58 protein-coding genes (2 of these 58 cut by a window edge) are annotated in these 55041 nt (G+C 62.8%); 20 read left to right on the top strand and 38 right to left on the bottom strand.

Features of this window, described 5'->3' with window-relative positions; translation table 11 throughout:
- Nucleotides 1-2136, bottom strand: the 5' portion of a protein-coding gene (acnB, locus tag LOY34_RS17885) for a bifunctional aconitate hydratase 2/2-methylisocitrate dehydratase (RefSeq protein WP_195886024.1). It extends 474 nt beyond the left edge of the window; the window shows 2136 of its 2610 coding nt (coding positions 1-2136); the start codon lies at nt 2134-2136; its stop codon lies beyond the left edge, outside the window.
- A 406-nt stretch (nt 2137-2542) separates the two neighbouring features.
- Between acnB and LOY34_RS17880 the strand changes: the two genes are divergently transcribed.
- Nucleotides 2543-3010: a DUF1289 domain-containing protein gene (locus LOY34_RS17880; RefSeq protein WP_045194714.1), complete on the top strand. Its 468-nt coding sequence runs from the start codon at nt 2543-2545 to the stop codon at nt 3008-3010.
- Nucleotides 3011-3059: 49 nt separating this feature from the next.
- Here the strand turns inward: LOY34_RS17880 and LOY34_RS17875 are convergent, their stop codons facing one another.
- On the bottom strand, nt 3060-3923 hold the full coding sequence (locus LOY34_RS17875) for a universal stress protein (protein ID WP_195884639.1): 864 nt from the start codon (nt 3921-3923) through the stop codon (nt 3060-3062).
- Nucleotides 3924-4081: 158 nt separating this feature from the next.
- Here LOY34_RS17875 and LOY34_RS17870 point away from each other — a divergent pair, with 158 nt between their 5' ends.
- The 4 genes from LOY34_RS17870 to LOY34_RS17855 all read left to right on the top strand — a co-directional run bounded on the left by LOY34_RS17870 (nt 4082) and on the right by LOY34_RS17855 (nt 8062).
- Nucleotides 4082-4687 carry a tRNA-(ms[2]io[6]A)-hydroxylase gene (locus tag LOY34_RS17870; RefSeq protein ID WP_045194710.1) on the top strand — a complete coding sequence of 202 codons (606 nt, stop codon included), beginning with the start codon at nt 4082-4084 and terminating at the stop codon, nt 4685-4687.
- A 136-nt stretch (nt 4688-4823) separates the two neighbouring features.
- Nucleotides 4824-5297, top strand: coding sequence for a MarR family winged helix-turn-helix transcriptional regulator (locus LOY34_RS17865; RefSeq protein WP_093381004.1), 474 nt, complete (start codon nt 4824-4826; stop codon nt 5295-5297).
- Between the two features lie 39 nt (nt 5298-5336).
- On the top strand, nt 5337-6533 hold the full coding sequence (locus LOY34_RS17860) for an HlyD family efflux transporter periplasmic adaptor subunit (RefSeq protein ID WP_093381006.1): 1197 nt from the start codon (nt 5337-5339) through the stop codon (nt 6531-6533).
- Nucleotides 6530-8062, top strand: coding sequence for a DHA2 family efflux MFS transporter permease subunit (locus tag LOY34_RS17855; RefSeq protein ID WP_195884638.1), 1533 nt, complete (start codon nt 6530-6532; stop codon nt 8060-8062). Before LOY34_RS17860 ends, LOY34_RS17855 begins: the two co-directional genes overlap by 4 nt.
- A 63-nt stretch (nt 8063-8125) precedes the next feature.
- Here LOY34_RS17855 and lpxH read toward each other — a convergent pair whose 3' ends face one another.
- Entirely contained in the window at nt 8126-8848 is a 723-nt protein-coding gene (lpxH, locus tag LOY34_RS17850; RefSeq protein ID WP_195884637.1) for a UDP-2,3-diacylglucosamine diphosphatase, read from the bottom strand.
- The gene (locus LOY34_RS17845) at nt 8845-9348 is read right to left on the bottom strand and encodes a peptidylprolyl isomerase (RefSeq protein ID WP_195884636.1); all 504 of its coding nucleotides are present in this window, start codon (nt 9346-9348) and stop codon (nt 8845-8847) included. The genes lpxH and LOY34_RS17845 overlap by 4 nt, the downstream gene beginning before the upstream one ends.
- Before the next feature lie 216 nt (nt 9349-9564).
- Between LOY34_RS17845 and LOY34_RS17840 the strand changes: the two genes are divergently transcribed.
- Nucleotides 9565-11268 (top strand): glutamine--tRNA ligase/YqeY domain fusion protein, encoded by a 1704-nt coding sequence (locus LOY34_RS17840; protein WP_045194697.1) that lies wholly within the window; start codon nt 9565-9567, stop codon nt 11266-11268.
- Between the two features lie 9 nt (nt 11269-11277).
- Nucleotides 11278-12660, top strand: coding sequence for a cysteine--tRNA ligase (gene cysS / locus LOY34_RS17835; RefSeq protein WP_045194695.1), 1383 nt, complete (start codon nt 11278-11280; stop codon nt 12658-12660).
- A gap of 55 nt (nt 12661-12715) precedes the next feature.
- Here cysS and LOY34_RS17830 read toward each other — a convergent pair whose 3' ends face one another.
- The 4 genes from LOY34_RS17830 to LOY34_RS17815 all read right to left on the bottom strand — a co-directional run bounded on the left by LOY34_RS17830 (nt 12716) and on the right by LOY34_RS17815 (nt 16717).
- Nucleotides 12716-14104 (bottom strand): HAMP domain-containing sensor histidine kinase, encoded by a 1389-nt coding sequence (locus LOY34_RS17830; protein WP_045194693.1) that lies wholly within the window; start codon nt 14102-14104, stop codon nt 12716-12718.
- On the bottom strand, nt 14082-14762 hold the full coding sequence (locus tag LOY34_RS17825) for a response regulator transcription factor (protein WP_115086207.1): 681 nt from the start codon (nt 14760-14762) through the stop codon (nt 14082-14084). Before LOY34_RS17825 ends, LOY34_RS17830 begins: the two co-directional genes overlap by 23 nt.
- Nucleotides 14763-14930: 168 nt before the next feature.
- On the bottom strand, nt 14931-15950 hold the full coding sequence (locus LOY34_RS17820) for a branched-chain amino acid aminotransferase (RefSeq protein WP_093381010.1): 1020 nt from the start codon (nt 15948-15950) through the stop codon (nt 14931-14933).
- Nucleotides 15951-16081: 131 nt separating this feature from the next.
- On the bottom strand, nt 16082-16717 hold the full coding sequence (locus LOY34_RS17815) for a LysE family translocator (RefSeq protein ID WP_258663782.1): 636 nt from the start codon (nt 16715-16717) through the stop codon (nt 16082-16084).
- 133 nt (nt 16718-16850) lie between these two features.
- On the opposite strand from LOY34_RS17815, the gene LOY34_RS17810 reads away from it, so the two are divergent.
- Nucleotides 16851-17351: an Lrp/AsnC family transcriptional regulator gene (locus tag LOY34_RS17810; protein ID WP_045194685.1), complete on the top strand. Its 501-nt coding sequence runs from the start codon at nt 16851-16853 to the stop codon at nt 17349-17351.
- A 194-nt stretch (nt 17352-17545) separates the two neighbouring features.
- Entirely contained in the window at nt 17546-18076 is a 531-nt protein-coding gene (locus tag LOY34_RS17805) for a cysteine hydrolase family protein (protein ID WP_408980888.1), read from the top strand.
- Here the strand turns inward: LOY34_RS17805 and LOY34_RS17800 are convergent.
- From LOY34_RS17800 to LOY34_RS17735, 14 genes are all read right to left on the bottom strand, one after another.
- Nucleotides 18053-19660, bottom strand: a complete 1608-nt coding sequence (locus LOY34_RS17800; RefSeq protein ID WP_195884634.1) for an ABC-F family ATP-binding cassette domain-containing protein — start codon at nt 19658-19660, stop codon at nt 18053-18055. The genes LOY34_RS17805 and LOY34_RS17800 overlap by 24 nt on opposite strands.
- A gap of 156 nt (nt 19661-19816) precedes the next feature.
- Nucleotides 19817-20059 (bottom strand): hypothetical protein, encoded by a 243-nt coding sequence (locus tag LOY34_RS17795; protein WP_258663779.1) that lies wholly within the window; start codon nt 20057-20059, stop codon nt 19817-19819.
- 14 nt (nt 20060-20073) lie between these two features.
- Nucleotides 20074-20322 (bottom strand): hypothetical protein, encoded by a 249-nt coding sequence (locus tag LOY34_RS17790; RefSeq protein ID WP_093381016.1) that lies wholly within the window; start codon nt 20320-20322, stop codon nt 20074-20076.
- A 67-nt stretch (nt 20323-20389) separates the two neighbouring features.
- Nucleotides 20390-20632 (bottom strand): hypothetical protein, encoded by a 243-nt coding sequence (locus LOY34_RS17785; protein WP_195884633.1) that lies wholly within the window; start codon nt 20630-20632, stop codon nt 20390-20392.
- Between the two features lie 176 nt (nt 20633-20808).
- Entirely contained in the window at nt 20809-21051 is a 243-nt protein-coding gene (locus LOY34_RS17780) for a hypothetical protein (protein ID WP_045194678.1), read from the bottom strand.
- A gap of 14 nt (nt 21052-21065) precedes the next feature.
- Nucleotides 21066-21311: a hypothetical protein gene (locus LOY34_RS17775; RefSeq protein ID WP_195884632.1), complete on the bottom strand. Its 246-nt coding sequence runs from the start codon at nt 21309-21311 to the stop codon at nt 21066-21068.
- 69 nt (nt 21312-21380) lie between these two features.
- On the bottom strand, nt 21381-21620 hold the full coding sequence (locus LOY34_RS17770) for a hypothetical protein (protein WP_195884631.1): 240 nt from the start codon (nt 21618-21620) through the stop codon (nt 21381-21383).
- Nucleotides 21617-22108: a hypothetical protein gene (locus LOY34_RS17765; RefSeq protein WP_195884630.1), complete on the bottom strand. Its 492-nt coding sequence runs from the start codon at nt 22106-22108 to the stop codon at nt 21617-21619. The genes LOY34_RS17770 and LOY34_RS17765 overlap by 4 nt, the downstream gene beginning before the upstream one ends.
- Nucleotides 22109-22256: 148 nt before the next feature.
- Nucleotides 22257-22499: a hypothetical protein gene (locus tag LOY34_RS17760; protein ID WP_093381029.1), complete on the bottom strand. Its 243-nt coding sequence runs from the start codon at nt 22497-22499 to the stop codon at nt 22257-22259.
- Between the two features lie 12 nt (nt 22500-22511).
- A complete protein-coding gene (locus tag LOY34_RS17755; RefSeq protein WP_045194668.1) occupies nt 22512-22991 on the bottom strand; it encodes a hypothetical protein in 480 nt (159 codons plus the stop codon).
- A 118-nt stretch (nt 22992-23109) separates the two neighbouring features.
- Nucleotides 23110-24498 (bottom strand): hypothetical protein, encoded by a 1389-nt coding sequence (locus LOY34_RS17750; protein ID WP_195884629.1) that lies wholly within the window; start codon nt 24496-24498, stop codon nt 23110-23112.
- 21 nt (nt 24499-24519) lie between these two features.
- Nucleotides 24520-25377, bottom strand: coding sequence for an ammonia-dependent NAD(+) synthetase (nadE, locus tag LOY34_RS17745; protein ID WP_195884628.1), 858 nt, complete (start codon nt 25375-25377; stop codon nt 24520-24522).
- An 11-nt stretch (nt 25378-25388) separates the two neighbouring features.
- Complete coding sequence (pncB, locus tag LOY34_RS17740; RefSeq protein ID WP_045194661.1) at nt 25389-26594, bottom strand: nicotinate phosphoribosyltransferase; 1206 nt, start codon at nt 26592-26594, stop codon at nt 25389-25391.
- 2 nt (nt 26595-26596) lie between these two features.
- Entirely contained in the window at nt 26597-27241 is a 645-nt protein-coding gene (locus LOY34_RS17735; protein WP_093381037.1) for a nicotinamidase, read from the bottom strand.
- 99 nt (nt 27242-27340) lie between these two features.
- Between LOY34_RS17735 and LOY34_RS17730 the strand changes: the two genes are divergently transcribed.
- From LOY34_RS17730 to LOY34_RS17720, 3 genes are read left to right on the top strand one after another with little or no spacing between them, the layout of a single operon-like run.
- Nucleotides 27341-27901 (top strand): adenylyltransferase/cytidyltransferase family protein, encoded by a 561-nt coding sequence (locus LOY34_RS17730; RefSeq protein ID WP_195884627.1) that lies wholly within the window; start codon nt 27341-27343, stop codon nt 27899-27901.
- Nucleotides 27898-28608 (top strand): NrtR DNA-binding winged helix domain-containing protein, encoded by a 711-nt coding sequence (locus tag LOY34_RS17725; RefSeq protein ID WP_093381042.1) that lies wholly within the window; start codon nt 27898-27900, stop codon nt 28606-28608. The genes LOY34_RS17730 and LOY34_RS17725 overlap by 4 nt, the downstream gene beginning before the upstream one ends.
- 25 nt (nt 28609-28633) lie before the next feature.
- Entirely contained in the window at nt 28634-29101 is a 468-nt protein-coding gene (locus LOY34_RS17720; protein ID WP_045194653.1) for a GNAT family N-acetyltransferase, read from the top strand.
- 4 nt (nt 29102-29105) lie between these two features.
- Here LOY34_RS17720 and LOY34_RS17715 read toward each other — a convergent pair whose 3' ends face one another.
- The 8 genes from LOY34_RS17715 to LOY34_RS17680 all read right to left on the bottom strand — a co-directional run bounded on the left by LOY34_RS17715 (nt 29106) and on the right by LOY34_RS17680 (nt 34849).
- Nucleotides 29106-29771, bottom strand: a complete 666-nt coding sequence (locus tag LOY34_RS17715) for a hypothetical protein (RefSeq protein WP_230090882.1) — start codon at nt 29769-29771, stop codon at nt 29106-29108.
- A 17-nt stretch (nt 29772-29788) separates the two neighbouring features.
- Nucleotides 29789-30433, bottom strand: a complete 645-nt coding sequence (locus tag LOY34_RS17710) for a hypothetical protein (RefSeq protein WP_195884625.1) — start codon at nt 30431-30433, stop codon at nt 29789-29791.
- A 38-nt stretch (nt 30434-30471) separates the two neighbouring features.
- A complete protein-coding gene (locus LOY34_RS17705; protein ID WP_195884624.1) occupies nt 30472-30915 on the bottom strand; it encodes a hypothetical protein in 444 nt (147 codons plus the stop codon).
- A gap of 79 nt (nt 30916-30994) precedes the next feature.
- Nucleotides 30995-31633, bottom strand: a complete 639-nt coding sequence (locus LOY34_RS17700) for a BRCT domain-containing protein (RefSeq protein WP_195884623.1) — start codon at nt 31631-31633, stop codon at nt 30995-30997.
- A gap of 13 nt (nt 31634-31646) precedes the next feature.
- Nucleotides 31647-32036 (bottom strand): hypothetical protein, encoded by a 390-nt coding sequence (locus LOY34_RS17695; protein ID WP_195884622.1) that lies wholly within the window; start codon nt 32034-32036, stop codon nt 31647-31649.
- 207 nt (nt 32037-32243) lie between these two features.
- Nucleotides 32244-32564, bottom strand: coding sequence for a DUF6124 family protein (locus LOY34_RS17690; protein ID WP_195884621.1), 321 nt, complete (start codon nt 32562-32564; stop codon nt 32244-32246).
- A gap of 439 nt (nt 32565-33003) precedes the next feature.
- Nucleotides 33004-33645, bottom strand: coding sequence for a LysE family translocator (locus tag LOY34_RS17685; RefSeq protein ID WP_195884620.1), 642 nt, complete (start codon nt 33643-33645; stop codon nt 33004-33006).
- Nucleotides 33646-33790: 145 nt separating this feature from the next.
- Nucleotides 33791-34849 (bottom strand): NAD(P)-dependent alcohol dehydrogenase, encoded by a 1059-nt coding sequence (locus LOY34_RS17680; RefSeq protein WP_195884619.1) that lies wholly within the window; start codon nt 34847-34849, stop codon nt 33791-33793.
- 180 nt (nt 34850-35029) lie between these two features.
- Between LOY34_RS17680 and LOY34_RS17675 the strand changes: the two genes are divergently transcribed.
- The 7 genes from LOY34_RS17675 to LOY34_RS17645 all read left to right on the top strand — a co-directional run bounded on the left by LOY34_RS17675 (nt 35030) and on the right by LOY34_RS17645 (nt 40416).
- Entirely contained in the window at nt 35030-36382 is a 1353-nt protein-coding gene (locus LOY34_RS17675) for a VWA domain-containing protein (protein WP_195884618.1), read from the top strand.
- Between the two features lie 82 nt (nt 36383-36464).
- Nucleotides 36465-36689 carry an MbtH family protein gene (locus tag LOY34_RS17670; RefSeq protein ID WP_038994517.1) on the top strand — a complete coding sequence of 75 codons (225 nt, stop codon included), beginning with the start codon at nt 36465-36467 and terminating at the stop codon, nt 36687-36689.
- 9 nt (nt 36690-36698) lie between these two features.
- A complete protein-coding gene (locus LOY34_RS17665) occupies nt 36699-37418 on the top strand; it encodes a thioesterase II family protein (RefSeq protein ID WP_258663772.1) in 720 nt (239 codons plus the stop codon).
- 56 nt (nt 37419-37474) lie between these two features.
- Complete coding sequence (locus tag LOY34_RS17660; RefSeq protein ID WP_045194633.1) at nt 37475-38026, top strand: hydrolase; 552 nt, start codon at nt 37475-37477, stop codon at nt 38024-38026.
- A 14-nt stretch (nt 38027-38040) separates the two neighbouring features.
- Nucleotides 38041-38535, top strand: coding sequence for a DUF1543 domain-containing protein (locus tag LOY34_RS17655; protein ID WP_195886022.1), 495 nt, complete (start codon nt 38041-38043; stop codon nt 38533-38535).
- Between the two features lie 72 nt (nt 38536-38607).
- A complete protein-coding gene (locus LOY34_RS17650; protein WP_195884616.1) occupies nt 38608-39276 on the top strand; it encodes a hypothetical protein in 669 nt (222 codons plus the stop codon).
- Nucleotides 39277-39336: 60 nt separating this feature from the next.
- Nucleotides 39337-40416, top strand: a complete 1080-nt coding sequence (locus tag LOY34_RS17645; protein ID WP_258663769.1) for a DUF1615 domain-containing protein — start codon at nt 39337-39339, stop codon at nt 40414-40416.
- An 81-nt stretch (nt 40417-40497) separates the two neighbouring features.
- On the opposite strand, the gene LOY34_RS17640 is transcribed toward LOY34_RS17645, so the two are convergent.
- The 8 genes from LOY34_RS17640 to LOY34_RS17605 are packed head-to-tail and all read right to left on the bottom strand — an operon-like array spanning nt 40498 to nt 46607.
- A complete protein-coding gene (locus LOY34_RS17640; RefSeq protein ID WP_045194625.1) occupies nt 40498-41418 on the bottom strand; it encodes a metal ABC transporter solute-binding protein, Zn/Mn family in 921 nt (306 codons plus the stop codon).
- Nucleotides 41415-42314 carry a metal ABC transporter permease gene (locus LOY34_RS17635; RefSeq protein ID WP_045194622.1) on the bottom strand — a complete coding sequence of 300 codons (900 nt, stop codon included), beginning with the start codon at nt 42312-42314 and terminating at the stop codon, nt 41415-41417. Before LOY34_RS17635 ends, LOY34_RS17640 begins: the two co-directional genes overlap by 4 nt.
- Entirely contained in the window at nt 42314-43063 is a 750-nt protein-coding gene (locus LOY34_RS17630) for a metal ABC transporter ATP-binding protein (RefSeq protein ID WP_045194621.1), read from the bottom strand. The genes LOY34_RS17635 and LOY34_RS17630 overlap by 1 nt, the downstream gene beginning before the upstream one ends.
- Nucleotides 43060-43977, bottom strand: a complete 918-nt coding sequence (locus LOY34_RS17625) for a metal ABC transporter substrate-binding protein (protein ID WP_045194619.1) — start codon at nt 43975-43977, stop codon at nt 43060-43062. The genes LOY34_RS17630 and LOY34_RS17625 overlap by 4 nt, the downstream gene beginning before the upstream one ends.
- Nucleotides 43978-43991: 14 nt before the next feature.
- The gene (locus tag LOY34_RS17620) at nt 43992-44561 is read right to left on the bottom strand and encodes a DUF6162 family protein (protein WP_195884615.1); all 570 of its coding nucleotides are present in this window, start codon (nt 44559-44561) and stop codon (nt 43992-43994) included.
- Complete coding sequence (locus LOY34_RS17615; protein ID WP_408980525.1) at nt 44558-44875, bottom strand: hypothetical protein; 318 nt, start codon at nt 44873-44875, stop codon at nt 44558-44560. Before LOY34_RS17615 ends, LOY34_RS17620 begins: the two co-directional genes overlap by 4 nt.
- The gene (locus tag LOY34_RS17610) at nt 44872-45408 is read right to left on the bottom strand and encodes a thiamine pyrophosphate-binding protein (RefSeq protein ID WP_195884614.1); all 537 of its coding nucleotides are present in this window, start codon (nt 45406-45408) and stop codon (nt 44872-44874) included. Before LOY34_RS17610 ends, LOY34_RS17615 begins: the two co-directional genes overlap by 4 nt.
- Entirely contained in the window at nt 45405-46607 is a 1203-nt protein-coding gene (locus tag LOY34_RS17605) for a PepSY domain-containing protein (RefSeq protein WP_195884613.1), read from the bottom strand. The genes LOY34_RS17610 and LOY34_RS17605 overlap by 4 nt, the downstream gene beginning before the upstream one ends.
- 225 nt (nt 46608-46832) lie before the next feature.
- Between LOY34_RS17605 and LOY34_RS17600 the strand changes: the two genes are divergently transcribed.
- Nucleotides 46833-55041, top strand: the 5' portion of a protein-coding gene (locus tag LOY34_RS17600) for a non-ribosomal peptide synthetase (protein ID WP_195884612.1). Its footprint extends 1058 nt past the window's final position; only the first 8209 of its 9267 coding nucleotides appear in the window; it begins with the start codon at nt 46833-46835; the stop codon falls past the right edge of the window.

Here is a 55041-nt window from a genome sequence, read left to right as displayed (position 1 = left end):
CGAACCGATGAACACTTCGTCGATCTTCTCGCCCTGTACCGAGGACAGCAGACGGGCGTCGTCCGGGTCGTTCGGGGCGCAGAGCACAGGCTCTTTGACGTCGGCCAGGTCGATCTCGATGATCTCTGCGTATTCGGCGTCCTTGTCGGCAGCCAGCAGTTGCGGGTTGGCCAGCCAGGCTTCCATCGCTTGCGCGCGGCGTTCCATGGTGCGGGCATCGCCGTAGCCTTCGCTGATCATCCAGCGCAGCAGGGTGATGTTCGACTTCAGGTACTCGGCAACGGCTTTTTCTGGCAGCTTGATGGTGCAACCGGCAGCCGAACGTTCGGCCGAGGCGTCGGACAGTTCGAACGCTTGCTCGACGGTCAGCTCGTCCAGGCCTTCGATTTCCAGGATGCGGCCGGAGAAGGCGTTGATCTTGCCTTTCTTCTCGACGGTCAGCAGGCCTTTCTGGATGCCGTAGTAAGGGATGGCATGGACCAGGTCACGCAGGGTGATGCCTGGCTGCAGCTTGCCCTTGAAGCGCACCAGTACCGACTCCGGCATGTCCAGCGGCATGACGCCGGTGGCCGCGGCGAAGGCGACCAGGCCGGAACCGGCCGGGAACGAGATGCCGATCGGGAAGCGGGTGTGCGAGTCACCACCGGTACCGACGGTGTCCGGCAGCAGCATGCGGTTCAGCCAGCTGTGGATGATGCCGTCGCCTGGACGCAGGGACACGCCGCCACGGGTGCGGATGAAATCCGGCAGGGTGTGGTGGGTGGTGACGTCGATCGGCTTTGGATAGGCCGCGGTGTGGCAGAACGACTGCATGACCAGGTCGGCGGAGAAGCCCAGGCACGCCAGGTCTTTCAGTTCGTCACGGGTCATCGGGCCAGTGGTGTCCTGGGAGCCGACGGTGGTCATCTTCGGTTCGCAGTAGGTGCCTGGACGCACGCCTTTGCCTTCCGGCAGGCCGCAGGCTTTACCGACCATCTTCTGTGCCAGGGTGTAGCCCTTGCCGGTGTCGACAGGTGCTTCAGGCAGCTTGAACAGGTCGGTTGGGCCCAGGCCCAGCTCGGCGCGGGCTTTCTCGGTCAGGCCACGGCCGACGATCAGCGGGATACGGCCGCCAGCGCGGACTTCGTCGAGCAGCACCGGGGTCTTCAGTTCGAAGGTGGTGATGACGTCTTCGCTGCCGTGCTTGCAGACTTTGCCAGCGTGCGGGTAAACGTCGATGACGTCGCCCATGTTCAGGTTCGACACGTCGAACTCGATCGGCAGGGCGCCAGCGTCTTCCATGGTGTTGTAGAAGATCGGGGCGATTTTCGAGCCGAAGCAGAAGCCGCCAGCGCGCTTGTTCGGTACGTACGGGATGTCGTCGCCGAAGAACCACAGCACCGAGTTGGTGGCGGATTTACGCGAGGAACCGGTACCGACCACGTCACCGACGTAGGCAACCGGGAAGCCTTTGGCTTTGACTTCTTCGATCTGCTTGAGCGGGCCGATGGCGCCTTGTTGCTCAGGCACGATGCCGTCACGGGCCATTTTCAGCATGGCCAGGGCGTGCAGCGGGATGTCAGGGCGCGACCAGGCATCCGGGGCAGGGGACAGGTCGTCGGTGTTGGTTTCGCCAGGGACCTTGAACACGGTCAGGCTGTACTTGTCAGCGATGGCTGGCTTGCTGGTGAACCACTCACCGGCGGCCCAGGATTCCAGCACGGCCTTGGCGTGGGCATTGCCCGCCTTGGCTTTTTCGGCGACGTCGTGGAAGGCATCGAACATCAGCAGGGTGTGCTTGAGCTGTTCGGCGGCCACAGGGGCCAGTTCGGCGTTGTCCAGCAGCTCGACCATGGTGGCGATGTTGTAGCCGCCCTGCATGGTGCCCAGCAGCTCAACGGCGCGCTTCTTGTCGATCAGCGGCGAGGTGGCTTCGCCTTTGGCGATGGCGGAAAGGAAACCGGCCTTGACGTAGGCGGCTTCGTCCACTCCTGGTGGAACGCGATTGGTGATCAGGTCGACGAGGACTGCTTCTTCGCCAGCAGGGGGATTCTTCAGCAGCTCGACCAGGCCTGCGGTTTGTTCGGCGTTAAGCGGCTGGGGCACGATACCCTGGGCGGCACGCTCTTCGATGTGTTTGCGGTAGGCTTCAAGCACAGTTATTACCCTCATCAGTGGTCCCAAATGGGTGTCCGGGACGCTCATCCAGAAATTCCGGCAGCCATGCGCAATACGGCTTCTTGGGCCGCGTAGCCAGGGTTGCAGGAAATCCTTACAGAAGCTGCTTTCAAAGTTTTACGCCTGTAGAACGGAGGCTGATGAGGGCTGGCGCGGGACATGCGCGAAGCGAATATCCCGGGCCAACGCCGTTCTACCGGATGAACTGTGCTCGTGACGCTTTGAAAACAGCTTCTAACGGACATTGCTGCCTTAAAAAGGCCGGATGATTCTACGGTAAAAAGTCGATAAAGGTAAGGCGCGCTGGATGACTTTAGCGGGTGACCCTCGTTAGACAAAGGGCTAACATGGCAGCCTGTTCCACCGCCAAGCTGTCGGTTTTTTCATGTCCAATCAGTCAATTAAAACGCCTTGCGTCGGCCTCTGTTCCACGGTTTACGGGGACTTGGTGTGCCGTGGCTGCAAGCGTTTTCACCATGAAGTGATCAACTGGAACGGCTACAACGAAGATGAGAAGCGTGCGGTGTGGCTGCGCCTGGAGCAATTGCTGGTGCAGGTCATGGTGGCCAAACTTGAAGTCTTTGATGCCACGCGCCTGCGCCAGCAACTGGAGCTGCGCAAGGTCCGCTTCGTACCGCATCAGTCCGAATATTGCTGGGCTTATCAACTGATTGCCCGCGGCGCACGGGTGATCCGTGAGCTGGAGGCTTACGGCATGGTGCTGCTGCCGGAGTTTCGCGACTGGGAATTGCCCGAGCTGCGCGATGCCATTGATCGGGAATTCTTCCTGCTGTCTGAAGCGCATTACCAGCGCTATATCGCGCCAGGCTTTCTCAAGGATGCCTTGGGGTAGGTGGTCAAGCCTGCTCCTGTAGGAGCGGGCTTGACCCGCGATGAGGCCCTCAGCCCCTGGCCAGTTCCGTCAGTTGCACCTTCACCTCCTCGGTCTTGAGCACCAGCACATCGCACTCCAGCGCATCGAGCACCACTTCCGCGGTGTTGCCGATCAGCGCCCCGGAAATCCCGGTACGGGCGACGGTGCCAATCACCGTCACCGCCGCTTCGTACTTTTTCGCCGTATAGGGAATCAGCACATCGGCTGGCCCTTCGGCAACATGCAGGCGCTCATTGCTGATATCGAACTCGGCCTGGAACGCCGCGCACTCCTCGCGGTAACGCTGTTCGATGGTTTCCTTCAATTGATAGACCGGGTCGGCCGCCGACAGCATCGGCGACGGATGGGCGCTGATTACATGCAGGTTGCCCTTGGCCAGATTGGCGATCTCGTAACCGTGATCGACGATACTTTTGTGCAGCAGGCGATGGGCCTCGTCGTGGTTGCCGACATCCACCGCGGCGAGGATCACCCCGCCGGTCCAGGGCCGCTCGCTCTTGACCATCAATACCGCGCACGGGCACTGGCGCAGCAGCTTCCAGTCGCTGGGGGTGAGCAGGGCGCGCTTGAGCGGGTTGTCCGGGCGATGCTCCTTGATCACCAGCTCGCAGCCTTCGGCCTGCTGCACACTGACGATCGACTCGTGCAAGGTGTCGTGCCAGGCCTGCTCATGGGTCACGTTGTTGTAGCCGTCATCATGCAACTGGCTGGCCAGCAGGCTGAGCAGGGCGCTGTGGTCGTGTTTCTTGTCGCACATCAGCAAGTGCAGGCGCGCGCCGGTGACCCCGGCGATCAGTTTGGCCCGGGTCAGCGCCCGGCTGTGAGCGTGATCGGGATCCAGTACCACCAGGATGCTGCGTACTTCTTGCATGAGCGTGAACTCCCTTCATAAATGGCGGCCAATGCCTGACTATAGTCGGCGCCAACTGCACCGGGCGTTGATATGTATCAAGCATAGTTCACTGGTGATCGGCGCTGCTGCCGGTATAATCGCCGGTCTTGCCGTTTGCCCTGCCTGTTTGTGAGCCTATGTCCCTTATCCCTGAAATCGAAGCCTTCCTTGGTTGCCGTACCCCTGATGCCTGGGTCCAGGCGGCGCTCGCCGACCAGGAAACCCTGCTGATCGATCACAAGAACTGCGAGTTCAAGGCCGCCAGCACCGCCCTGAGCCTGATGGCCAAGTACAACACGCACCTGGACCTGATCAACATGATGTCGCGCCTGGCCCGCGAAGAGCTGGTGCACCATGAGCAGGTACTGCGCCTGATGAAGCGGCGCAAGATCGCCCTGCGGCCGTTGTCGGCCGGGCGCTATGCCTCGGGCCTGCGCCGGGTGGTGCGCACCCACGAGCCGGTGAAGCTGGTCGACACCCTGGTGGTCGGCGCCTTTATCGAGGCGCGCAGTTGCGAGCGCTTTGCCGCCCTGGTGCCGCACCTGGATGAAGAGCTGGGCAAGTTCTATCACGGCCTGCTCAACAGCGAAGCGCGGCATTATCAGGGTTACCTCAAGCTTGCCCATCAATACGGCGATGGCGCAGATATCGAGCGGGTGGTGGAGAAGGTCAGGGCGGTCGAGGCCGACCTGATCAGCAGCCCGGATGAAGAGTTCCGTTTTCATAGCGGCGTGCCGGCCTGACTGACCTGTTTTGATCGGGGGCTGCCTTGCAGCCCCTTTTATCAGCCAAATACTAAGCTAGCTAATTAATGCCTTGACGTTAGCTGCCTAAGCAGTAACATTGTGTAACTTACTGCCTAAGCAGGTATCTGTGTCCATGCAGCATTACACCCCGGAAAACTTCCAGAACTGCACCCTCGGCATGCTTCTGGGCCGCACCGCGCTGGTCAAGGACCGCATCATCGACAGCCACATGCAGCCTTACGGCGTGACTGCCGCGCAGTTCAAGGTGCTGATCATCGTCGCCCAATACGGCGTCGACACCCCGGCCGAGCTGTGCCGCTACCTGTCGGTTGACAGCGGCTCGATGACGCGCATGCTCGACCGCCTCGAACAGAAAGACCTGATCATCCGCCGCCGTTGCCCGGACGACCGTCGGCAGATTCGCCTGGGTCTGAGCGAAGAAGGCCAGAAGCTCGCCGACCTGCTGCCACAGATCGGCGCTGCGGCGATGAACGAGCTGGTCGGTGTGCTCGAGCCCAGCGAGCTGGCCACCCTCGAAGCGATCCTGAGCAAGGTGCTGCTGGCCGCCGGCGACACCCTGACGGCCATGCGCCTGGGCGCCAAGTAAGCGCCCATTTCACCCATTCACTCAGCCAAGGTATTAGCAATGGCCACTACTTCTTCTGCGCACGACACCACGCAGGACCTCAACAACCAGCGCAAGCGCAAGACCTGGCTGTTGGCCCTGGCGTTGCTGATCGTCGTCGCCGGCGCTGGCGTCTGGGCCTGGCACGAGCTTTACGGGCGCTGGAGCGAAGAGACCGACGATGCCTATGTCAACGGCAACGTAGTGGAGATCACCCCGCTGGTCACCGGCACTGTGGTCAGCATCGGCGCGGACGATGGCGACCTGGTCCACGAAGGCCAGATGCTGCTCGAATTCGACCCCAGCGACGCCGAGGTCGGCCTGCAGGCTGCCGAGGCCAAGCTGGCGCGTGCGGTGCGCCAGGTGCGTGGCCTGTACAGCAACGTCGATGGCAAGAAGGCCCAGGTGGCTTCGCGCCAGGCCGAGCTGAAAAAAGCGCAGGAGAACTTCAACCGGCGACAAACCCTGGCCGCCGGTGGGGCGATCTCCAAAGAAGAGCTGTCCCATGCCCGCGACGACCTGTCTTCGGCGCAAAGCGCCTTGAATGATGCAAAACAGCAGCTCAACACCACAGCGGCGCTGGTCGATGACACCGTAGTGTCGTCGCACCCCGAGGTCATGGCCGCGGCCGCCGAGCTGCGCCAGGCCTACCTCAACAACGCCCGCACCACCCTGGTGGCGCCGGTCACCGGCTACGTTGCCAAGCGCACCGTGCAATTGGGCCAGCGCCTGCAACCGGGCACTGCGACCATGGCAGTGATCCCCCTCGACCAGCTGTGGATCGACGCCAATTTCAAGGAAACCCAACTGCGCAACATGCGCATCGGCCAGCCGGTCGACATCGTTGCCGACCTGTACGGCAGCGACGTCAAGTACAGCGGCACCATCGACAGCCTCGGCGCCGGCACTGGCAGCGCCTTTGCCCTGTTGCCGGCGCAGAACGCCACCGGTAACTGGATCAAGATCGTCCAGCGGGTGCCGGTGCGTATTCATATCAATGCCGAGCAACTGGCCAAACATCCGCTGCGCATCGGCCTGTCGACCCAGGTCGAGGTCGATCTGCATGACCAGAGCGGCCCGGTGCTGGCCCAGCAGCCGCCGCAGAAGGCCTCGTTCGCCACCCAGGTGTACGACCGTCAACTGGTCGAGGCTGATCGCCTGATCACCAGGCTGATCCATGACAACAGTGCCGGTTCCAGCAAGACGGCGCAGCGATGAGCGCCAATCAGGCTTCCTTTACCCCGCCAAGCCTGTTGCTGACCACCATCGGCCTGTCACTGGCGACCTTCATGCAGGTGCTCGACACCACCATCGCCAACGTGGCATTGCCGACTATTTCCGGCAACCTCGGCGTCAGTTCGGAGCAGGGCACCTGGGTCATTACCTCGTTTGCGGTGAGCAACGCCATTGCCTTGCCGCTGACCGGCTGGCTGAGCCGGCGCTTCGGTGAGGTCAAGCTGTTCATCTGGGCCACGCTGCTGTTCGTGCTGGCTTCGTTCCTCTGCGGCATTGCCCAGTCGATGCCCGAGCTGGTCGGCTTTCGCGTGCTCCAGGGCATCGTTGCCGGGCCGCTGTATCCGATGACCCAGACCCTGCTGATCGCAGTCTATCCGCCGGCCAAGCGCGGCATGGCCCTGGCGTTATTGGCCATGGTTACGGTGGTGGCGCCGATTGCCGGGCCGATTCTCGGCGGCTGGATCACCGACAGCTACAGCTGGCCGTGGATCTTCTTCATCAATGTGCCGATCGGCCTGTTCGCCGCCGCCGTGGTGCGCCAGCAGATGCGCACGCGCCCGGTCAGCACCAGCCGCCAGCCGATGGACTACATTGGCCTGCTGAGCCTGATCATCGGCGTCGGCGCCTTGCAGATCGTGCTCGACAAGGGCAATGACCTGGATTGGTTCGAGTCGAATTTCATCGTCATCGGCAGCCTGATCTCGGTGGTGTTCCTGGCGGTGTTCATCATCTGGGAACTGACCGACAAGCACCCGGTGGTCAACTTGCGCCTGTTTGTGCACCGCAACTTTCGCATCGGCACCATCGTGCTGGTTGGCGGCTATGCCGGCTTCTTCGGCATCAACCTGATCCTGCCGCAGTGGCTGCAGACGCAGATGGGCTACACCGCCACCTGGGCGGGCCTGGCGGTGGCGCCGATCGGCCTGTTGCCGGTGCTGATGTCGCCGTTTGTCGGCAAGTACGCGCACAAGTTTGACCTGCGGGTGCTGGCGGGGCTGGCGTTCCTGGCGATTGGCGCCAGTTGCTTCATGCGTGCCGGTTTCACCAACGAGGTGGATTTCCAGCACATCGCCCTGGTGCAGCTGTTCATGGGGATCGGCGTGGCGCTGTTCTTCATGCCGACCTTGAGCATCCTGCTCTCCGACCTGCCGCCGCACCAGATCGCCGACGGCTCGGGGCTGGCGACCTTCCTGCGGACCCTGGGCGGCAGTTTTGCCGCGTCGCTGACCACCTGGATCTGGATTCGCCGGGCAGACCAGCACCATGCCTACCTGAGCGAGAGCATCAGCACCTACGAGCCTGCGACCCGCGAGGCGTTGAACCAGCTGGGCGGGGCGAGCGGGCAGTCGTATGCGCAGCTGGAGCGGATGCTCAGCAGTCAGGCGTACATGATGTCGACGGTGGATTACTTCACCCTGATGGGCTGGATTTTCGCAGGCTTGATATTGCTGGTGTGGCTGGCCAAACCGCCGTTTGCGGCCAAGGCCGGGCCGGCGTCGGCGGGGCACTGATAATCGCGGGGCAAGCCCGCTCCTACCAGGAATGTAGGAGCGGGCTTGCCCCGCGATCAGTCTTCAGGGAAAAGCAAAAGGCTGCAGTTGAAACCCTTGCTCATCCACCTCCAGCGCCCAGCCTTGGCGGTCCCAATCGCCCAGCACGATACGCCGCGCCGGTTGATCGCCGACCACCAGCTTGTGAATCGCCGGCCGATGGGTGTGGCCATGCACCAGGGTGCGCACACCGTATTGCTGCATGATCCGCGGCACTTCCTCGGCGGTCACGTCGACAATGTCGTTGGCCTTCATCCGCGTCTGTGCCCGGCTTTCGCTACGCAGCTTGCGTGCAAGCTTCTGCCGGGTGCTCAGCGGCAGATGCCGAAGAATCCATAGGCTCAACGGGTTGCGCAGGTAACGGCGCATCTTCATGTAGGCCAGGTCGCGGGTGCACAGGCTGTCGCCGTGCATCAGCAACACCGGCTCGCCGCCCATCTCGACCACGCTCGGGTCGGCCAGCAGGGTGCAGCCAGCGGCCTTGCAAAAGGCCTGGCCGAGCAGGAAGTCGCGGTTGCCATGCATCACAAAGACCTGCGTGCCGCTGTCGCTCAAGGCGCGCAGGGCCTGGCAGATCGAGGCCTGGAAGGGCGTCATGGCGTCGTCGCCGATCCATGCCTCGAAAAAATCGCCAAGGATGTACAGCGCCTCGGCGTGCCGCGCACGACCGTCGAGCAGATCAACAAACGCCCGGGTAATGTCCGGGCGTTCTTCTTGCAGGTGCAGATCAGAGATCAGCAGTATCACTCAATGAACTCGGCTTTCTCGATGATCACGTCGTCCTTCGGCACGTCCTGGTGACCGGACTTGGAACCGGTGGCGACTTTCTCGATGGCGTCGACAACCTCGGTACCTTCGGTCACTTTGCCGAATACCGCGTAACCCCAGCCCTGCACGTTCTTGCCGCTGTGGTTGAGGAAGTCGTTGTTCGAGGCGTTGATGAAGAACTGCGCCGAGGCCGAATGCGGCTCCATGGTGCGAGCCATGGCGATGGTGTACTTGTCGTTCTTCAGGCCGTTGTCAGCTTCGTTCTGGATGCTGGCACGCTTGTCACGCTTCTCGTTCATGCCTGGCTCAAAACCGCCGCCCTGGATCATGAAACCCTTGATCACACGGTGGAATACGGTGTTGCTGTAGTGGCCAGCGTTAACGTATTCGATGAAGTTGGCCACGGTGATCGGGGCTTTCTCGGCGTTCAGCTCGATGACGATGTCACCGTGGTTGGTAGTCAGTTTGACTTTGGACATGCTTGAAACTCGCTCTGTTCGGGGGTTTTGCGGTGGTGTAGCTTCAAGCTTCAAGTGGCAAGCTGCAAGAAAAAGCGCACGGCGTTCGTCTTGGAGCGTGTTGCTTGTAGCTTGAAGCTGCTATTTGACCTGTCGGCAGCTCGACCGCTTCGGCTATGATAAGCGCTTTGATTCAGTCGGCCTACCCAGGCCGTGCACCCCGTATTCAAGGATCCTATGAGCAAGCCCACTGCCGACACCGCTCCCAACGCCGCTGCCAAAGGCGCTCCCGCCATCCCTGCGAACTTCCTGCGTCCGATCGTGCAGGCAGACCTGGACTCGGGCAAGCACAGCAGCATCGTCACCCGTTTCCCGCCAGAGCCCAACGGTTACCTGCACATCGGCCATGCCAAGTCGATCTGCGTGAACTTCGGCCTGGCCCAGGAATTCGGTGGGGCCTGTCACCTGCGTTTCGATGACACCAACCCGGCCAAAGAGGACCAGGAGTACATCGACGCGATCCAGAGCGACATCAAGTGGCTGGGCTTCGAGTGGACCGGCCCGGTGCGCTACGCTTCGCAGTATTTCGACCAGTTGCACGACTGGGCGGTCGAGCTGATCAAGGCCGGCAAGGCCTACGTCTGCGACCTGACCCCGGAGCAGGCCAAGGAATACCGTGGCAACCTGACCACCCCTGGCCAGAACAGCCCGTTCCGCGAGCGCTCGGTTGCAGACAACCTCGACCTGTTCGCGCGCATGAAAGCCGGTGAGTTCAAGGATGGCGAGCGCGTGCTGCGGGCCAAGATCGACATGGCCTCGCCGAACATGAACCTGCGCGACCCGATCCTCTACCGCATTCGTCATGCCCATCACCACCAGACCGGTGATGCCTGGTGCATCTACCCCAACTACGATTTCACCCACGGTCAGTCGGATGCCATCGAAGGCATCACCCACTCGATCTGCACCCTCGAGTTCGAAGGCCATCGCCCGCTCTACGAGTGGTTCCTCGACAACCTGCCGGTGCCGGCCAAGCCGCGCCAGTACGAGTTCAGCCGCCTGAACCTGAACTACACCATCACCAGCAAGCGCAAGCTCAAGCAACTGGTCGATGAGCAGCACGTCAACGGCTGGGACGACCCGCGCATGTCGACCCTGTCGGGTTTCCGCCGTCGCGGCTACACCCCGGCGTCGATCCGCAACTTCTGCGAAATGGTCGGTACCAACCGCTCCGACGGCGTGGTCGACATGTCGATGCTCGAATTCAGCATCCGTGACGACCTTGACCGCACCGCGCCACGCGCCATGTGCGTGCTGCGCCCGCTGAAAGTGGTCATTACCAATTACCCGGAAGGCCAGGTCGAGAACCTCGAACTGCCGCGCCACCCCAAAGAAGACATGGGCGTGCGCGCACTGCCATTCGCCCGCGAAATCTACATCGACCGCGACGACTTCATGGAAGAGCCGCCCAAGGGCTACAAGCGCCTGGAGCCGGCCGGTGAAGTGCGCCTGCGCGGCAGCTACGTGATCCGCGCCGACGAGGCGATCAAGGACGCCGACGGCAACATCGTCGAGCTGCGCTGCTCGTACGACCCCGACACCCTGGGCAAAAACCCTGAAGGCCGCAAGGTCAAGGGCGTGATCCACTGGGTGCCGGCCGCGGCCAGCGTCGAATGCGAAGTACGCCTGTACGACCGCCTGTTCCGCTCGGCCAACCCCGAAAAGACTGAAGATGGCGGCAACTTCCTTGACAACATCAATCCTGATTCGCTGCAGGTGCTGACGGGTTGTCGTGCGGAACCTTCCCTGGGCCAGGCCCAGCCAGAAGACCGCTTCCAGTTCGAGCGCGAAGGCTACTTCTGCGCCGACCTGAAAGACTCCCAGCCGGGTCGCCCGGTGTTCAACCGCACCGTGACCCTGCGCGATTCGTGGGGCAGCTAAGGAACTCTCGTGCTTACCATCTACAACACGCTCAGCAAGACCAAGGAAGTCTTCAAACCGCTTGAAGGCAACAAGGTGCGGATGTACGTCTGCGGCATGACCGTCTACGACTTCTGCCACCTGGGCCACGGGCGCAGCATGGTCGCCTTCGACCTGGTGACCCGCTGGCTGCGTTACAGCGGCTACGACCTGACCTATGTGCGCAACATTACCGACATCGATGACAAGATCATCAACCGGGCCAACGAAAACGGCGAAAGCTTCGACGCCCTGACCGCCCGCATGATCGACGCGATGCACGAAGACGAGCGCCGCCTGAACATCCTGCCGCCGGACCAGGAGCCGCGTGCCACCGACCATATCGCCGGCATGCACGCGATGATCCAGACCCTGATCGACAAGGGCTATGCCTACGCGCCGGGCAACGGCGACGTGTACTACCGGGTCGGCAAGTTCGTCGGCTACGGCAAGCTGTCGCGCAAGAAGATCGAAGACCTGCGCATCGGCGCCCGCATCGAGGTCGACGAAGCCAAGCAGGACCCGCTCGACTTCGTCCTCTGGAAGGGCGTCAAGCCCGGCGAGCCGAGCTGGGAATCGCCCTGGGGCGCGGGTCGTCCGGGCTGGCACATCGAGTGCTCGGTGATGTCCACCTGCTGCCTGGGCGAGAGCTTCGACATTCACGGTGGTGGCAACGACCTGGAGTTCCCGCACCACGAGAACGAAATCGCCCAGAGCGAGGCCGCCACCGGCAAGCAGTACGCCAATTCGTGGATGCACTGCGGCATGATTCGCATCAATGGCGAGAAGATGTCCAAGTCCTTGAACAACTTCTTCACCATTCGCGACGTGCTCGACAAGTATCACCCGGAGGTGGTGCGCTACCTGCTGGTGTCGAGCCACTACCGCAGCTCGATCAACTACTCCGAAGACAGCCTGCGCGAGTCCAAGGGTGCCCTCGAGCGCTTCTACCACGCCCTGCGCGGCTTGCCACGGGTGGCGGCTGCAGGTGGCGAGGAGTACGTTGAACGCTTCACCGCGGCGATGAACGACGACTTCGGCACCCCTGAAGCCTGCGCCGTGCTGTTCGACCTGGTGCGCGAGATCAACCGCCTGCGCGAGAACGATCCACAGGCCGCTGCCGGCCTGGCCGGTCGCCTGCGCGAACTGGGGGATCTGCTCGGTGTGCTGCAACTGGACGCCGATGACTTCCTGCGTGCCGGTGCCGAAGGCAAGGTCGATGCTGCCGAGGTTGAAGCCTTGATCCAGGCGCGCCTGCAAGCGCGTGCCGACAAGAACTGGGCCGAATCCGACCGCATCCGCGACCAGCTGACCGCCATGGGCGTGGTGCTGGAAGACGGCAAGGGCGGCACGACCTGGCGCCTGGCTGACTAAGCAATCGCGGGTCAAGCCGCTCCTTGTAGGAGCGGGCTTGCCCCGCGATGAGGCCCTAACTGACGACACCCGTCCTGCAGTGCAACACCAGTTTCGCCCCACCCAGCTCACTCTCGCCGACCTCCAGCTCAAAGCCATGCAGGTCAACGATCGCCGCAACGATTGACAGGCCCAGCCCGAACCCCGGGTGACGCTGGCCTTCCTCACTGCGATAAAAGCGCTTCAACACCGCCCCACGCTCGTCCACGGGAATCCCCGGGCCGCTGTCGTGCACCTCGATATGCAAGCCCTTGGCATCGCTCAACGCGCGCATCAGCACCTGGCCCTGGGCCGGGGTGAACTTGATCGCGTTGCCCACCAGGTTGGCCAGCGCCTCGAACAGCAACTCGCGATCACCGTGCAGCGCCGGCAATTGCTCGGGCATTTCCAGCGTTAGTCCAATCTCGCCGTCTTCGGCCAGCGGCAGGTAGAAGTCGTGCAGCTCCTGCAGCAGCCCGTGCGGGTCAAGCTCGACAAACCCGGCGCGGCGCTGGCGGTCTTCCAGCTCGCTGATGCGCAGCAACCCGCGAAAGCGCGCCATCAGCGTGTCGGTTTCGCCAATCGCCTGTTCCAGTGCTTCGGCCTGCGGCGAATCATCGCCGGCCTGCTGGCGGATGCGGTAGAGCTGGGCGCGCAGGCGGGTCAGCGGGGTGCGCAGGTCGTGGGCGATGTTGTCACAGACGCCTTTGACTTCATGCATCAGGCGCTCGATGCGGTCGAGCATGGCGTTGACGATGGCCGCCAGCATGTCCAGCTCGTCGCGCCGCGCCGACAACGGCAGGCGGCGGGTCAGGTCGCCGGAAACAATCTGCTCGGCGCTGGCCTGGATCGCGCGGATACGCTTGAGCGGCCTGCGCCGCAGCAGGTACCAGCCGGCGATGCCGGGAATGATGGTCAGCGACAGGCCCCAGAGCAGGGCGTGGAGGATGATCCGGGTGACCACGAACAGCGAGCCGTTGTCGCGCACCAGCACCAGCCAGCGGCCATCGCGGACCTTGATCGCCACTGCATCGCAGCTGTCACGGGGCAGGTGCGGGTCGTCGGCGTCCAGGCAGCGGCTCAGTTCGTGGATCTTGCCGTCCAGGCCGAGCTCGGGCGGGATCTGGCGAACCTGCCCGCCGAGCGCATTGAACTGCGCGTCGAACAGCCCATAGGCATCAAAACTGCGCTCTTCGAAGGCCTGGCTGGCAATCAGCGCATCATCGAGCTGCTTGCCGCTCATGTGCGCGAACAGGTGCTGGCGCTGCAGCAGGGAGTGGCGGGTGAGCTTGTTCAGGTAGCCTGATACCTCGAAGTACAGCACCCCCATGAGGATGCTGCTCCAGGCCACGAACAGAAAGCTGTACAGCGCCAGCAGGCGGCTGGTGGACGAGCTCCAGCCCTTAGACGGGTTCGGCAATGGCATAGCCCGAGCCCCGCACGGTGCGAATCAGCGGTGTCTGGCCGGCGGCGTCGATCTTCTTGCGCAAGCGTCCGATGTGCACGTCGATCAGGTTGGTGCCCGGGTCGAAGTGATAGCCCCAGACTTCCTCGAAAATCATCATCCGGGTAATCACCTGGCCAGCGTGACGCATGAGAAATTCCAGCAGCTTGTACTCGGTGGGCAGCAGGTTGAGGGTCTGCTCGCCGCGCTTGGCCTCGTGGCTGATCAAATCCAGCTCAAGGTCGGCAACCTGCAGGCGGGTCTGCGCCAGCGGCACGCTGTTGCGGCGCAACAGCACCTCGACGCGGGCGGCCATTTCATCGGAGGCGAATGGCTTGGTCAGGTAGTCATCACCGCCGGCGCGCAGGCCACGGACCCGTTCGTCGACATCCGAAAGGGCGCTGATCATCAGGATCGGCGTGGCGATCTTCAGGGTGCGCAGGGTGGTGACGATGGTCAGGCCGTCGACTTCCGGCAGCATCCGGTCCAGGGTGATCAGGTCGTAGCCACCGGCAATCGCCTTGGCCAGGCCTTCACGGCCGTTGTCGGCCCATTCCACTTCCAGGCCATGGCTGGAAAGCTCGGCGACGATCTCCTGGGCGGTGACAGCGTCGTCTTCGATAGTCAGTACGCGGGGCATGCTTTTACCTGGGCGGCGGGTAGAGACTTGATTGTGCCAAAGAATAGGCGGTGCCCGGGTTAAAGAAAAATTCATCTAGGAGAGGGACCACAATGGGCCGGCCGTAACCGACCCCTGTGGGAGCCGGCGTTGCCGGCGATGGGCCGCAGCGCGGCCCCCTGTTGCAGGTCAGGCGACCTTGACGATCCAGCCCGCCGGGCCTTCGATGTCGCCGCTCTGGATACCGGTCAGCTCGTTGTAGAGCTTCTGGGTAACCGGGCCAACCTCGGTTTCGCTGTAGAACACGTGCAGCTTGTCGCCATACTGGATGCCGCCGATCGGGGTGATCACCGCAGCGGTGCCGCAAGCGCCGGCTTCGACGAAGCGGTCCAGGTTGTTGATCAGCACGTCGCCTTCGATGACCTTCAGGCCCAGGCGCGATTGCGCCAGTTCCATCAGCGACAGGCGGGTAATGCCCGGCAGCACGGAGGCTGACTTCGGCGTGATGAACTCGTTGTTGGCGGTGATGCCGAAGAAGTTGGCCGAGCCGACTTCCTCGATCTTGGTGTGGGTCAGCGGGTCAAGGTAGATGCAGTCGGCAAAGCCGGCTTGCTTGGCCTTGTAGCCCGGTTGCAGGCTGGCCGCGTAGTTGCCGCCGACCTTGGCAGCGCCGGTGCCTTGTGGCGCGGCGCGGTCGTAGTCGGAAATCAGGAACTTGTGCGGGGTCATGCCGCCCTTGAAGTACGAGCCGACCGGGATGGCGAAGATCGAGAAGATGAACTCCGGCGCGGTCCGCACGCCGATGTTGTCGCCCACGCCGATGACGAACGGACGCAGGTACAGCGCACCTTTGCCATACGGCGGAATGAAACGCTCGTTGGCCTTGACCACTTGCTTGCAGGCGTCGATGAACTGTTCGGTCGGCACCTGCGGCATCAGCAGGCGGTCGCAGCTGCGCTGCATGCGCAGGGCGTTCTGGTCCGGGCGGAACAGGTTGATCGAGCCGTCCTTGCAGCGGTAGGCCTTCATCCCCTCGAAGCATTGCTGGCCATAATGCAGCGCGGTCGAGCCTTCGCTGATGTGCAGCTGGTTGTCTTCGGTCAGGGTGCCCTTGTCCCACTCGCCGTTACGGAAATAGGACAGGTAGCGCTTGTCGGTCTTGATGTAGTCGAAGCCCAGCTTGTCCCAGTTAATGCTTTCGTTACTCATGGCACCCTCGATTCGGTTGCAGATGCCTGCTCAGGCAGGCGGTTCTTATTGCGCACTCGGCCACGATAATACATCCCGTGCAGATCGGGAACGCCCAGTCATAGATTGGACCTTGGTCGCAGTGAAAATCTTCAGCCACCGAGCTGGCGCAGCAGTGCCAGACGCATGCCGAAGCCGATCAGCAGGGTGCCGAACACGCGGTTCTGCAGTTTCTGCTTCCAGGGGCTGGCGGCCAGCCAGCGCCCCAGGCGATCGCCACTCAGGGCATAGAGCCCGTCAAAACCCAGGCCGACTACCACCAGCACCGTGCCGAGCACGGCAAACTGCTGGCCGACCGCAGCGCCGTGCGGGTCGATGAACTGCGGCAACAGTACCGAGCAGAACAGCAGCGCCTTGGGGTTGAGCAGGTTGGTCAACAGGCCCTGGCGCAATGCCGCCTGCCAGTGCCCGCGCTGCTGCACCCCGCTGTGACGTGGCGGCAGCGGCGCAACCGGGGCGCAGAGCAATTGCCAGCCGAGCCAGGCCAGGTAAATACCGCCGGCAATGCTCAGCAGGTCAAACGCCCAGGGGTGGCTGCCTAGCAGGGCGGCCAGGCCCAGTGCCGCCAGGCTTACGTGCGCCGCGCGGGCAAGCGCCAGGCCCAGGGCGGTCACCAGGGCCTGGCGCTTGCCCTGGCTGGCGCCGGTATTAAGCAGCAGGAACATGTCCGGGCCGGGCACCAGGTAGACCACCAGCAAGGCGGCGCAAAACAGGCTGTATTGAGACATGACGGGCTCCTGCGCAAATAACGGGACGAGAAAATTCTAAGCGCGAAAGGCCTGGCAGGTGCTTGCGATTGTTGCGTGTTTGCCCGGGTGTATTGCTATAAACTGCCACGATCTACCGTTCAGAATTAAGATCATGCCAAAACTCACCCTCGACGCTTTTGATCGCAAGATTCTCGAAGCTTTGCAGCGCAATGCCCGCCTGAGCAATGTCGAGCTGGCTGAAGCCATTGGCCTGTCGCCGTCGCCGTGCCTGCGCCGGGTGCGTCTGCTGGAAGAGGCGGGGCTGATCAAGGGCTACGCCGCGCAACTGGACCGCGATGAAGTCGGCCTGGGCCTGACCGTGTTCGTCGGGGTCAAGGTCGAGCGCCACCACGAGCCAGCCGCCCAGGCCTTTCAGCAGGCGGTGCTGGCGCTGCCCCAGGTAATTGCCGCGCACTTGGTGTCCGGCGAGTCGGACTTCCTTTTGCAAGTGGTGGTGCCGGACCTGCGCAGCTACGAGCGCTTTCTCATCGACACCTTGCTCAAATTGCCCGGCGTCAGCGATATCCGCAGCAACTTCGCCATCCAGACCGTCAAGGCGCACGGCCCGTTGCCGCTGGATCACCTGGGCCTGGCCGAGGAAAACAAGCGTTGACCGCTGCCTGGCCCGGGCGCATTATCGAGCTATGAAGATTTGCCTGCTGACCTCGTCGCGTACCACTACCACCGCTATACGCGGGGCGGGTACGGCTGCTTAACCTTAGGCAGCAGGTAATCCAAGGCCCCGCCAGCAATGGACGGGGCCTTGTCTTTTCTCCGTCCGGGCTGGCCAATCACACGGAGATGAAGATGCAAGCAAAACGCGCACTGCTGGTCCTGGATATGCAAGTGGGTTTGTTCCACGGCCCCGAACAACCCTGGCAGGGTGAGCAGGTGCTCAACCGGATCAACAGCCTGATCGGCGCTGCGCATAACACCCAGGCAGCGGTTTTTGCGGTTCGCCACACCGGGCCCGAAGGTTCGCCGATTGCCGCCGGCAGCCCCGCGTGGCAGTTGTTGCCGGCGCTGGCGATTGATCCCGCACGCGACAAGGTCTTCGATAAAACCCGGCCCAGTGCCTTCTTTGCTACCTCGCTGGCCGATCAACTGCGTGAAGCCGCTATCGATGAACTGGTCATCGTCGGCCTCAAGACCCAGTACTGCGTCGACACCAACTGCCGGGTTGCCCGCGAGCTTGGCTTCAACGTCGTACTGGTCAGTGATGCCCACACCTGCATGGACACCCCAGGCTTGCCCGCCGAGGCGATCATCGCCCACCACAACCTGACCCTGGGCGGCGCCTTTGCCCACCTGCAATCAAGCGCGGATGTGCAGTTCTGAGCCATCGCCCAGTTGCAGGTAGCCGTCCAGCTCTAGTTGCTGCATGAACACCCGGTCGTGGGACGCAACCAGCAAGGTCCCGCGATACTGGCGCAGCATGGCTTCAAGGGCAGCGAGGGAGGGCAGGTCGAGGTGGTTGCTCGGCTCGTCGAGCAACAGCAGGCCCACCGGGGTGTCGCGGTACAGCACCCCGGCCAGGGTTGCCTTGAGCCGTTCGCCGCCGCTGAGCACGCCGCTGGGCAAACTGATGCGCTCGGCGCCCAGGCCCAGTTGCGCCAGGCGCGTACGCAGCAGGCTCTCGTCCGGGTTGGCGCTGGCGCTGCGCAGGTAGTCGAGCACCGATTGCCCGGCGGGCAGCAGGCTGCAGTGCTGGTCGAGCAAGGCGACTTCGCTGCGTACTTCACACGTCCCCGCGGCCGGCGCCAATTGCCCGGCCAGTACCTTGAGCAAGGTGGATTTACCGCTGCCATTGGCGCCGACCAGGCCCAGGCGTTCGCCGCTATACAGGCTGAGATCGACCAGGCCTTGGTGGGCGAAGGGCAATTGCAGGTCTTGAAGTACGACTACCTGACTGCCGCTCGGTTGTAGCGGCGTGGGCGCATGGATCACGATCGGGTTGGCAGATTCAACCTGCTGCGCCGCATCGCGCACCTGTGCGTTAAGCGCCTGGCGCGCCGCCTGATGATCACGCTGCTGTTTGCCGGCAGTGGTTTCGCTGCGTTGCTGCTGGCGGTCGAGAAGGATCTTCGCCTGGTTGGCCGAACGCGCAGCCTTGCTGGCGCGCGACTGCTGGCGCTGCAGGCGCTCGCGCTGTTGCTGCAGCTCGCGGGCCTGGCGCTGGCGTTCGAGCTTGAGGCGTTCCAGGGTGCGTTCGGCCTGCTCGGTCTGCGCGCTTTTGCACTGGGCGTAGACGCTGTAATTACCGCCGTAGCTGCTCAGGCCCAGGGGCGAGAGTTCGACGATGCGCTCCATGCGCTCAAGCAGCGCGCGGTCATGACTGATCACCAGCAGGCCCTTGTTCCAGCCCTCGAGCAGGGTCATCAGCGCCTCCCGGCTGGTGGCGTCCAGATGGTTGCTGGGTTCGTCGAGAATCAGGTAATCGGCATCACTGACAAAGGCCCCGAGCAGCGCCACGCGCATCGCCTGGCCGCCGCTCAGCGCCGCTGCACAGTGCGCCCAGTTCAGTTGCCCCAGGCCATGCAGATCAAGCTGCGCCTGCAGGCGTTCGCGAATGTCCCAGCGCTCGCCGACGCAATCGAAGTCTGCGTCTTGGGTGCTGCCGGCCTCGATGCGCAGCAAGGCATCGATCACCTCGCGCAGCTGGGCCAGGTCCGCCACCGTGGCATCGGCATCGGCCAGATGCTGACCCACATAGTGCACCCGGCCACGACGCAAACAGCGGCCTTCGCTGGGCGGCAAGCGCCCGGCCAAAACCTGTGCCAGCAACGACTTGCCCACGCCATTGCGACCGACCAGGCCGGTGCGGCGCTGGTCGAAGGTCTCGACAAGATCGGAAAACAAAAGCCGGCCATCCGGCAAGGCCAGGGTGACGCTGTCCAGCGTCAGGATCGACGTATTCGTCATGCAAAACTCCAAGAAATGCCCGCGACGTCCCCCGCAAAGGGGCTGAAGACTGGCCGTCGCAAAGACGGCGGCATTAATGGCGCATTGGACGAATACCTCGGGGAGGATGGGTGAGGGGACAGCTTAGGGCGCAGAGCGGTGCGGGTAAAGAGCCATTTAGTCCAGGTGGTCAAACCTGCGACGCCTGAAGAATAAACTGGAGCCGGAACCTGAGATGAGCAATGACACCAGCCAGATGTCCAGTCCGTACCAGTACGTGTCAGGGAATGCGAACATGCCATAGATACCGGCTCCCCAAAGCGAAATCCCCAGCCACTTTCTGATCGGGTAGGGTTTCAGGCAGTGGTCCACCACGGACATCAGGATCATTGCGAAGCACATTTGTGTAATTGCAGACATGGCTTACACCCTGCTCAGGCCCAGCGTTCGGGATTGAATCGGTGGCGCCTGAAGAACAACTCCAGCCCACCGACAACGGCAAAGAGTGAAACGAGGTGCAAGTCAAAGCCAAGCCAATGGCTTTCGGTCAGCGTTAACCTGCCAAGCAAGCCGCCACCCAGGAAGGTAAGACCGAGCCATTTTCGTGGCCTGTAGGGCTTGATCAGACGGTCTATGAGGATGAAAAACGCCAGGACGAGGAAGAATTGATTGGACTCTGACATGGTATTTTTTAACCTTGACTCTCACAGATGGCGACGTCGGCAAAAGACCCGCCTAGAAGATATTCATTCATTCGTCGGGTTGAAACTTGCGGCGTCCCTTAACCAGAGTCATGCCCGCGAACAATACGAACAAAGGGAACAGTTTCAGATTCAACTCATGCCAATAGAGGCCGCCGGGCACAAATTGCAACGTAACGGCGGCTGTCATCAGCGCCAGGCCCAGCCATTTGCGGAGTAAATAGGGTTTCAGGCAATGATCCATAAATGCAATCAGGATCAGTGCGTAGCACAGCTGGGTAACGTCAGACATGGGCAGCACTCAAGCGTCCTCATCGAATCGGTTGCGCCTGAAGAGCAACTCCAAGCTAGCAATCATACCGACGCCAAACAATACGACGCCACAACGTTTTCTTAGCCGATAAGGCCTGGCGAGGAAATACAGGGGGTAAAACACAACCGGAAGGATGGTGTATTGAAGGTTCTCACTCATTCGTCAGGTTGAAACTTGCGGCGTCCGATGATCAGCGTCGTACCTGCGCAGAATACGAGCACAGGCACTAGGAACAGATCCATTGCCTCCCAATAGCTGCCACCCGGTTTGAACAGTAAAGTAATACCGGCGGCCCATAGGAACAACCCTAGCCATTTACGAATCAGGTAGGGCTTCAGGCAGTGATCCAGAAAGGCGATGAGGATCAATGCGTAACATAGCTGGGTAACTTCAGACATGATGTGTGCTCTGCTCAGTCATCGTCTTCGTGGCGGTTGCGTCTGAAGAACAACTCAAGTCCTCCGACAATTGCAAAAAGCGAAACCAGATACAGATCAAAGCCGCCCCAGTAACTTTTTTCGCTCAGCGTGACTCTACCCAGCAGGCCGCTCAGCAAGAATGTCAAACTTAGCCATTTTCGTAGCTTGGAGGGTTTGAGCAGGCGCTCAATCAGTGCGAAGAATACGAAGGCGATAAAAAATTGACCGAATTCCATCATGTGTTTTTAGCCTTGATTCTTGATGGTCACTGAGGAAGTTGTTCGTTGGGTCCGATGAGGTCAATTAAGTCAGCCCTGTTCGAGATACTTGCGTCGCGTCATGAAGAGCGCGCCGCCGGCTCCTGATATGCAGATGGCGATGAATTCGATATCCAATGAACCTGCCCGGGTAGGGAGCAGGTAGCTGGCAATCGTGCCGCCGAAAAACAGTACGATGCCACAGCGCTTTCGTAGACGATAAGGTTTGACTAAGAAGTACAGCAGGTAAAATAGAGTCAAGAGGATTGTGTACTGAAGATACTCATTCATGGGGCCAGACCTGCGGTCGGTATGATTATCGAGTCAGTTGAAAATTGTGGACCGATGCCCCCGTCGACACGAGCCTCAATGCTTATGATCAGGTCCCCTGTGTGATAGGTACGTAATGAGCCGCTTACAAAAAAACGGGTCAAGATTGCCACCGGAATGGTGAAAGCGGGTCCGGCAAGCATTGCAATCCTGCTGGCGCTGGAGCTAGAAGCGTTGGAAATTTTGTGACGTTGTTCGTTAAGGATATCGCCCTGCACGCGAGTCAGTGGTCTTGAAATTCTAATGGTCATGGTGCAGGCGCGACTACGTGCTTGCATCCTGTCATAAATCGCGACTGTTCTTTGAACAACTTCATAGTTCCCGTTTTTCGCTTCGGGAAAGTGAAGTTCTCGCAGCTGTCCGCGATCACCCTCCGTAACAACGAACTTGGAAACATGGAAAACTATTCCGTGAGGACCGGCGTACTCATAGGTTTTTTCGATCTGCACAACAACCTTCCCTGTGTAATACAGACGCGCCAGGCGCACCTCATCGACGTGCAGGGAAAGATGCCCAAATCAATTTCGGGCGTATGTCGTACTACTCCGGTATCAAGGTAGGACCGATCCCAAATTAGCGATCAGCCCCAGGAAACGCTCAGCCAACCGGCGCAAACCGACGACGTTTGAGGAACAGCCCTACACCCAAGGCGACGGCGAAGATCGACAGCAGCCCCAGGTCGGCCCCCAGCAGGCGGGCCTGGCTTGCCGCTACGCAGCCGACCGCGCCAGCGGCCACCAGCGCCAGGCCCAGCCACTTGCGCAGCGGGTAGGGCTTGAGAAAGCGATCGAGCAAAAAGAACAGCACCAGGGCCAGAACCAGCTGGGTAATCTCGGACATGTGCGGCTCCACTCAGGTCTTGATGATCAGGGTCGAAATGGTGCTCTGCGGGCCGATGCCGCCGTTGACCCGCGCTTCAATGCTGACCAGCACGTCGCCTGCATGGTAGGTGGGCAGGATTTCGTTGGCGTACATGCGCACACCGGCACCCACCGGGACGCCGACATAGGGCGAGGCGACGGAACTGGCGGCGCCGGCGAAGGCCGAGGCGGCGAGGTTGGCGACCTTGGTGCGCTGGGCATTGAGCACGTCGCCCTGCTGGCGGGTCAACGGCTTGGAGATGCCGATCATCATGGTGCACGGCAGGTTCTTGGCGAGCATCTTGTCGTAGACCTCGACCACCTTGCTGTTCACTTCATAGTGAGCGCTTTTCGCTTCGCCAAAATGCAGCTCACGCAGGCGCCCGCGTTCGCTGTCGGTGAGGGTGATCTGCGAGACGTTGAAGACGATCCCGTGTTGGCCCATGTATTGGAAAGTCCCTTCGAACTTCATTGCACGCATCCTTTCGAGGCAAAGGCGGCGATTCTGTACAAGGATCGCCGTCGGTGCAAATCATTGTGCCAGGGTTGTGATCAACTCGTGGCTTGGAGTTGAGAGGGCCCCAACGGGTTCACTTCACCGTTTGCAGACGCAGGTCGCTGTAGTAAAAGGCGTTCTTGTCGGTGCTGGCATTGAAGAAGTAGCCGTAGTCTTCCAGGTAGAACAGGTGATTCACGCGTTTGTACTCGTCACCCTTTACGCTGCAGTCGAGTGCCTTGGCATTGCCACTCAAGCTGGCGTTGAGGGTGTTGGCCGGCAGTTGCTGTTGCACGGTGCACTCGGTGATCTTCAGATCCTTGTCGTACTGGCCAATCACGCTGTTGTTGGTCACACCTTGCTGTGAATAGCTGAGTTTGCTGCCCACCGCCATGGTCTTCCAGTCACCCTTGAAGCTCAGGCTGGTCAGCGCGCTGCTTTCACTCATGCCGGTAAAGTCGCTTTTGCTTACCAGCGGGATCAATCCGCGCCAGGTGACATTTTGCGCCTCATAGCCTTTGCCACGCAGGATCAGCACTTGCTGGCGGCTGTTGGCATCGACGGAGAGAAAGTGCTCTTCGCGCATGGGCGACGTCTTGCCTTTCATGGTCGAGGTGCCGACGGTTTCCAGGTAGGTTAGCGGCTGCACCGGCGTGGGCAGTTGCAGGCGCTCGAGGGCGACCATCACCGACGGGCTGACCGGCGGCATCACCCCGGTGACGATCGGTGCCTTGAAGCGCGGGCTGAACGGCGCCAGTTGCGCGAGTTTGTCCGGCGTTGCGCAGGCCAGATCGTACAGCGCCTGGTAATCGGCGTTGCTGCCAGCCACAGGCGCGGGCTTGGGCAGTGAGGGGACCATGCCGTCGGTGACCCGGTTGTCGGCATCGACATCGTAGCCGGCCAGCAGGGTGTAGGTGCCGGTGCTGCAGTTGAAGCGGTGATGCTCACGCTTTTGCGCGTAGGGGGCGTTGTACGGCAGGTCGAGGAGGATGCTCGGCTGGTCGAAGGCGGCCCACAGGCTGACCTCGTCGCCGATTTTGGCGATGCTGTTGCGCTCGACCAGCACCCATGGCTCGCCCTCTTCACCTTTAAGCTTGCGCCAGTCGGGCTTTGCTTGAGCCTTGCAGGCCTGGGCGAAGCTGGGGTTATTCAGCAGGGTGGCATGGTAGCGAGCCGGCATCGGCTGCGGTGGGGCATAGCCGCTGGTGCTTTTGAAGTAGGCACGCTGGTCGGCGTCCAGGTACATGATCGCCACGTTCGGCTCGATGCACGAGGCTTCGAGCTGGAAACTGCGATCACTCAAGCCGTTGTTGGCCGGTACCTTGATCTGGAAACTCAGCACATCGCCTTCGCGATACAAACTGTTGGCCGACAGCGGCTGGGCGAGCATGTTGCCGATGTACTGGTCGAGGCTGTCCTTGGAAGGCGTCGCGCAGCCAGTGAGGGTCGCGGCTGCCAGCGTGGTGATGATCAGACGTTGCACAACAATCTCCGGTGAGTCCATTCAAGGTGGCGGCATTGTAGCGAAACTTGTCTTGGGTGCCTTGGGCAATTCGCGCTTGTGCCGGGTCTTGTCGTAGGCACTGATGATGGTTGTGGCCACGGCGTCATCGACCTCTTCGCCGTGCAAAAAGGCATCGATCTGCGCGTAGCTGACGCCGTAGACCTGCTCGTCGGCCAGGCCCGGGCGTAACTCTTCAAGGTCGGCGGTCGGCACCTTGTGTACCAGGTGTTCAGGCGCACCGAGGGCGGCGGCGATGGCCCGCACCTGGCCTTTGCCCAGCCCGCTCAGCGGCGCCAGGTCGCAGGCGCCGTCACCGAACTTGGTGAAAAACCCCATCACCGCTTCGGCGCCATGGTCGGTGCCGATCACCAGGCCATTGCGGGCATTGGCCAGGGTGTACTGAGCGAGCATGCGCAGGCGTGCCTTGACGTTGCCGAGGACAAAATCCCGCTGGCCGTCGGCAAGCGTGGCCAGTTGCGGCAACTGCCCGGCCAGGCCCTGAACGCCGTCGGCAATGTTCACCGTCACGCACTCATCGGCGCCGACAAAGGCCAGTGCCGCCTGGGCATCGGGCTCGTCGTGCTGGGTGTTGTACGGCAGGCGCATGGCGATGAAGCGGTAGCCGTTATCGGCCTGCTCGCTGCGCAATTGCTCGACCGCCAGCTGCGCCAGGCGCCCGGCGGTTGACGAGTCGACGCCGCCACTGATGCCCAGCACCAACACCTTCAAGCGCGCATCGAGCAGGGTCTGCTTGATGAAGTCGATGCGCTGGCGGATCTCACTCGCCACTGCAGCACCGTCTGCGAAGGGCGCCACCACGCCCAGGGCCTGGGCAATCTCGATCTGACGACTGTTCATGTGCTGCTCCTTCACTGGCCTTCGACCTTGAACACGTGCTTGAGGTAGCTGACGAAGTTCTCGTCGCGGCATTGGGTCTTGCCCGGGCTGTCGGAGATCTTCGCCACCGGCGCGCCGTTGCAGGCGGTCATCTTGATCACGATGTTCATCGGCTCAACACCTGGAATGTCGCAGGTCAGGTTGGTGCCGATGCCGAAGCTGACGTTGATCCGCGGGCTGAGCTCGCGGTACAGGTGCAGGGTCTTGGCGAAGTTCAGGCCATCGGAAAACACCAGGGTCTTGCTCTTGGGGTCGATACCGAGTTTTTCGTAGTGGGCGATGGCCTTGTTGGCCCAGAGCAACGGGTCGCCGGAGTCGTGGCGCAGGCCGTCGAACAGCTTGGCAAAGTACAGGTCGCAGTCCTTGAGGAAGGCGTCCATGCCGATGCAATCGGTCAGGGCGATGCCCAGCAACCCGCGGTATTCCTTGACCCAGCATTCCAGCGCGGCGACCTGGCTGTCGATCAGCCGCGGGCCCAGTTGCTGGTGGGCCATGAACCATTCGTGGGCCATGGTGCCGATCGGCTTGATGTCCAGCTCGCGGGCCAGGTGCACGTTGCTGGTGCCGACAAAACGCCCCGGGAAATCCTGCTTGAGGGTGTGTACCACGTGCTCCTGGACCCGGTAGGAAAAGCGCCGGCGGGTGCCGAAATCAGCCAGTTGCAGGCCGGCCAGTTCCGCAGGCGACGCTTCGGCCTTGAGCCAGTCGAGTTTCTGGTACAGGCGCTCGCCGACCTGCTCCATCACCACTTCGCGGTAGCGGTAGCGGTTGCGCACCTCCGAGACGATTGCCAGCAACGGGATCTCGTAGAGGATCACGTGCAGCCAGGGTCCGCGCAGGCGGATTGCCAGTTGTCCGGCGTCATCGATGCCAACGTGCACGTAGCGCAGGTTGAAGCGGAACAGGCTGAGAAAGCGGATGAAGTCCGGCTTGATGAAGGGGATGCGCCCCAGGTACGCCAGTTGATCCTGAGTGATCGAGACCTCGGCCAGTTGCTCGATCTGGTAGCGGATCTCGGCCAGGTACGGGGTCAGGTCTTCGCTGTTGCGGCAGCGGAACTCCCATTCCACCTCGGCGTTGGGGTAGTTGTGCAGTACCGCCTGCATCATGGTGATTTTGTAGAAGTCGGTGTCCAGCAGGTTCTGGATGATGCTTGGGCCGAAGACGCTCTCGCTCATGTTCATGCTCCCTTGAATGCGTTCAGTTGCTGGTCGAGGCTGGCGAGGTCGGCGCAGGCGATCACGCCGTGCCCGGTCATCTCGGCCAGAGCCTCGGCGCCGCCCTGGGCGCAAATCGCCCGGCACGCCGGTTGATAGAGGAACACCTGCAAGCCTGCAGCCTGCAATTGCAGGGCGGTGTTCTTGACGCAGAAATCCAGGGCCAGGCCGCCGACGATCACCGCCTGCACACCGTGCACCTTGAGGTATTCGATGACTCCGGTGGAGCGGCGGTTGGCCAGGTCGTGGTAGCAGGCGCCGTAAGGGTGCAGGTCGGGCTCGATGCCTTTCCACACGAAAAAGTCGTAGTCGATCGGCGCGGGCAGACCGGCCAGCAGCTCGAAGCCCGGCGTGCCCGGTACGCAGTGGCTGACCCAGGTCAGGTCGGCGTTGGCCATGCCCAGCGGCTGCAGCATCTCGGCGTGGCTGCCGACCACCCAGGCGGCTTTTGGCGTGTGCGCATCCTTGCTGCCGATGCGCAGGCTGGCGCGTTCGGCCATGGCGTTGAGGGCCGGGGCGATCTCGGCGCCGCCGGGTACCGGTAACTCATTGGGGGCGTTGTCGGTGAAGCCGTTCTGGGCGTCGACATCGAAGCTGGCGATTTTCATGCGGTGCCTCCTGCGCTGGGTGTGGACACATAATTCACTAGGTGTAATATATATGTCAACCGCTTTTTCTTTTTCACAAGCAATCATGGTGGATATAGTATGCATAGTGAAATATATGAGTCGGGCCCGGCAAGGTTTCGCCTGGCGGTCTACGGTGGGGCCTTTGACCCGCCGCACCCCGGGCATTTGAGCGTGATCACCCGGGCGCTGCAGTGGGCCGAGCAGGTGCTCGTGGTGCCCAGTTACCGGCATGCCCATGGCAAGCGCATGGTCGACTTCGACCTGCGCTGGCGCTGGTTGCAACGGCTGATCGCGCGCCTGGATAACCCGCGGGTCAGTTGCTCGGCGGTGGAGCGCGAGCTGGGCGGCGAGGGCGGGGCGGTGTACAGCTATGATTTGCTCTGTGCCTTGAGCGAGCGCAGCGGTATTGCCCGCGCTGATATCGCCCTGGTCATCGGCGAGGATAACCAGGCCAATGTCGCGGGCTTTTACCGAGGCCAGGAACTGCTGGCGGACTTCGGCCTGCTGGTGGCCGAGGAGCAACTGGGCGTGCACAGCTCGGCGATCCGCGCCGGCCTGCGCAGTGGCCAGGCGCTGCCGGCGGCCTGGTGCCTGGCCGACATCGTTGACGAGTTTGAGGTGTATAGGAGTCCACAGTGAGTGCTGCAGAAGTACTGGCCAGCGTCGACATCGTCGCGTTGCGCCTGCATCCCGAAAGCAAACAGCTGCAAGTGTTGCTGTACCGGCGCGAGCGCGCGCCCCACGAAGGTGAATGGGCGCTGCCGGGGGTGATCGTCAACGGCCGCACCCCGGACAACACCCTGGCGGCCGCGGCGGACCGGGCGATGAGCGAAAAAGCGCGGATTTTGCCGCGTCACCTGGAACAGGTGGGCACCGAAGGCAATGCCTTTCGCGACCCGCGCGGCTGGTCGATGAGCACCTACTACCTGGCCTTGCTCGGCCCGCAGGTCGAGGCCGGCAGCGAGCAGCTGTGCTTTGTCGACGTCGCCAGCGTCATCGGCCGCAAGCGGGTACTGCCGTTCGACCACAACCTGCTGGTGCAACTGGCCTGCGAGCGCCTGGCCTCCAAGGCGGTGTACACCAACCTGCCGCTGTACCTGGCGCCGGAGCGATTCACCGTGCTCGACGCCCTGAACGCGGTGCAGGCCTGCCTGGGTCACCCGGTCAACAACACCTCCCTGCGCAAGCGCCTGGAGCGCATGAAGGACGAAGGCTGGATTCGCGACACCGGCGAAAAGAACTTCCCGAAAATGGGCCGGCCGCAGCAACTGTTCGAACACACGCCAAAAGCCGAGACGCCGTTCGTGTTTGACCGTAGCCTGTTGCCCGAGCGCTCTGGCGCCTGAGCCAAAACACAAAAAAGGACATCACATGCCGAACCTGGAATGGCTTGAACAGCACATGCAGCACTGCGACACCTTCGCTGAGCGGCTGTACCGGCAATTCAGCTACGAATACGCCGGTATCCCGCTCAAGCAATGGCAGCGCGAGTTTGCCGAGGGCCAGCGCAATGGCGACTGGCAATGCCTGGTGGCGCTGCACGATGGGCGCTTGCTTGGCGGTGCGGCGCTGGCTCGCGACGACTTGCCCGGGCGCCCGGAGCTTGGGCCCTGGCTTGCGTGTGTGCTGGTTGAACCGCAAGCGCGCGGGCAAGGCCTGGCGGAAAAACTGATTGAAGGAATCTGCCAGCAGGCCCGGGAGCGCGGCGTGGCCACCCTGTACCTGCACACCCATGACCAGAGCGCGTACTACGCCAAACGCGGCTGGAGCGTGCGCGAGCAGTTCGAGGCCTGGGGCAAGGCGCAGTGGTTGATGTCGCGGGAGTTGCTTGGCCAGTAGGCCCTTAGCTTCGCAGGTAGCTGTCGTGTAGGTCTTTGAGTGGCCGAGCAACCTTCAGCGCCTGCTCAACCGCCATGAGCTCCCGACCTTCCAGTGTGCGCCGGCCAAACGAATAGAAAGCGCCGCCCGGGTCGACATGCGCCGAGAACAGCCCGAAAACCTCATCGCCTGTCACCTCGAGCAGCAGTTCCATATGCGCTTCAAACGGCGTGCAGGCACTCAGGTAGGTCAGCCCCCCGACCACCGCGCGGGCACTCCAGCAGGCTTCCTCCAGGGCAATGATCGGCCCTTGTTCAGTAGCGATTTGCCCCAGCGACCAGGCGCTCTGCTCGCGTGGCAGCGACCTGAGCATGGGCAGTAGTTGCTCGCTACCAAGGATGTCGAGTTCATGGCTGTCGCCCCTGCTGCAGAGCACCTTTGCCTTGAGCAAATAGCTCTGGGCAATTTCCGAAGGCTGTTCGCTCCAGCCATTGACGGCGGACAGCGGCGGGCACCATAGCAGTTGCACGGTCTCGCCAGCCTGCACAGCATCGTGCCGGTCGAACTGCGCCCAGGTCTTGTCGCCGGCTTTCGGCACAAGGGCCTGCAGGTCAAGGGTCGGCGCGCTGTAGTCGATGCCGGGCACGTTGCGCCAGCTTGAGGGCCAGCAGGTTTTCAGCGCAGGAGGCATTGAGTGGGTTGCCAAGGCTAGCGAATCGCTAGCGTTGGCTGATTTTTACTCGGGCTCTCTACTTGGAGGGTTGAGGTAATGATGAGATCACTCGCGTTTAGCTCGGTCTTTAACTCGCTCAAGACTGCATTGATTATTGCGTTGTCGTCGCCGCTTAAATTGGCTTGAGGGTTGCCTGAAATTATGCGCATGGTGTTAAGCATGCAACTGCCGGTGTACAAGTAACGCTTGTAGGTTTTGATAACTTCGTCGAATGTTTCGTGTGTGGCTTGGGTGTTTTTTATTTGAGTTCTGTAGCCATTAATCGCTTCTATCTGGACGCTGAGTGACTTGATTGCAAAGCGCTGGCTTTTGTTGAAGCGCCTAAAAGATGTCTCGGTTGCGGGCTTCAGGAACTGACAGATTGTATCTCTAGGGACATAGTAGAATGGTTGGCCTATCTCGGGTTCTCCATTTTTTAGTTTCTTTAGTGATATCAGCGCGGTGGCCATTTTCTTTAGCCTTGCTTCAAGCTCGATTAGCTCGTCGTCGAGCTCCAAGCTGAGGTTGTTGAAGATGGTCTTGGCCTTTGCCTTCTCTTTTCTGTTTTCTATTAGCGGTGTTGCCCATATACCTAATGCAAAGGTTGCAAGTGGGGCTATGTATTTAAAGTATTCAAGCATTGTTGGGGCTCCGAAAAGTTTTATGATTTTCTGGGAGGTTAAATTTTGGATATTAAGGCTGCGGTGATCGCGGCGCTAGCGCTGATGGCTGCGACTAGCATAGGAATAAAAATCTTCCAGCGTTCGGCATGCTTTCTTTCTCGATCATGGAGCTCGATCGCTACTTCGATTAATTTGTTAACTACAGAGGTGTCCAGCGGAGGTCTCACTTTTTTTCCGTTTTCTGTCGTGTGGGGGAGAACGTAGCGTGAAACTAGGGATACTCTATCAATAGCCCCCTGTTCTTCGCGAACACGGAAGAGTTCTGGGTGGTTTTTAGCAAGGTTTATCCACGAGTTTTCTGACTCCGGTTTTTCTTTTAACTCATCCTTCAAACCCGCTTCGCTACGACTAGTATTACGGTCGTAAGCCAAAACCTGTATCAGGGCTAGCACCTCACCTAAGCGTCCATTTTTTACATAGGAGGATTTTTTCTCAGGCATCGTTTTCTCTTTTTTAGTGTGCGGGCTAATCGCTCTGGCAGGCGGTGAGTGGAGTGTTAGCGAAGTTTTCTTGTTAGGGTCAATTTTGCCCAAATACCGCCTTCTGCCAATGCTCCTCGCTAACAATCGCGATCCCGCCCCCAGCCTCTCTTATCTCCACAGCCTTCTTGATCTTCGTACCGTAACTACTGTGCAGCCATTGCTCGTTCCCGACACTCCCCACCACCAGGAAGTGCACCTTTTTGCTCACCGATCCGCCGATCAAGGCTCCGCGTTCTAGCATGAGGGCCTCACACTCTTTACGTGGCCCATAGGCCATGGCGCCAGTAAAAAGGTAGACCCTATCTGACCAGTCGAGGGCCGGTGCAGGATCATTGAGGGGGAGTGTGGTGGGCGCAGTAAAAGGGCGAGGACTATTACTGGGGGCGCCAGTAAATTGCTGGAGTATCTCCAACAACTCCACCGACTCGTCGGCATCCAGAATTCCATCGCTGAGCATATTGGCCAGGCGCCGGTAGAGCAGGTTGATCACTGGATCATCCAGATGGGCCAGATGATGCTCGATCCAGTTTTTTAGGAACTCAGCCTCTCGCTGGTTGATGGTGTTATCTGCCGTGAGCCCAGCGGCAATTCCGAGCAAGGCGTCCGCCGAGCGTCGGTCGATACGGGCCTGGTGGTAGAAACGACTGTGTTCGAATTCCTGATGCAAGTCGACCATGATGCAAGCTTCCTTACTCTTCGCTTTCAACCTGTGAATTGAAGTATTTGCTTTGCTCGGACGTGAACGTCACGACCATCTCTGTGCGGCTGCAAATAATCGTCAGTTCTGTTGTGGTATCGATATGCAGGTCGTCACCACGTAAACCTTGCCATTGAGCCAGATACTTGAGCGAGCCGAACTTTTCGAGCTTCTTCAAGGCGCGTTCGACACCACCTTTCCAGCCCAGCACGGGGAGCTCACCGGCGATGCAGCGCTGGGCAATGTCAGGATGTTTGAAGGCTCGTTCACGACCAGCCTCCCAGCAGCGGATCAGACCTTGATCAGGGCCCTGCCAGGTATCGGACCAGCTGAGGTTGGAGCGTAGAGCTGCGAGGATGGGTCGATGGACAATCGTGTTCATTCAGCCTCCCTGGCTGGTGATAGTCGTATTGAGTTACGCGGACCTGTTCATTGGATGCTACTAAGTGGCCAGTATTGATGTCCAGCCCGGAGAGTCGGGGCTTGATGGTCTTTGGAGGCTGGACGCAAAACTTGTGTGGGGCTGGCCTTGCCAGCGATGGGCCGCACCTGCGGCCCCAAAACCAGGCGCTTGCATCGCCCTTTATTATTACCTGGCTGCCTTGCGCTCCAAGGCTTGTGCCTCGATCCCATCAAGCAAGGCATCCACCAGTCCCTTGGCCATTTCGACCGAGTGCAGTGTCGCCCAAATCATTCCACGGGCGTCGGCATCAACCTTGTCGCATGTCTGCATGCCCGTGTCATGGGCGCAACGCAAATACATCGACGCGTGCACCAGCGCGTCATGTGCCTCAATTCCGGGGCGTACAGAAAACAACGGAGGATGACCTGCAGCACAGGCGCCGAAAGGCGTGGCGGCAGTGTGGGGAAGGGCGCCGGCTGGCGGTGGATCAGGAACGATCTTGATCATGCTGCATCTCCTATATCAGCCAGGAAACTGCCAGCATCCGCTTGCACACGAATGGGTGGCAGCTGTGCGCAGGTGTGCAAGACCGAGGATATAGAACCCGGCAGACCCGAAGGTCTCCCACGCACAGCCACCATAAAACAATTCCACGGCCAAAAAGGCACGCCGGGAAGGTCTCAAGGTACTGATTGCTCCACATCGTTCGGGCTTGCACACCCGGTCGCTGAATTGGCAGCGACTGCGTTAGGGTAGCGGGGTTGAGTTGGGTATTCAAGCGCAGGCATGTATCAAGAAGCGGCGCGGCGATGTAGAACCAGTGGGAGCTGGCTTGCCAGCGATGCGGCCGTTTCAGTCAACACATCAATTATTGCCCGACTTGCGACCGCTACGCGTTCGATCGCTGGCAAGGCCAGCGCCCACAAGGTTTACGCTGCTCTGCGGATCAAGCGCCCTGACGGCGCATGGTCAGGATCGCCGCGCCAAAGCAGATAAACGTCGAACCCACCACCCGGTTCACCCAGCGCGAGAACGCCGGCCGGGTCAGGACGCCCTTGGCCCGCGAGGCGAGGGCGGCGTACAGGCTTAGCGAGGTCAGCGACAAGGCCATGAAGATCGCCGTGAGAATCAGGAACTGCGGCAGCAGTGCGGCGCTCTGGTCGATGAACTGCGGGAACAGCGCGGTGAAGAACATCGTTGCCTTGGGGTTGGTGGCAGCGGTGAGGAACGCCGATTTGTACAGCTTCAAGCGCGATGGCTTTACCTGTTCCTGGCCTGCGGCAACGTCGCTCGCCAGCATCGGGCTCTTTTTCATCAGCTGTTTGGCACCGAGGTAGAACAGGTAGCCGGCGCCGAGGATCTTCACCGCGTTGAACAGCCATTCGGAGCTGGCCAGCAGGGCACCGAGGCCGAGCATGGCCGCCGCTGACAGGCAGAACAGCCCGCTGGCATTGCCCAGTGAAGACCACACCGCGAAACGCGGCCCGTAGGCCAGGCTGTTGTTGATCGCCATCAGCGTGGCGGGGCCAGGGCTGGCGATGGCAATCGCGGCAACCAGGGTGAAGGCAAGCAGTGCGTGAAGATCCATTTTCAGGCTCTAGAAGGTGGAGTAGGCACAGAATGTAACAGGATCAGCCACCGCTCTGCTCGGCAAACCACTGCATCACCAGCGCACATGCCGGATGCCCGGCCCCTGCCGCCAGCCATCGCCCGCCTGGGCCCTGGCGGCGCCATCAAACCTTGGCAGGCGCCTGCAACGAGGCCATGTCGATGACGAAGCGGTAGCGCACATCGGAGCGCTCCATGCGCTCGAAGGCCTCGTTGATCTGCTCCATGCGGATCATTTCGCAGTCGGGCAGGATGTTCTTCTTGGCGCAGAAGTCGAGCATCTCCTGGGTCTGGGCAATCCCGCCAATCGGCGAGCCGGCCAGGCGCCGGCGGCCGAGGATCAAGGGTACGGTCTGTTGCTCATCGATCGGCCCGACCTGGCCGACGATCACCAGGGTGGCGTCGATGTCGAGCAAGGCCATGTAGGGCGACACATCGTGACGCACCGGGATGGTGTCGATGATCAGGTCGAAGCTTGAACGGGCGCTGGCCATGGCCTTGGCGTCGGCAGACACCAGCAGCTGGTCGGCACCCAGGGCCAGGGCGTCGGCGAGTTTGTCGGCGCTGCGGCTGACCACGGTGACATCGGCGCCCATGCCGGCGGCCAGTTTCACCGCCATATGGCCCAGGCCGCCCAGGCCCAGCACCGCCACCCGGCTGCCGGGGCCGACATTCCAGGTGCGCAGCGGCGAGTAGGTGGTGATCCCGGCGCACAGCAGCGGCGCCGCCTTGGCCAGGTCCAGGCCATCGGGCACGCGCAGAACGAATTCCTCGCGCACCACAAGGTGCTTGGAGTAACCGCCGTAGGTCGGCGCCTTGGTTATGCGGTCCAGGCCGTTGTAGGTCTGGGTGTTGGTCTCGCGGCACAGTTGCTCTTCGCCCTTGCGGCATTGGTCGCACTGCTGGCAGGAATCGACCATGCACCCCACCGCCACGGCGTCGCCGACCTTGTAGCGTTTTACTGCGCTGCCGATTGCCGTGACCCGGCCGACGATCTCGTGCCCGGGCACGATCGGGTAGCGGCTGATGCCCCAGTCGTCGCGGGCCTGGTGCAGGTCGGAGTGGCACACCCCGCAGTAGAGGATCTCCATGGCTACGTCGTTGCTGCGCAGCTCGCGGCGTTCGAACGGGAAGGGGGCGAGCGGCGCGTCGGGCCGTTGCGCTGCATAACCGATGGTGTACATAGGCACCTCTGAAGGTTGCGGACGGAGGGCAAGCTCAGCGCTTCAATATAGCTACCCGGGCGACTTTTGCCGGCCGTAGCCTCAGGCGACCAATGGTGGCGTTATGTCAGTTAAGCGGTTTGACAGGGTATTCACCGTGGCTATGATCCAGAAACAGCCCATGAGCAGGGAGCACAGGGCATGAGCACCGTTTCAGTTGTGCCGATCATCGATATATCGGAAAGCATGAGCCAATATGGGCACGTCGAGCAGGCGCTGATCGACACCCAGGCGTTCCTGCGCCTGCATAAGGCCGGCGACAAGCTCGCGGTGGTCGCCTGTGACCACAAGGCGCGCACGGTATTCACCGGCAACGGCGGCCTGGCCACGGTCGACCCGCTGCTCAACATCACCGCCAGCGCCGCCACCGCGGTCGCCGGGCTGGCCTTTGACGGGCTGTCCAGCGCCATCGGCCTGGGCTTGCAGCACAGTCGCAGTTTTCTCGACGCCTCGCGGCTGTCCCGCGCCTGCGTGCTGCTCAGCGACGGCCAGCACAACGACGGGCCGTCACCGCTGGAGGTGCTGCCGATCTACCCGGTGATGGCCTGCGCCCTCGGCCCGCAGGCAGACCAGCACCTGTTGCAGCAGATTGCCCAGCGCACCGGTGGTCGCTACTTCTATGCGCCGCGGGCGGTGGACTTGATGAAGGTCTACAACCAGATCCGCGCCTCCAGTGCCAGGGCGGCGTTGCTGAGCAACCAGTTGTGCGATATCGCCCAGCATGGCTACCAGTTGATTCCGGTGGTGATCGGCCAGCGCCCGGGGGCTGCGCAATTGTCGCTGGTGTGGTCGCGCCGCGAAGTCAGCTACACCAGCGCCAGCCCGCGCGGCAATCAGCTGTCGGTAAGCCTGGTCGACCCCAGCGGCGCCGTCAGCCTGCGGGCACCGAGCATCATCGGCGCCGGTTTTGTCATCTTCAATATTCCCCAGCCGGCACCGGGGCAATGGTACCTGCAGGTCGAGTTCGCCGGCAGCGGGCAATCGATCAGTTGCACCGCCGGGGCGTTGCAGCACGGGGCAACGGTGCGCAGCGGCCTGGCCGACATTCGTCTGAGCGTGGAGATGGCCGCGCGGCACACGGCCGGCCAGCCGCTGACGCTGACGGCGCACCTGGAGGCCGGTGGCGAAGTGCTCAGCAATGTCCGCGCCCATGCCATCGTGCAGGGGCCGACCATCAGCCTGGCCGACGCCCTGATCAAATACGATGACCAGCTCTACACCGTGCAGGCGCTGCCGTTCGACCGCGCCCAGGGCATCGCCGAACCCCTGGCGCGCCTGGCTGCGCTGCGTCATACCTTGCTGCCGGAACTGGACATCCTCGCCCATCAGGAACGGGTGGTGCACCTGGGCAGCGGCGCCGGTCAACTCGGTACCTGGCTCGACACCCCGGTGCCGGGCTCCTACAGCGTGCAGGTAGTGGTCAGCGGCGAAAGCCAGGCTTCGGGACCGTTCCAGCGTTGTGAGCTGGTCAGTGTGCTGGTGACCGCGGATTAATTTATTGCACCTGTCGTTCGTTCTCTTGAAAGCCACCGTACGCCATTGGCGTGACGGGCCCAATCAATCGAGGAGACAGGCAATGACATCGGTATTCGACCGCGAAGACATCGTGTTCCAGGTGGTGGTCAACCACGAAGAGCAGTATTCGATCTGGCCCGACTACAAGGCGATCCCGGCGGGCTGGCGGACCGTGGGCAAAAGCGGCCTGAAAAAAGAATGCCTGGCCTACATCGACGAAGTCTGGACCGATATGCGTCCTTTGAGCCTGCGCCAGAAGATGGCCGAAACCGCTGCGGCGCAGTAAGGGGCGGCCGTGTCTGCATTGACCCTGCTGTGCCTGCCGTATTCCGGCGCCAGTGCCATGGTCTACAGCCGCTGGCGGCGCAAGCTGCCGGCCTGGTTGCAGGTGCGCCCGGTGGAACTGCCCGGGCGCGGCGCGCGCCTGGGCGAGCCGCTGTTGACCGACATGCAGGTGCTGGCCTGCCAGCTGGCCAGCGAGCAACGGCTGGCGGCCAGTCAGCCGTATGCCTTGCTCGGCCACAGCCTGGGCGCCTTGCTTGCCTTCGAGCTGGCCCACGAGCTGCAGGCGCTGGGCTGTCCGCCGCCGGTGGCGCTGTTCGCCTGCGGCACGGCCGCGCCCACCCGGCGTGAAGACTACGACGGCGGCAAGTGGCGCGAGCCCAAGAGCGATGAAGTATTGATCGACGAGTTGCGCACCTTGCAAGGCACGCCGGAAGAGGTGCTGGCCAATCAGGAGCTGATGAGCCTGACCCTGCCGGTGCTGCGCGCCGATTTCCTCTTGTGCGGACGCTACGTATATCGCCAGCGCCCGCCGCTGCGTTGCCCCGTGCATGTGCTCGGCGGGGAAGACGACAAGGCCAGCGAAGAGCAACTGCTGGCCTGGCGCCAGGAGAGTGTCGGCGACTTCTCGCTGGAGATTTTCCCCGGTGGCCACTTCTTCATTCACGAGCATGAAGCGCGCGTGCTCGGCGTGCTCAGTGCTGCCCTGGAGCCCCATCGGCTTGAGCATTGACGCAGCGCGGTCTGATGGGCGAGCCTTGGGCTTTACCCGCAACCCAGGGGCAGAGGATGTTGATCAAGCCGAACCAGGCCAGCTTGCTGGTCATCGATGTTCAGGAAAAACTCATTGGCGCGGTCAGCGACCCGGCCGGCACCCTCGCGCGCACCCGCTGGCTGTTGGCGGCGACCGCTACCCTGGGGCTGCCGACGGTGTTTTCCGAACAGTATCCCAAGGGCCTGGGGCCGACCGTGGCGCAGCTCAAGGAGGCTTCGCCCGGCGCTGCGGTGGTCGAGAAGCTGCACTTTTCCTGCGTGGCTGCCGAGTGCCTGCCGGCAGCGCTGCTGGCCCGCGAACAGGTGATCGTCTGCGGCATGGAAACCCATATCTGCGTCTTGCAAAGCGTGCTCGGCCTGCTTGAGCTGGGTAAGCAGGTGTTCGTGGTCGAGGATGCCTGCGACTGTCGCGGTGCCCACAACCGTGACGCCGGCATTGCCCGCATGCGCGCCGCCGGGGCGCAGATCGTCACCCGCGAGATGGTGGTGTTCGAATTGATGGGCAGTTCGGCCCATGAGCAGTTTCGCCACATCAGCAAGACCTACATGGTGGGCGAACAGCCGTGAGCGCTACACCTTCGATGCTGTATGTGGTGATGCTCGGCGGCAAGCACCCGCGCGCCAGGATCGAGGTGCACGATGTGGCCTTTGTCGTCGGGCCGTCGCTGGCGGCCTGTTACCCGCAGTTGCGCGAGCAGTGGTTCGGCAGCGCCAAGGGCCTGCATATCGACTCCTGGCTTGAGGTCGACGGGGTAGAGGGCTTCAAGCTGGGCTGGTCGGACCTGCAACCGGCGCCGGGCGAGCCGCGCCTGTACTTCATCAACCTTGGCGGTTACGAGCCGGGCTGCTTTGGCGAGGCGCATCACTACCTGCTGGTGGTCGCCAGCAACAAAGAGCAAGCCAAGGCCAAGGGCAAGCAGCAGATGGCCCGGCACTGGAGCAAACCGCACACCGACGCGCTGCTGGATGTCGACGACTGCGTGGCGGTCGACCAGGTCGGCGGGCGCTATGTGACGCTGCAGCCGGGGCCGCACGCAGCCTTGGCCCAGTACAGCGACTACCTCATCCTGTCCTGAGCCGCAGGTGGTGGTGTTGCGCGCTGCTGTGCATTACAGTGCGCGCCACTTCATTACTTACAGGATGTTCAGATGAAACCGCGTGCATTGCTGACTATCGGCTCGACCCTGGCCCTGGCCTGCCTGCCCTTGTTTGCCCAGGCCCAGGCCACCGTTGCCCAGGTCTTCAATGGTGAAATGCTCGGCACCAACCTCAAGTACTTCGAGTCGGTCGCAGGCATTGCCCGCACCAGCTTCGGTGACAAGCACACCTATAAGGTACAGGGCTGCGAAATTACTGCCGACGCCGCCGGCGGCAGCATCAACGACCTGCGCCTGGAGCTGTCGCCGACCTGCAAGGCCGACCTCAGCTCGTTCATCGGCACCTTCGCGCCAGCGGCCAACAAACCGCTGACCATCGCCGCCCTGCATGAATCCACCGGTGGCCCGCTGGAGTTCTACGCCGACTGCCTGGAGATGTGTGGCAACGCCGCCGACCCGTCGGTGTATGCCTTGTGGGAAGGGCCGCATGCGGTGGGCTTCACCCAGGTCCTGGCCGAGGTCATGCTCACCGACGACGCCGCCATCGCCGCCTCGAGCAAATGGGCAGACGAGATGAAGAAGCACAAGGGCGAAGACTTCGTCATGGAAAACCAATACAACTGCGAGCGCAGCTTCGATCCGGCTGCCCTGCAGAGCTTCAAGCCGGTGGCGATCACGGCGGTGACCATCGGCACGCAACTGAGCAAACCAGGCTGCTGATTGCAGTCGTGCCCGCGCGCCGCTACTGTGCAGCTATTGCCCGATGCGGCGGGAGGGCTTATGCAGGTAACCGGTTGGCTGGTTGTGATCAGCGCGCTGCTGGCGCTTCAGGGTTGCGTCACCCAGGGTGAAGCCCCTGAGCAGGACCCGGCCAAGGTGCGCGCGCAGATCGTGCGCCTGCTGCCGGCCAGCGCCAACGACCGTGAAGGTTGGGCGCGGGATATCCAGGGCGCCTTCGCCGCGCAGCAGCTCAGCGCCAGCAAGAGCAACCTGTGCGCGGTACTGGCGGTCACCGAGCAGGAATCAACCTTCCAGGCCGACCCGAAAGTACCGGGCCTGGGTCGCATCGCCCGGCAAGAGATCGACCGCCGCGCCGCCAGCCTGCACATTCCCAAACTGCTGATCGACGCCACCCTGCAGGCCCGCTCGGCAAGTGGCAAAACCTACGGCCAGCGCCTTGATGCGGTGCGCAGCGAAAAACAGCTCAGTGACCTGTTTGACGAACTGATCGGCGCCTTGCCCATGGGCAAGACCCTGCTCGGTGGTTTGAACCCGGTGCGTACCGGCGGGCCGATGCAGGTCAGCATCGACTTTGCCGAGCAGCATGCCAAGGGTTATCCCTACACCTATGCCGGAACCATTCGCCAGGAGGTCTTCAGCCGCCGTGGCGGCATGTATTTCGGCATCGCCCACCTGCTCGGTTACCCCACCCACTATGACCGTCAGCTGTACCGCTTCGGCGACTTCAATGCCGGTTGGTACGCCAGCCGCAATGCGGCGTTCCAGAGCGCCCTGAGCCGCGCTACCGGGGTGAAGCTGGCGCTCGACGGCGACCTGATCGCGCCGGGGGCGATCATGCCCGGCAGCACCGAGCAGGCGGCCAGGCGCCTGGGGCAGAAGCTGGACTTGCGCAATGTCAGCATCCGCAACCAGCTGGAGAAGGGCGATAGCCTGGAATTCGAAGACACCCGCCTGTACAAGGGCGTGTATGCCCTGGCCGACGGTGCGGCGGGCAAGGCGGTGGCGCGGGCGCAGCTACCGGGGATCGAACTGAAAAGCCCGAAGATCACCCGCAAACTGACCACGGCCTGGTTTGCCAAGCGCGTTGATGAGCGTTATCAGCGCTGTATGAAACGTTGAGCATCGCGGGTCAAGCCCGCTCCTACAGTAGATCTGCGTACACCGGACCTGTGGGAGCGGGCTTGACCCGCGATGAGACCCTCAGCCATTGCCTGCGACCAAAGCCCCCACCACTTGCTCGACACTGGCCTTCAACCCCGCCAGTGAATCCTGGGCATCGGTCTCCACCACCAGCAGCTTGGCCCCGGAGGCAGCTATCACCTCGGCGACTTCCTTGCTCGGCTGCTTGTGATGCAGCACCAGCGCCACCTCCTGGTTCTTGAGCTCATCGCCCAGGCGCTTGAGCGCCGCCGCATCCCACTGGTCATCGGCCACCTGCGGGTGGTCGATCAGGTCCAGGTTCAATCCGCTGACCAGGTAATCCAGGCGATCCGACAGGTTCACCACGCTGAGGTTGTCCGCTTCGGCCAGGCGCGCTTCGCTGCCGGCACTGAGCTCGAGCAACTGGCGTTTGAGCGCCGCCAGGTTGCTCTGGATTTTCGGTTGGTCGGCCGGGCTCAAGCGCCCCAGGTCGTTGGCCAGCACATCGGCCATGCGCCCGAGGTTGCTCGGGTTCAGCCACGGGTAGCCGGCAAAGGCATTGTTGCCCTGCACGGCGATGCCCGGCAGGGCGCCATCGACCGGGCGCGCGGCGTCGATCTCGACGATGCGGATATTGCTGCGCCGCGCCACCGGGTACAACGGGTCGTCGCTCCAGATCGAGCGCAGGCCGATCACCGCATCGGCGCCGCCAGCAGCCTTCTGCAGGCTGGCACCACCGCGGCCGCTGAAGTACGAGGGCTGGCGCGAGGCCGGAATATTCGCCGGCGCTGCCCGTTGCAGTTTTACCGAGGTGCCGTCGAGCAGGGCGCTGGCCAGGGTGTTGGTCACCGGCAGTGAGGCCAGGACGGTCACCCCGGCCGCTTGTTGTTTGGCCGCTGCCGGGGCGCTCTGGGCCAGGCTCAGGGTCGGCAGGCCGGCCAGGGCCAGGGCCAGGCACAGGTGCTGGAGTTTGAAGGTCATGCCGGGTTTCCTTGCAGGCGTGGAACAAGGCCGCGGGCGAGGGCGGCGAGGGCGAAGCAGCAGCCGGCGACGAGGATGATCGCCGCACCCGAAGGCACCGGCAGGTCGAAGACGATCGGCAGCAGGATGCCTACCAAAGTGCTCAGGGTGGCGATCAGCACCGAAGCCCAGAAAAAGCCCTTGAGCGACTGGCTGATCAAGCGCGCCGCCGCTGCCGGAATCACCAGCAAGGCGCCGACCAGAATTGCACCGATGACTTTCACCGCCGCCACCGTGACCAGGGTCACCAGCACCACGAACAGGTAGTCCAGGCTCTTCACCGCAACGCCGCGCACCGCCGCCAGTTGCGGGTTGAAGCTGGCCAGCATGATGCGGTTGTACAGCGGCAAGGCCAGGGCCAGCACCAGGCTGCCGACGATGCCGAGCACCAGCAGGTCCTGGCCGCTGACGGTCAGCACCGAGCCGAACAGCACGTTCTCGAGGATGTGCACGTTGATCTTGCCGGCCAGCATCAGCAGCAGGCTGGCGCCCAGGGCCAAGGATACCGAGAGGAACACGCCGATCAGGGTATCGGGCGACAGCCCGGTGCGGTTGCGCAGAAAGTTCAGCAGGATGCCGAACAGCAGGCAGTAGCCGAACAGGCTGCCATAGGGACCGGTGTAGGGTTCGCCAAGCAGGATGCCAATGGCAACGCCGGTCAGCGCCGCATGGCCGACCGCTTCGGAGAAGAAGGCAAAGCGCTTGACCACCACCAGGGTGCCAAGGCCGCCGAGCACCGGGCCGATCATCAGGCCGGCGAGCAGGGCATTGACCACAAAGCCGTAGGCCAGGGCCTCGGGCAGGTAACCGGCAGTGGCCCAGCCCTGGATCAGCAGGCGAAATTCTTCGTAGTTCATCAGGCGGTGCTCTCGCTGCGCGGGTGGATGGAGAACAGGCTGAGCAGGCGGTCCGGGGTCAGTGCCTGTTTCGGCGGCGCATCGAACAGCACCCGGCGACTCAGGCCGGTAACGCGGTCGGCCAGGCGTGCCACGGCCTCCAGGTCGTGTTCGATCCACAGCACCGTGGTGCCGGCAGCGCGCCACTCGTGGAGCAGGCGCTCGAACACCTGGATACCGGCCTCGTCCAGCGCCGACATCGGCTCATCAAGCACCAGCAATTGCGGCGCCGGGATCAGCCCCTGGGCCAGCAGCACGCGCTGGCGCTCGCCCCCGGAGAGCGCGCCCATGCGCCGCTTGCGCTTGTCGAGCATGCCCACCCGCTGCAGCGCCGCGTCGATGGCCGGCGCCACCTTGGCTGACAGGCCGAGAAAGGCCGGGCGGCGCTGGCACATGGCGGCCATGAAGTCGTCCACGGTCATTGGCAGGCCACGGTCGAATTCCAGGGCCTGGGGTACGTAGCCGATGATCTGCTGGTCGCCCGGCCAGGTCAGGGTCAACTGGCCCTGGTGCGGCATCTGCCCGAGCAGGGTCTTGATCAGCGAGCTCTTGCCGCCGCCATTGGGCCCGACCAGCGCATGCACGCTGCCGGCGGCAACGTTGAAGCTGACCTTGTCGAGGATGCGCGTGCGGCCCAGGGTCAGGTCGACCTCGGCGAAGGCAATGTCCGGCCCGCAGGCGCGGTTGAGCAGCGGCTGGGCCACGGTCATGCCTGGGACTCCTTGATCGCCCGCACCACGGTGTCGAGGTTGCGCTTCATCTCGACTTCGTACTTCTCCTTGCTGTATTCGCCGTAGGAGATGTGCGTCAGCGGGTAGATCTTCACCCCTGACTCGCGCTGGATGGTTTCGACATAGGCCGAAGGGAAGTCCATCTCCGAGAAGATCACCTTCACATCCAGGGCCTTGAGTTGGTCGATGGTCTTTTTCAGCTGGCTCGGGCTGGGCTCGATGCCATGGGCCGGTTCTACCACGGCGGTGACTTCCAGGCCGAACTCGCGCACTAGGTAGTCGTAGGCGGCGTGGATGGTCGCCACGCGAAATTCGGCGCCCGGCGCTTCGGTGACCTGGGCCAGGGCTTCGGCACGCAGCTTGCGCAGGCGCTTGGCGTAGGCGCGGGCGTTCTGGCTGTAGTACTTGGCGTTGTCCGGGTCGAGCTTGCCCAGTTCGCGGGCGATGTTGTTGACCTGGGCGATGCTGGCGCTGATCGACAGGAAGGTGTGCGGGTTGACCACCTTGCCGGCGCCGCGCGCGGCCACGCCGGTGGCGGCCAGCAGCGGTACGTTGCTGTTCGATTCGATGGTGGCGATGGCGGGTTTTTCGCTGGCGGCGATCATCCGGTCGGCAAAGTCGTCATGGCCGACGCCGTTGAGCACGATCACGTCCAGGGTACCGATGCGCTTGATGTCCTCGGCCCGTGGCTCGTAGGCATGGGGGTTGAAGCCGGCCGGAATCAGCGGCACCACCTCGGCCTTGTCACCGACGATATTGCTCACGTAGCTGTAGTACGGGTGCAGGGTGATGCCGATGCGCAGCGGCTTGCCGTTATCGGCCACGGCCAGGGCGGGCAGGGCGCAGGCGAGGAACACACTTAGAAGGCGACGGGCGAGGGTGGCGCGAAACATGGGGCGTCCTTGTGTCAGTGACGATGCTGGCGGGTGACGCCGGCGTCGTAGTGGGCGGCGATCTGTTGCCAGCCGGCGGCGATCAGCGCGGCCTGGCTGAAGTCGGCAGGGGCGCTGGCGGAAGGACTGCGCTGCAGCCAGACATCAGCGACACCATCGTGGGCCTCGGGCACCAGCAAGAGGAAGCTGCCGGCCACCGTGCTGGCGTGGCTCAGGCCCAGGTAGGCGCGTTCCTGCAGCAGTTGCCAGTGGTGCTGGCCGCGGCTGGCGGCGCTGGCATCGGCGACGAAGGGCGGGAAGCCTTCTTCGGCCAGGTCTTCGACGGCCAGCAACTGTGGGGCTTCTTCGCGGCGTGCCTGGATCTCGTCGAAGGCCACCCGCAGGTCGGCATACACGCCTTGCTCGGCGGCCGTCAGGTCGCGGCGGGCATCCAGTTGGTGGGCCTCGATGCTGACCTCGTCATGCCGTTCGCCGCGCAGGGCGACGATGCCGGCGGCCACCGCCAGGATCAACAAACTGACCAGCAGCACGTACAGGGTTTCATGCCCGGCACCGGCCGGGCGCACCACCTGCACGCGGCTCATTGCTCGATATCTGCGTAGTCGATTTCCACCACGTGGCCGGGGCCTGCGTCGAACAGCACATAGAACTCGCCTTCAGGGCGCTTGAAGGTCAGCTTGGAGTTTTCCCCCAGCTTGCCCGGCACCAGGATCTCTTCGTTGTAGCCGATCACGTCGAGGGTTACCCCGGGCGCGCCGCTACCGTCGGAAAAGCCGCCGGTGCATTCGATTTGCCCGCCATCGATCGGCTTGCATTCGCACATCGGGTTGTGGGCCATGGCCTGGCCGCTTGCGCCAAGCAGCAGCAACGCCAGCAGCAGTTTGCGCAACGTCATCATTTGCCTCCTTGTTTGTTCAGCCAGGCGACGGTGGCCGGCGAGGCCTTGCTCAGCGGCACGGCGGCCTGGTGCATGCTGCCGTCCCAGCCTTCGAGGGTGATCCAGATTTCGGCATCGGCGCGGGTCTTGGCCGGCACTGGCAGGCTGGTGCTCATGCGGTACGGGGTGCCGAAGAAAATCGTCCCGGCGGCGCGCAGGCTGCGCGGCTTGCCGATGCGCAGGTAAGCGGCCTTGACCTCGGCAATGCAGGCCTGGCACAGGGCAATGTTGAAGGCCTTGAAGTGACCGGCAGGGCCATCGGCGCGTGGCGCTTCATCGCGCAGCTCGGCCAACTGCACGCTCCACGGCCCGACCTTGATCTCGCCCAGTTCGCGCTCGCCCAGGCCGCTGTCACCGCGAAACAGCGCGGCATCGGCAAAGTACTTGGGCATGAAACCGAGCGGAATCAGCAACAGCAGGATGTTCAGGTGAAAGCGCCACTTGTGCCAGAAGCGGCTCAACGGGCTTTGCGGCGCAACTGCTGCCTTGCTCATAGGCTGGCCTCCGTGGCGGTGTCGGTAGCGCTGGCGGTTTGCTTGCGCGGCCGTTGCTCGCGCTTGAGGGCGGCAGCGGTGGCCTGGGCGGTGCGCTTGGTCCAGATCAGCAGGCCGCTCAAGACCATCATCGACAGCACCAGGCCGAAGAACGCCCAGATCAGCTTGATCGCCAGGCCGCCGAAGTCACCGGTGTGCAGCGGACGCATGGATTCGGTGACGAACTCCAGGGTCGAGCGGTCGTTGATCAGGAACTGCGCCTCGATCTTGCTGTTGTACGGGTTGACGTTGACGGTCTGGAACATCAGCGGGTACCAGCCGCGCCCGCCCAAGTAGAGGTGGGCGTAGGCGTTGCCGGGCAGCGACACGAAGCTCACATCAAGGCCGGGGATCTGCTCTTTGGCGATGCGCGTGGCGTCATCCAGGCTGATGCGCGGTGCCGGTGCGCCGGATTCGGTGCGCGGCACGTCTTCGCGGGCAATCACCGGCACCACCGGTTCGGTGGAAATGGTGATGTGGTTGTCACCGAGGATCGCCTGGATCAGGAACCAGGTGCCGGTGATGGAAATCACCGCAATGAACCAGATCGACCAGATGCCGCTGAGGCGGTGGAAGTCGCCCCAGAAGATCCGCGCGCCATGGTTAAAACGCAACGTCGGCTTAAAGAATCCCTTCCAGAAGCGTTTATAGACCACCAGCCCGGTAACCAGCGAGGCCAGCATCGGCAGGCCGAGCAGCGACACCAGGTACCAGCCCCAGCTGTAGCCATTGGTGAACGGCACCAGCCACCAGCCATGCAGAGCACGGGTGAAACCCTCGAAGTTGAACGCCGGGCTCTTGCCCTGGATCGCCCCGGTATAGGGGTTGACGTACAGGGTCGGGGCGCTGCCGTCGGGGAAGGTGACCGCCGCGGTCAGGGCAAAGTGCGAACCGTCCGGCTGGCTGATAAAGCGCACGGCCATGTCCGGCTCGGCCTGGTGCAGGGCATCGAGCACCTGCTGGAAGCTCAGCCGCTCGGCGTCGCCGTCGGGCTTGCTGGCGCGCACATCGGGGTTGGCCAGCCAGACGATCTCCTGGCTGACCACCGCCAGGGTGCCGGTGACGCAGACGATCAGGACGAAAAACCAGATCGGCAGGGCGAGCCAGCTATGGACCAGGAACCACAGCCTGGATTTGGACTTTTTCGCTTTCTGGGACATTGCAGGTGTCTTTTCAGAGAAATTGAGGTCGAGCCAATGCTCAGCCTTGGGACTGCAATAGATAAGACGAACGAGAATCGTAAAACCCGCAGGGTTAGTTGAAAGCAAATGTTTCAAAGCTGCTGGGTCATCAGCCCGATGCGCTTAATTTTCATTCGCGGTCATCCGTTTTTCTTGAATTACCGGGCCTGCAGGCTCGTTGTTCCCCTGGATGGATGAAAGTCGATGAATGCCGAAGATGCCCGCAAGCTTGCCCGCCGATTCATAGAGTTGCCGTTGGAAAAGCGCCGCATCTTTCTTCAGGGGCTGGCCCGTGAAGGGGTCGACTTTGCCCAGTTCCCGATCCCGGCCCAGGTGCCGGTGGCCGGGCAGGGCGGCTTGTCCTATGCCCAGCAGCGCATGTGGCTGTTGTGGCAACTGGAGCCTGGCAGCGCGGCCTACAACCTGCCCAGCGCCGTGCGCCTGCAGGGCAACCTGGATGTCGAGGCGCTGGAACAGGCGTTTGCCAGCCTGGTACAGCGCCACGAAACCCTGCGCAGCGTGTTTGTTCAGCAAGCCGATGAACGCCTGGCGCTGATACCGGCGGCGCAATGGCCGCAGGTCGAGCACCTGGACCTCGGTGCGCTGGATGCCGCCGAACGTGAACAGCGCGTGCGGGCCCTGGCCGAGCACCAGTCGCTGCAGCCCTTCGACCTGGCCCGGGGGCCGTTGCTGCGGGTGCTGCTGCTCAAGCTTAAGGCCGATGAGCACGTGCTATTGATGACTTTGCACCATATCGTTTCCGACGGTTGGTCGATGAACGTCCTGATTGAAGAGTTCAGCCAGTTGTACGCCGCGCACCTGGGCAAGCAGGTGCCGGCCCTGGCCGCGCTACCCATCCAGTACAGCGATTACGCCCTGTGGCAGCGCTGCTGGCTGGAAGCGGGCGAGAAGCAGCGTCAGCTCGACTACTGGCGCGCGCAGTTGGGCGAGGAGCACCCGCCGCTGGAACTGGCGCTGGATCATTCGCGCCCGGCGTTGCCCAGCTATCGCGGTGCACGCCAGCGCTTGAGCCTGGACCCGCAACTGGCCGAGGCCCTGGGCGCGTTTGCCCGCAGCCAGGGCGTGACCCTGTTCATGCTGCTGCTCGGGGCGTTCAACATTCTCCTGTACCGCTACACAGGTCAGGGTGACCTGCGCGTTGGCGTGCCGATTGCCAACCGCAACCGCAGTGAGATCGAAGGCCTGATCGGCTGCTTCGTCAACACCCAGGTACTGCGTACCCGGCTCGACGGGCAGACGACCGTCAGCCAACTGCTGGCGGCGGTCAAGGACACGGTGTTGGGGGCCCAGTCGCACCAGGACCTGCCGTTCGAGCAACTGCTGGAGGCCTTTGCCCTTGAGCGTAGCCTCAGCCACACGCCGTTGTTCCAGGTGATGTACAACCATCAGCCGCAGGTCGCCGACGTCACCACGCTGCACCTGGCGGGCGGGCTGCAGATGAGCCAGGTCGACTGGCAAAGCCGCACCACCCAGTTTGACCTGAGCCTGGATACCTTTGAGCAGGGCGGGCGTCTGCAGGCGGTAATCACCTACGCCAGCGACCTGTTCGAGGCGCCAACCATCGAGCGCATGGGCCGGCATTGGCAGAACCTGCTGGGTTCGATGCTGGCCGCACCGCACGCGCCTGTCGAGCAGTTGCGCATGCTTGATGTTCAAGAGTTGCAGCGTATCGTCGTCGACTGGAACGCGACATCCGTTGATTATCCACTGCAGCAACCGCTGCACCGGCTGATCGAAGCCCAGGTCGAGCGCAGCCCCCATGCCACGGCGTTGCTGTTTGCCGATCAAACGCTCAGCTATGCCGAGCTCAACGCCCGCGCCAACCAGCTTGCCCATTGCCTGATCGAAGCCGGCATCGGTGCCGACAGCCTGGTCGGCATTGCTGTCGAGCGTTCGCTGCAGATGGTTGTCGGCCTGCTGGCGATCCTCAAGGCCGGCGCCGCTTACGTGCCGTTCGACCCCGACTACCCGGCCGAGCGGCTGGCCTACATGATCGAGGACAGCGGCGTGCGCCTGGTACTGACCCAGGCGGCGCTGACCGAGCGCTTGCCGCTGCAGGCAGTGCAGGTAATGGTGCTCGACCAGGCCGGTGCCTGGCTGGGTGGCTACGCCACGAGCAACCCGAACATCGTCGTCGACCCACTGCAGCTGGCCTATGTGATTTACACCTCGGGCTCCACCGGCCGCCCCAAAGGCGCCGGCAACAGCCACGCGGCGCTGGTCAACCGGCTGTGCTGGATGCAACAGGCTTATGGCCTGGAGGCCGGCGACACGGTACTGCAAAAAACCCCGTTCAGCTTTGACGTGTCGGTCTGGGAGTTCTTCTGGCCGCTGCTCAGCGGTGCCCGCCTGGCGGTGGCCGCGCCGGGCGAACACCGCGAGCCTGCGCGGCTGATTGCCACGATCGAGCGTTATCAGGTCACTACCCTGCATTTTGTTCCGTCGATGCTCCAGGCATTTATTCATGAGCCGGGTGTCGAGGGTTGTCGCAGCCTCAAGCGTATCGTCTGCAGTGGCGAGGCGCTGCCGGTGGATGCCCAGCAACAGGTGTTTGCCAGGTTGCCGCAGGCCGGGCTTTACAACCTCTACGGCCCGACCGAAGCGGCCATCGATGTTACCCACTGGAGCTGCGTGGACGAGGGCCGCGACAGCGTGCCGATCGGGGTGCCGATCGCCAACCTGCGTACCTTGGTGCTGGATGCTAGCCTCGCGCCCGTACCGCCCGGGGTTGCGGGTGAGCTGTACCTCGGGGGGCAAGGCCTGGCCCGCGGCTATCACCGCCGCCCGGGGTTGACCGCCGAGCGTTTTGTGGTTGACCCGTTTGGCAGTGGCGAGCGCTTGTACCGCACTGGCGACCGTGTGCGACAGCGGGTCGATGGGGTTATCGAGTACCTGGGGCGCTTTGATCATCAGGTCAAGATCCGCGGCCTGCGCATTGAACTGGGCGAAATCGAGGCGCGCCTGGTTCAGCATGCTCTGGTGCGCGAGGCCGTGGTGCTGGCCCCGGAGGGCAAGCAACTGGTGGCGTACCTGGTGTTTGAAGGTGAGGCGCCGGACGACTGGCAAGCCCGGCTCAAGGCCTGGCTGCTGCAGAGCCTGCCCGAATTCATGCTGCCCAATCACCTGATGGTCTTGCCGGCGTTGCCGCTGACACCCAACGGCAAGCTCGACCGCAAGGCGTTGCCTGCGCCCCAGGCTGCCCCCAAAGGCGCCTACCAGGCCCCGGGCAGTGAACGTGAACGCGCCCTGGCGCAGATCTGGCAGACCCTGCTGGGGCATGAACGCATTGGTCTGGATGACAACTTTTTTGAGCTGGGCGGTGACTCGATCATTGCCATCCAGGTGGTCAGCCGCGCGCGCCAGGCCGGCCTGCTGCTGGCGCCGCGCGATCTGTTCCAGTACCAGACGTTGCGCAGCCTGGCGCAGGCGGCGCAAGCCGGTACGGTACGCGAAATCGAGCAGGGGCCGGTGCATGGCGATGTAGCCTTGACCCCGGTGCAACAGGGCTTTTTTGAGCTGTCACTGACGCAACCGGCGCACTGGAACCAGTCATTGCTGCTCAATGCGCGGCAAACGCTGGAGCCTGCGTTGCTGGAAGCGGCGCTCAAGGCGCTGGTCGATCACCATGATGCCCTGCGCTTGCGCTTTGAGCCGCTGGGCGCGAGCTGGCGCCAGTTTCACCAGGCCCCGCCAGCGGCCCTTGAGCTGTGGCAGCGTCAGGCCGATACGCCGACCCAGCTACTTGAGCTGTGCGAAGCCGCCCAGCGCAGCCTCGATCTGCAGCAGGGGCCGTTGCTGCGGGCCCTGTTGGTGCACATGGACGATGGCAGTCAACGCCTGTTGCTGGTGGTTCATCACTTGCTGGTCGACGGGGTTTCCTGGCGGATCCTGCTCGAAGACCTGCAGTCGGCCTATACCCGGTTGCAGGCCGGGCAAGCTGTGCAACTGCCCGCCAAGACCAGTGCCTATCAGGCCTGGTCTGTGCAGTTGCAGGATTACCTCGAGCGTGCCGGCGAGCAACTGCCGTATTGGCAAGCGCAGCTTGAGCACGCTGTGGACCTGCCCTGTGACAATCGCCAGGGCACGCTGTACAACCGCGACGCGGCAAGCATTGAAATCCGCCTCGATGTGCAGCACACCCGGCAATTGTTGCAGGACGCGGTGGGCGCTTACCGCACCCAGGTCAATGATCTGCTGCTGACCGCCCTGGCGCGGGCGGTGTGTCGCTGGACAGGGCATGACAGTGCGTTGCTGCAGTTGGAGGGCCATGGCCGCGAAGATCTGTTCGAGCACCTGGACCTGACCCGTACCGTGGGTTGGTTCACCAGTATTTTCCCGCTTCGGCTGGTACCCGAGGATGATCTTGGGGCTTCGATCAAATCGATCAAGGAGCAGTTGCGGGCGGTGCCTGATCGAGGCCTGGGCTTTGGCGTGCTGCGTTACCTGGGGAGCGCGCAGCAGCGCGCAAGCCTGGGCGGTGATGCGCTTGCACCGCGGATCACCTTCAACTACCTGGGGCGTTTTGACAGTCAGTTCGACGAGCGCGCCTTGCTGTATCCGGCCAGTGAGCCGGGTGGCGCCGGGCAGGCCAGCGATGCGCCATTGGCCAACTGGCTGAGTATCGAGGGGCAAGTCTATGCAGGGCAACTGGGCCTGCGCCTGACGTTCAGTCAAGCCATGTTCCAGGCAAGTACCGTCCAGGCCTTGGCCGATGCCTACCTCGATGAGCTGCAAGGCTTGATCGGGCATTGCTGCCAGCTGCCAGGCGCGCAGGCGACACCATCGGATTTCCCCCTGGCCAGGCTTGGGCAGGCGCAACTCGATCAGCTTGCGCCGCTGCTCGGCCAGGTCGATGAGCTTTACCCGCTGTCGCCCATGCAGCAGGGCATGCTGTTTCATGCCCTGTACAGCAACAACGGTGCCGAGTACGTCAACCAGTTACGGGTTGACGTCGACGGCCTGGAGCCGGAACGCTTTCGCCAGGCGTGGGAGGCGACGGTGCAGGCCCACGATATTCTGCGCAGTGGTTTTATCTGGGACGGCGGCCTGGCACAGCCGCTGCAGTTTGTCTGCAAGCAGGTCCGGCTTGATCTGCGCGAGCATGACTGGCGCGGCGATGCCGGGCTGGCGTCCAGGCTCCAGGCCCTGGCCCTGAGCCGGCGTCAACACGGCTTCGACCTGCAGGTCGCGGGCTTGTTGAACTTCGATCTGGTGCGCACCGGTGAGCAGCGGCATCACTTGATCTACACCCACCACCATATCCTGATGGATGGCTGGAGCAATGCCAGGCTGCTCGGCGAAGTGCTGGCGCGTTACAACGACCAGCCTGGCGCCTTGCCGGCAAGCCGCTACCGCGACTACATCGAGCATTTGCAGGGTCTTGATGGACGGGCAGCCCAGCAGTTCTGGACTGCGCAGCTGCAGGCGCTGGACGAGCCGCTGCACCTGGCGCGCTACCTGCCCGAAGCGGGCCGGGCACAGGCCCAGGGCCTGCGTGCAAGCCTGGTCCAGCGCTTCGACGCCCAGCACACCGCGCAGCTAAGTGCCTTCGCCCGCCAGCAGAAGATCACCCTCAATACCCTGGTGCAGGCGGCCTGGTTGCTGTTGCTGCAGCACTATAGCGGGCGCCGCAGCGTGGTGGTGGGCACCACGGTGGCCGGGCGCAGCCTGCCGCTGCCGGGGATCGAGCAGCAGATTGGCCTGTTCATCAACACCCTGCCGATCATTGCCAGCCCGCGGCCCGAGCAGACCCTGGCGCAGTGGCTGGAGCAGGTGCAGGCGCTCAACCTTGCGGTGCGCGAGCACGAGCAAACCCCGCTGTTCGAAATCCAGCGCTGGGCGGGGCATCAGGCCCATGCGTTGTTCGACCATATTCTGGTGTTCGAGAACTACCCGCTGGCCGAGGCGTTGCAACAACAGCAGGGCCCTCGGTTTGGTGCGGTGGCGAACCAGGAGCAGACCCACTACGCGTTGTCGGTGGCGGTGACCGTGGGCGATGAGCTGCAGCTCGATTACGACTATGCCTGCGACGCCATCGGCGAGCAGGCGCTGCAGGGCCTGGCCGAGCATTTGCGCACTGTGCTCGAGCAATTGCCGCACGCGTTGTCGACGCCGCTGGGCGAACTGCAGATGTTGGCGCAGGCCGAACGCGAGGCGGTGTTGCAGCGGGCTCAACCTGAGCCGCCGGTGGACGTGCCGCCGTTAGCTATCCATGACTGGGTGCGGCAGCAGGCGGCGCGCACGCCGCAGGCCTGTGCCGTCGAGTATGCCGGCCAGCGCCTGAGCTACGAGCAATTGAACAGCGCAGCCAACCAGTTGGCAGTCCGTTTGCGTGAGGCTGGGGTAGGGGCCGAGGTGGTCGTCGCCATTGCTGTCGAGCGAAGCCTGGAGATGATCATTGGCTTGCTGGCGATCCTCAAGGCCGGTGGCGCCTATCTGCCACTGGACCCCGGTTATCCGCAGGCGCGCATCCGCTTCATGCTCGACGACAGCGCCGCGCGCTTGTTGCTCGTTCAGCCGGGCCTTGCGCTGGACGTGCCGGCGGGCGTTACCCGCCTGGTGCTCGACAGCGCAGCCTACGCCGGGCCGCCAATCGCCGATGTCAGCACCTGCCTGCACCCGGACAACCTGGCCTACATGATCTACACCTCAGGCTCCACCGGCACCCCGAAAGGCGTGCAGGTGCGGCACGGGGCGCTGGCCAATCACATGCACTGGATGCAGCGCACCCTGCAACTTGAGCCTGCCGACCGGGTTCTGCAAAAGACCGCCCTGAGCTTCGACGCTTCGGTCTGGGAGTGCTGGCTGCCATTGATCTGCGGGGCGCAACTGGTCATTGCCGAGCCGGGCTTGTCAGCCGATATGTCCAGGCTCTGGGCCCGGGTCGAAGCACTGGGCATCACCATTGTCCAGGCGGCGCCTTCGCTGCTGCAGGCGGTACTGCCGGCGGCGACGGCGCAGAGCATGGCCAGCTTGCGCTATCTGATGGCAGGGGGCGAGGCCTTGAGTGCAACCCTGGCCAACCAGCTGTTGCAGCGCTGGCCGGGTACGCTGGTCAACCTCTACGGGCCGACCGAAGCCACCATCGAGGTCACCTTCGCCATGGTCACCGGGGCGCTGGAACGGGTCATGGTGCCGATCGGGCGGCCGCTCGATAACGTCCGGCTGCTGGTTTTGGGGCCGGCCCTGCAGCTTTTGCCCGCGGGCGTGGTTGGCGAGTTGTGCATTGCCGGCGACTCACTGGCGCGGGGTTACCATGCGCGGCCCGGGTTGACGGCCGAACGCTTCGTGCCGGACCCGTTCGCCGCGCAACCTGGCGGGCGCCTGTACCGCACTGGCGATCTGGGCTGCTATGCGACAGATGGGCAGATTGAGTATGCCGGGCGCGTCGATCATCAAGTCAAGGTCCGTGGCTTTCGTATCGAAACCGGTGAGATCGAGCGTCATTTGCTGGCCCATGCGCGGGTCCGTGATGCGGTGGTTGTGGCCCGGCAAGAGCACGGTGTACAGCAGTTGGTGGGCTACCTGGTGGGGGCCGACCCGCAGCTGTTCGAGGACGCGGCGCAGGGCCAGCAACTGTGCAGCGAGTTGCGCCAGTCCCTGGCTTTGAACCTGCCGGCGCACATGCTGCCGACACGCCTGAGCGTCGTTGCCCATCTGCCCTTGACCCCGAACGGCAAGCTCGACCGCAAGGCCTTGCTGGCGCTGGCCGACAGCAGCGTCGCCAGCAAGCCTTATCGGCCCGCCAGCACGGCGCTGCAGCAGCAGGTCGCCCAGGTCTGGCAGGAGGTCCTCAAGCTTGAGCGGGTCGGGCTCGACGACCAGTTCTTCGAGCTGGGCGGCCATTCATTGCTGGCGACCCAGGTGATCAGTCGACTGCGCCATGAACTGCAGCTGGACCTGCCTTTGCGCGCGCTGTTCGACAGCCCGTCGCTACAGGCATTCGTCGAGCAGTTACCGGCAACCGGAAGCCGACGCGTGCTGCCGGACTTGCATGGGGTCGATGCTTCGCAGCCGCAGCCGCTGTCTTATGCTCAGCAGCGCTTGTGGTTCCTCTGGCAACTTGAACCGCAAAGTTCGATGTACAACATTCCGCGCGCGCTGGAGTTGCTCGGGCCATTGCAGGTCGAGGCCGTGCGCCTGGCCTTCGAAGCCCTGGTTGCGCGCCACGCGGTGCTGCGCACGACGTTCTTCGAGGATCAGGGCGAAAGCTGGCAGCGGGTCCACGCGCACTTGCCCGTGCCGTTCGAGAGTGTCGACTTGCAGGCCCTGGACAGCGCCAACCGGCAGGTGGTGCTGGCGCAACAGGTGCAGCAAGAGGCCCTGCGCCCCTTCGACCTGCAGCGTGGGCCGCTGCTGCGGGTGCAGTTGCTGTGCACCGAGCCAGAGCGCC

The organism is Pseudomonas sp. B21-009, from assembly GCF_024749345.1.
GTDB lineage: Bacteria > Pseudomonadota > Gammaproteobacteria > Pseudomonadales > Pseudomonadaceae > Aquipseudomonas.
Note: the sequence above shows the minus strand (reverse complement) of the source record. Positions and strands in the feature narration are given on the sequence as shown.

Excerpts from the sequence above, each read along its gene's own strand:
- LOY34_RS17870 (WP_045194710.1), top strand. The coding sequence starts at position 4,082 with ATGTCCCTTATCCCTGAAATCGAAGCCTTCCTTGGTTGCCGTACCCCT.
- LOY34_RS17800 (WP_195884634.1), bottom strand. The coding sequence starts at position 19,660 with ATGACGAATACGTCGATCCTGACGCTGGACAGCGTCACCCTGGCCTTG.
- LOY34_RS17805 (WP_408980888.1), top strand. The coding sequence starts at position 17,546 with ATGCAAGCAAAACGCGCACTGCTGGTCCTGGATATGCAAGTGGGTTTG.
- LOY34_RS17630 (WP_045194621.1), bottom strand. The coding sequence starts at position 43,063 with ATGACCGTGGCCCAGCCGCTGCTCAACCGCGCCTGCGGGCCGGACATT.
- LOY34_RS17605 (WP_195884613.1), bottom strand. The coding sequence starts at position 46,607 with ATGTCCCAGAAAGCGAAAAAGTCCAAATCCAGGCTGTGGTTCCTGGTC.
- LOY34_RS17825 (WP_115086207.1), bottom strand. The coding sequence starts at position 14,762 with ATGCCCCGCGTACTGACTATCGAAGACGACGCTGTCACCGCCCAGGAG.
- LOY34_RS17865 (WP_093381004.1), top strand. The coding sequence starts at position 4,824 with ATGCAGCATTACACCCCGGAAAACTTCCAGAACTGCACCCTCGGCATG.
- LOY34_RS17635 (WP_045194622.1), bottom strand. The coding sequence starts at position 42,314 with ATGAACTACGAAGAATTTCGCCTGCTGATCCAGGGCTGGGCCACTGCC.
- LOY34_RS17625 (WP_045194619.1), bottom strand. The coding sequence starts at position 43,977 with ATGTTTCGCGCCACCCTCGCCCGTCGCCTTCTAAGTGTGTTCCTCGCC.
- nadE (WP_195884628.1), bottom strand. The coding sequence starts at position 25,377 with ATGAACAGTCGTCAGATCGAGATTGCCCAGGCCCTGGGCGTGGTGGCG.
- LOY34_RS17810 (WP_045194685.1), top strand. The coding sequence starts at position 16,851 with ATGCCAAAACTCACCCTCGACGCTTTTGATCGCAAGATTCTCGAAGCT.
- LOY34_RS17860 (WP_093381006.1), top strand. The coding sequence starts at position 5,337 with ATGGCCACTACTTCTTCTGCGCACGACACCACGCAGGACCTCAACAAC.
- LOY34_RS17715 (WP_230090882.1), bottom strand. The coding sequence starts at position 29,771 with ATGCCTCCTGCGCTGAAAACCTGCTGGCCCTCAAGCTGGCGCAACGTG.
- LOY34_RS17770 (WP_195884631.1), bottom strand. The coding sequence starts at position 21,620 with ATGAATGAGTATCTTCAGTACACAATCCTCTTGACTCTATTTTACCTG.
- LOY34_RS17815 (WP_258663782.1), bottom strand. The coding sequence starts at position 16,717 with ATGTCTCAATACAGCCTGTTTTGCGCCGCCTTGCTGGTGGTCTACCTG.
- LOY34_RS17660 (WP_045194633.1), top strand. The coding sequence starts at position 37,475 with ATGTTGATCAAGCCGAACCAGGCCAGCTTGCTGGTCATCGATGTTCAG.
- LOY34_RS17775 (WP_195884632.1), bottom strand. The coding sequence starts at position 21,311 with ATGATGGAATTCGGTCAATTTTTTATCGCCTTCGTATTCTTCGCACTG.
- LOY34_RS17720 (WP_045194653.1), top strand. The coding sequence starts at position 28,634 with ATGCCGAACCTGGAATGGCTTGAACAGCACATGCAGCACTGCGACACC.
- LOY34_RS17880 (WP_045194714.1), top strand. The coding sequence starts at position 2,543 with ATGTCCAATCAGTCAATTAAAACGCCTTGCGTCGGCCTCTGTTCCACG.
- LOY34_RS17855 (WP_195884638.1), top strand. The coding sequence starts at position 6,530 with ATGAGCGCCAATCAGGCTTCCTTTACCCCGCCAAGCCTGTTGCTGACC.
- LOY34_RS17680 (WP_195884619.1), bottom strand. The coding sequence starts at position 34,849 with ATGTACACCATCGGTTATGCAGCGCAACGGCCCGACGCGCCGCTCGCC.
- LOY34_RS17685 (WP_195884620.1), bottom strand. The coding sequence starts at position 33,645 with ATGGATCTTCACGCACTGCTTGCCTTCACCCTGGTTGCCGCGATTGCC.
- LOY34_RS17760 (WP_093381029.1), bottom strand. The coding sequence starts at position 22,499 with ATGTCCGAGATTACCCAGCTGGTTCTGGCCCTGGTGCTGTTCTTTTTG.
- LOY34_RS17840 (WP_045194697.1), top strand. The coding sequence starts at position 9,565 with ATGAGCAAGCCCACTGCCGACACCGCTCCCAACGCCGCTGCCAAAGGC.
- LOY34_RS17650 (WP_195884616.1), top strand. The coding sequence starts at position 38,608 with ATGAAACCGCGTGCATTGCTGACTATCGGCTCGACCCTGGCCCTGGCC.
- LOY34_RS17620 (WP_195884615.1), bottom strand. The coding sequence starts at position 44,561 with ATGAGCCGCGTGCAGGTGGTGCGCCCGGCCGGTGCCGGGCATGAAACC.
- LOY34_RS17795 (WP_258663779.1), bottom strand. The coding sequence starts at position 20,059 with ATGTCTGCAATTACACAAATGTGCTTCGCAATGATCCTGATGTCCGTG.
- LOY34_RS17690 (WP_195884621.1), bottom strand. The coding sequence starts at position 32,564 with ATGATCAAGATCGTTCCTGATCCACCGCCAGCCGGCGCCCTTCCCCAC.
- LOY34_RS17830 (WP_045194693.1), bottom strand. The coding sequence starts at position 14,104 with ATGCCATTGCCGAACCCGTCTAAGGGCTGGAGCTCGTCCACCAGCCGC.
- pncB (WP_045194661.1), bottom strand. The coding sequence starts at position 26,594 with ATGAGCGAGAGCGTCTTCGGCCCAAGCATCATCCAGAACCTGCTGGAC.
- LOY34_RS17875 (WP_195884639.1), bottom strand. The coding sequence starts at position 3,923 with ATGCAAGAAGTACGCAGCATCCTGGTGGTACTGGATCCCGATCACGCT.
- LOY34_RS17695 (WP_195884622.1), bottom strand. The coding sequence starts at position 32,036 with ATGAACACGATTGTCCATCGACCCATCCTCGCAGCTCTACGCTCCAAC.
- LOY34_RS17670 (WP_038994517.1), top strand. The coding sequence starts at position 36,465 with ATGACATCGGTATTCGACCGCGAAGACATCGTGTTCCAGGTGGTGGTC.
- LOY34_RS17790 (WP_093381016.1), bottom strand. The coding sequence starts at position 20,322 with ATGTCAGAGTCCAATCAATTCTTCCTCGTCCTGGCGTTTTTCATCCTC.
- LOY34_RS17820 (WP_093381010.1), bottom strand. The coding sequence starts at position 15,950 with ATGAGTAACGAAAGCATTAACTGGGACAAGCTGGGCTTCGACTACATC.
- LOY34_RS17640 (WP_045194625.1), bottom strand. The coding sequence starts at position 41,418 with ATGACCTTCAAACTCCAGCACCTGTGCCTGGCCCTGGCCCTGGCCGGC.
- LOY34_RS17710 (WP_195884625.1), bottom strand. The coding sequence starts at position 30,433 with ATGCTTGAATACTTTAAATACATAGCCCCACTTGCAACCTTTGCATTA.
- LOY34_RS17645 (WP_258663769.1), top strand. The coding sequence starts at position 39,337 with ATGCAGGTAACCGGTTGGCTGGTTGTGATCAGCGCGCTGCTGGCGCTT.
- LOY34_RS17610 (WP_195884614.1), bottom strand. The coding sequence starts at position 45,408 with ATGAGCAAGGCAGCAGTTGCGCCGCAAAGCCCGTTGAGCCGCTTCTGG.
- LOY34_RS17780 (WP_045194678.1), bottom strand. The coding sequence starts at position 21,051 with ATGTCTGAAGTTACCCAGCTATGTTACGCATTGATCCTCATCGCCTTT.
- LOY34_RS17730 (WP_195884627.1), top strand. The coding sequence starts at position 27,341 with ATGCATAGTGAAATATATGAGTCGGGCCCGGCAAGGTTTCGCCTGGCG.
- LOY34_RS17755 (WP_045194668.1), bottom strand. The coding sequence starts at position 22,991 with ATGAAGTTCGAAGGGACTTTCCAATACATGGGCCAACACGGGATCGTC.
- LOY34_RS17655 (WP_195886022.1), top strand. The coding sequence starts at position 38,041 with ATGCTGTATGTGGTGATGCTCGGCGGCAAGCACCCGCGCGCCAGGATC.
- LOY34_RS17845 (WP_195884636.1), bottom strand. The coding sequence starts at position 9,348 with ATGTCCAAAGTCAAACTGACTACCAACCACGGTGACATCGTCATCGAG.
- LOY34_RS17735 (WP_093381037.1), bottom strand. The coding sequence starts at position 27,241 with ATGAAAATCGCCAGCTTCGATGTCGACGCCCAGAACGGCTTCACCGAC.
- LOY34_RS17615 (WP_408980525.1), bottom strand. The coding sequence starts at position 44,875 with ATGATGACGTTGCGCAAACTGCTGCTGGCGTTGCTGCTGCTTGGCGCA.
- LOY34_RS17705 (WP_195884624.1), bottom strand. The coding sequence starts at position 30,915 with ATGCCTGAGAAAAAATCCTCCTATGTAAAAAATGGACGCTTAGGTGAG.
- LOY34_RS17785 (WP_195884633.1), bottom strand. The coding sequence starts at position 20,632 with ATGTCTGACGTTACCCAGCTGTGCTACGCACTGATCCTGATTGCATTT.
- LOY34_RS17675 (WP_195884618.1), top strand. The coding sequence starts at position 35,030 with ATGAGCACCGTTTCAGTTGTGCCGATCATCGATATATCGGAAAGCATG.
- LOY34_RS17700 (WP_195884623.1), bottom strand. The coding sequence starts at position 31,633 with ATGGTCGACTTGCATCAGGAATTCGAACACAGTCGTTTCTACCACCAG.